This is a genomic window from Nitrosomonas sp. Nm84, from assembly GCF_003201565.1.
Lineage (GTDB): Bacteria > Pseudomonadota > Gammaproteobacteria > Burkholderiales > Nitrosomonadaceae > Nitrosomonas.
In genome coordinates, this window is the sequence record NZ_QJJP01000016.1 from 1 (window position 1) to 57671 (window position 57671).

46 protein-coding genes, 1 pseudogene and 1 riboswitch (1 of these 48 running past the window's edge) are annotated in these 57671 nt (G+C 48.2%); of the genes and pseudogenes, 15 read left to right on the forward strand and 32 right to left on the reverse strand.

Going from position 1 to position 57671, the window contains the following annotated elements:
* Positions 1-397: pseudogene (locus tag C8R34_RS16475) on the reverse strand (hypothetical protein); the annotation flags it as partial.
* A gap of 202 nt (positions 398-599) precedes the next feature.
* Here C8R34_RS16475 and C8R34_RS09320 point away from each other — a divergent pair.
* Positions 600-2435, forward strand: a complete 1836-nt coding sequence (locus tag C8R34_RS09320) for a sigma 54-interacting transcriptional regulator (protein WP_110340109.1) — start codon at positions 600-602, stop codon at positions 2433-2435.
* 36 nt (positions 2436-2471) lie between these two features.
* Here C8R34_RS09320 and C8R34_RS09325 read toward each other — a convergent pair whose 3' ends face one another.
* The gene (locus tag C8R34_RS09325) at positions 2472-4034 is read right to left on the reverse strand and encodes an adenylyltransferase/cytidyltransferase family protein (RefSeq protein WP_110340111.1); all 1563 of its coding nucleotides are present in this window, start codon (positions 4032-4034) and stop codon (positions 2472-2474) included.
* A gap of 313 nt (positions 4035-4347) precedes the next feature.
* Between C8R34_RS09325 and C8R34_RS09330 the strand changes: the two genes are divergently transcribed.
* Positions 4348-4998, forward strand: coding sequence for a hemolysin expression modulating protein (locus tag C8R34_RS09330; protein ID WP_110340220.1), 651 nt, complete (start codon positions 4348-4350; stop codon positions 4996-4998).
* A gap of 94 nt (positions 4999-5092) precedes the next feature.
* On the opposite strand, the gene C8R34_RS09335 is transcribed toward C8R34_RS09330, so the two are convergent.
* The 9 genes from C8R34_RS09335 to C8R34_RS09370 form a co-directional block, all read right to left on the reverse strand.
* Positions 5093-6124 (reverse strand): hypothetical protein, encoded by a 1032-nt coding sequence (locus tag C8R34_RS09335; protein WP_110340113.1) that lies wholly within the window; start codon positions 6122-6124, stop codon positions 5093-5095.
* 227 nt (positions 6125-6351) lie between these two features.
* Positions 6352-6903, reverse strand: a complete 552-nt coding sequence (gene greB / locus C8R34_RS09340) for a transcription elongation factor GreB (protein ID WP_110340115.1) — start codon at positions 6901-6903, stop codon at positions 6352-6354.
* A 12-nt stretch (positions 6904-6915) separates the two neighbouring features.
* Complete coding sequence (locus tag C8R34_RS09345) at positions 6916-7248, reverse strand: SMR family transporter (RefSeq protein WP_110340117.1); 333 nt, start codon at positions 7246-7248, stop codon at positions 6916-6918.
* Positions 7249-7280: 32 nt separating this feature from the next.
* A complete protein-coding gene (locus C8R34_RS09350) occupies positions 7281-8246 on the reverse strand; it encodes a 2-hydroxyacid dehydrogenase (protein WP_110340119.1) in 966 nt (321 codons plus the stop codon).
* 195 nt (positions 8247-8441) lie between these two features.
* Entirely contained in the window at positions 8442-8729 is a 288-nt protein-coding gene (locus C8R34_RS09355) for a hypothetical protein (protein ID WP_110340121.1), read from the reverse strand.
* A 151-nt stretch (positions 8730-8880) separates the two neighbouring features.
* Complete coding sequence (locus tag C8R34_RS09360; protein ID WP_132467082.1) at positions 8881-11220, reverse strand: fatty acid cis/trans isomerase; 2340 nt, start codon at positions 11218-11220, stop codon at positions 8881-8883.
* A gap of 158 nt (positions 11221-11378) precedes the next feature.
* Positions 11379-12500 (reverse strand): hypothetical protein, encoded by a 1122-nt coding sequence (locus C8R34_RS09365; RefSeq protein WP_258364442.1) that lies wholly within the window; start codon positions 12498-12500, stop codon positions 11379-11381.
* The gene (locus C8R34_RS17015) at positions 12469-12636 is read right to left on the reverse strand and encodes a hypothetical protein (protein WP_258364443.1); all 168 of its coding nucleotides are present in this window, start codon (positions 12634-12636) and stop codon (positions 12469-12471) included. The genes C8R34_RS09365 and C8R34_RS17015 overlap by 32 nt, the downstream gene beginning before the upstream one ends.
* Before the next feature lie 12 nt (positions 12637-12648).
* Positions 12649-15456, reverse strand: a complete 2808-nt coding sequence (locus tag C8R34_RS09370; RefSeq protein ID WP_165872554.1) for an EAL domain-containing protein — start codon at positions 15454-15456, stop codon at positions 12649-12651.
* A gap of 271 nt (positions 15457-15727) precedes the next feature.
* Between C8R34_RS09370 and C8R34_RS09375 the strand changes: the two genes are divergently transcribed.
* Positions 15728-16414: a thiopurine S-methyltransferase gene (locus tag C8R34_RS09375; RefSeq protein WP_110340129.1), complete on the forward strand. Its 687-nt coding sequence runs from the start codon at positions 15728-15730 to the stop codon at positions 16412-16414.
* A 17-nt stretch (positions 16415-16431) separates the two neighbouring features.
* On the opposite strand, the gene C8R34_RS09380 is transcribed toward C8R34_RS09375, so the two are convergent.
* Positions 16432-19758 (reverse strand): EAL domain-containing protein, encoded by a 3327-nt coding sequence (locus C8R34_RS09380; protein ID WP_110340131.1) that lies wholly within the window; start codon positions 19756-19758, stop codon positions 16432-16434.
* Positions 19759-20172: 414 nt separating this feature from the next.
* Here C8R34_RS09380 and C8R34_RS09385 point away from each other — a divergent pair, with 414 nt between their 5' ends.
* Positions 20173-21552, forward strand: a complete 1380-nt coding sequence (locus tag C8R34_RS09385) for an L-serine ammonia-lyase (protein WP_110340134.1) — start codon at positions 20173-20175, stop codon at positions 21550-21552.
* A 130-nt stretch (positions 21553-21682) separates the two neighbouring features.
* On the opposite strand, the gene C8R34_RS09390 is transcribed toward C8R34_RS09385, so the two are convergent.
* Complete coding sequence (locus C8R34_RS09390) at positions 21683-23035, reverse strand: DUF3422 family protein (protein ID WP_258364444.1); 1353 nt, start codon at positions 23033-23035, stop codon at positions 21683-21685.
* A gap of 253 nt (positions 23036-23288) precedes the next feature.
* Here C8R34_RS09390 and C8R34_RS09395 point away from each other — a divergent pair, with 253 nt between their 5' ends.
* Complete coding sequence (locus tag C8R34_RS09395; RefSeq protein WP_110340138.1) at positions 23289-23750, forward strand: hypothetical protein; 462 nt, start codon at positions 23289-23291, stop codon at positions 23748-23750.
* 98 nt (positions 23751-23848) lie between these two features.
* Here C8R34_RS09395 and C8R34_RS09400 read toward each other — a convergent pair whose 3' ends face one another.
* The 5 genes from C8R34_RS09400 to C8R34_RS09420 form a co-directional block, all read right to left on the reverse strand.
* On the reverse strand, positions 23849-24325 hold the full coding sequence (locus C8R34_RS09400) for a hotdog fold thioesterase (RefSeq protein WP_110340140.1): 477 nt from the start codon (positions 24323-24325) through the stop codon (positions 23849-23851).
* 177 nt (positions 24326-24502) lie between these two features.
* Positions 24503-25702: an acetyl-CoA C-acyltransferase gene (locus tag C8R34_RS09405; RefSeq protein WP_110340142.1), complete on the reverse strand. Its 1200-nt coding sequence runs from the start codon at positions 25700-25702 to the stop codon at positions 24503-24505.
* Between the two features lie 52 nt (positions 25703-25754).
* The gene (locus C8R34_RS09410; RefSeq protein WP_110340144.1) at positions 25755-28283 is read right to left on the reverse strand and encodes a 3-hydroxyacyl-CoA dehydrogenase/enoyl-CoA hydratase family protein; all 2529 of its coding nucleotides are present in this window, start codon (positions 28281-28283) and stop codon (positions 25755-25757) included.
* Positions 28284-28454: 171 nt separating this feature from the next.
* The gene (locus C8R34_RS09415; RefSeq protein ID WP_110340146.1) at positions 28455-28808 is read right to left on the reverse strand and encodes an arsenate reductase family protein; all 354 of its coding nucleotides are present in this window, start codon (positions 28806-28808) and stop codon (positions 28455-28457) included.
* Between the two features lie 3 nt (positions 28809-28811).
* Positions 28812-29150 carry a cupin domain-containing protein gene (locus C8R34_RS09420; RefSeq protein WP_110340148.1) on the reverse strand — a complete coding sequence of 113 codons (339 nt, stop codon included), beginning with the start codon at positions 29148-29150 and terminating at the stop codon, positions 28812-28814.
* 249 nt (positions 29151-29399) lie between these two features.
* Here C8R34_RS09420 and C8R34_RS17020 point away from each other — a divergent pair, with 249 nt between their 5' ends.
* A complete protein-coding gene (locus C8R34_RS17020; RefSeq protein WP_258364445.1) occupies positions 29400-29546 on the forward strand; it encodes a hypothetical protein in 147 nt (48 codons plus the stop codon).
* Between the two features lie 21 nt (positions 29547-29567).
* Entirely contained in the window at positions 29568-30566 is a 999-nt protein-coding gene (locus tag C8R34_RS09425; RefSeq protein WP_309146183.1) for an ATP-binding protein, read from the forward strand.
* An 83-nt stretch (positions 30567-30649) separates the two neighbouring features.
* On the opposite strand, the gene C8R34_RS09430 is transcribed toward C8R34_RS09425, so the two are convergent.
* The 9 genes from C8R34_RS09430 to fabF all read right to left on the reverse strand — a co-directional run bounded on the left by C8R34_RS09430 (position 30650) and on the right by fabF (position 38486).
* Positions 30650-30931, reverse strand: coding sequence for a hypothetical protein (locus tag C8R34_RS09430; protein ID WP_110340150.1), 282 nt, complete (start codon positions 30929-30931; stop codon positions 30650-30652).
* A gap of 35 nt (positions 30932-30966) precedes the next feature.
* Complete coding sequence (locus tag C8R34_RS09435; protein WP_110340152.1) at positions 30967-31926, reverse strand: hypothetical protein; 960 nt, start codon at positions 31924-31926, stop codon at positions 30967-30969.
* Positions 31927-32499: 573 nt separating this feature from the next.
* Entirely contained in the window at positions 32500-33591 is a 1092-nt protein-coding gene (locus tag C8R34_RS17270; protein ID WP_110340154.1) for a response regulator transcription factor, read from the reverse strand.
* Between the two features lie 176 nt (positions 33592-33767).
* Positions 33768-34112, reverse strand: a complete 345-nt coding sequence (locus C8R34_RS09445) for a hypothetical protein (protein ID WP_110340156.1) — start codon at positions 34110-34112, stop codon at positions 33768-33770.
* Between the two features lie 10 nt (positions 34113-34122).
* Positions 34123-34683: a hypothetical protein gene (locus C8R34_RS09450; protein WP_132467083.1), complete on the reverse strand. Its 561-nt coding sequence runs from the start codon at positions 34681-34683 to the stop codon at positions 34123-34125.
* A 230-nt stretch (positions 34684-34913) separates the two neighbouring features.
* Positions 34914-36125, reverse strand: coding sequence for an alpha/beta fold hydrolase (locus tag C8R34_RS09455; RefSeq protein ID WP_110340160.1), 1212 nt, complete (start codon positions 36123-36125; stop codon positions 34914-34916).
* A gap of 140 nt (positions 36126-36265) precedes the next feature.
* Positions 36266-36898, reverse strand: coding sequence for a hypothetical protein (locus tag C8R34_RS09460; protein WP_110340162.1), 633 nt, complete (start codon positions 36896-36898; stop codon positions 36266-36268).
* 97 nt (positions 36899-36995) lie between these two features.
* Positions 36996-37250: an acyl carrier protein gene (locus C8R34_RS09465; protein WP_110340164.1), complete on the reverse strand. Its 255-nt coding sequence runs from the start codon at positions 37248-37250 to the stop codon at positions 36996-36998.
* An 18-nt stretch (positions 37251-37268) separates the two neighbouring features.
* The gene (gene fabF, locus C8R34_RS09470; RefSeq protein WP_110340166.1) at positions 37269-38486 is read right to left on the reverse strand and encodes a beta-ketoacyl-ACP synthase II; all 1218 of its coding nucleotides are present in this window, start codon (positions 38484-38486) and stop codon (positions 37269-37271) included.
* A gap of 301 nt (positions 38487-38787) precedes the next feature.
* A riboswitch (cyclic di-GMP riboswitch) is annotated at positions 38788-38867 on the forward strand.
* A 142-nt stretch (positions 38868-39009) separates the two neighbouring features.
* Here fabF and C8R34_RS09475 point away from each other — a divergent pair.
* The 4 genes from C8R34_RS09475 (at position 39010) to C8R34_RS09490 (ending at position 44667) form a co-directional block, all read left to right on the forward strand.
* Entirely contained in the window at positions 39010-39834 is an 825-nt protein-coding gene (locus C8R34_RS09475) for an FxDxF family PEP-CTERM protein (protein WP_110340168.1), read from the forward strand.
* Between the two features lie 139 nt (positions 39835-39973).
* Positions 39974-42175, forward strand: a complete 2202-nt coding sequence (locus tag C8R34_RS09480; RefSeq protein WP_110340170.1) for a cytochrome-c peroxidase — start codon at positions 39974-39976, stop codon at positions 42173-42175.
* Positions 42176-42581: 406 nt separating this feature from the next.
* Positions 42582-43319, forward strand: a complete 738-nt coding sequence (locus C8R34_RS09485) for a hypothetical protein (protein WP_132467085.1) — start codon at positions 42582-42584, stop codon at positions 43317-43319.
* 157 nt (positions 43320-43476) lie between these two features.
* On the forward strand, positions 43477-44667 hold the full coding sequence (locus C8R34_RS09490) for a DUF2252 family protein (RefSeq protein WP_110340174.1): 1191 nt from the start codon (positions 43477-43479) through the stop codon (positions 44665-44667).
* A gap of 190 nt (positions 44668-44857) precedes the next feature.
* On the opposite strand, the gene C8R34_RS09495 is transcribed toward C8R34_RS09490, so the two are convergent.
* Both C8R34_RS09495 and C8R34_RS09500 read right to left on the reverse strand, forming a co-directional pair.
* Positions 44858-45652: a hypothetical protein gene (locus tag C8R34_RS09495; RefSeq protein ID WP_110340176.1), complete on the reverse strand. Its 795-nt coding sequence runs from the start codon at positions 45650-45652 to the stop codon at positions 44858-44860.
* A gap of 122 nt (positions 45653-45774) precedes the next feature.
* Positions 45775-47451, reverse strand: coding sequence for a bifunctional diguanylate cyclase/phosphodiesterase (locus tag C8R34_RS09500; RefSeq protein ID WP_110340178.1), 1677 nt, complete (start codon positions 47449-47451; stop codon positions 45775-45777).
* Positions 47452-47934: 483 nt separating this feature from the next.
* Here C8R34_RS09500 and C8R34_RS09505 point away from each other — a divergent pair, with 483 nt between their 5' ends.
* The 4 genes from C8R34_RS09505 to ppk1 all read left to right on the forward strand — a co-directional run bounded on the left by C8R34_RS09505 (position 47935) and on the right by ppk1 (position 55026).
* On the forward strand, positions 47935-50082 hold the full coding sequence (locus C8R34_RS09505; protein WP_110340180.1) for a TonB-dependent receptor: 2148 nt from the start codon (positions 47935-47937) through the stop codon (positions 50080-50082).
* Positions 50083-50173: 91 nt separating this feature from the next.
* A complete protein-coding gene (locus tag C8R34_RS09510) occupies positions 50174-51172 on the forward strand; it encodes a 2-hydroxyacid dehydrogenase (protein WP_110340182.1) in 999 nt (332 codons plus the stop codon).
* Positions 51173-51432: 260 nt separating this feature from the next.
* Positions 51433-52560, forward strand: a complete 1128-nt coding sequence (locus C8R34_RS09515; RefSeq protein ID WP_110340184.1) for a PQQ-dependent sugar dehydrogenase — start codon at positions 51433-51435, stop codon at positions 52558-52560.
* 390 nt (positions 52561-52950) lie between these two features.
* A complete protein-coding gene (gene ppk1, locus C8R34_RS09525; protein WP_110340188.1) occupies positions 52951-55026 on the forward strand; it encodes a polyphosphate kinase 1 in 2076 nt (691 codons plus the stop codon).
* A 164-nt stretch (positions 55027-55190) separates the two neighbouring features.
* Here ppk1 and alkB read toward each other — a convergent pair whose 3' ends face one another.
* The 3 genes in view from alkB to ada are tightly spaced (at most 16 nt apart) and all read right to left on the reverse strand, a layout consistent with a single transcriptional unit that may run on beyond the window.
* Positions 55191-55838 carry a DNA oxidative demethylase AlkB gene (alkB, locus tag C8R34_RS09530; protein ID WP_375342119.1) on the reverse strand — a complete coding sequence of 216 codons (648 nt, stop codon included), beginning with the start codon at positions 55836-55838 and terminating at the stop codon, positions 55191-55193.
* Positions 55839-55854: 16 nt separating this feature from the next.
* Positions 55855-56613 carry a 2OG-Fe(II) oxygenase gene (locus C8R34_RS09535; protein ID WP_110340190.1) on the reverse strand — a complete coding sequence of 253 codons (759 nt, stop codon included), beginning with the start codon at positions 56611-56613 and terminating at the stop codon, positions 55855-55857.
* Positions 56610-57671 carry the 3' portion of a bifunctional DNA-binding transcriptional regulator/O6-methylguanine-DNA methyltransferase Ada gene (ada, locus tag C8R34_RS09540; protein WP_110340192.1) on the reverse strand. 39 nt of this gene lie beyond the right edge of the window, so 1062 of the gene's 1101 nt are visible here — the last part of the coding sequence; its start codon lies off the right edge, out of view; it ends in the stop codon at positions 56610-56612. The genes C8R34_RS09535 and ada overlap by 4 nt, the downstream gene beginning before the upstream one ends.

Sequence of the window (57671 nt, forward strand, 5' to 3'; positions counted from 1 at the left end):
AGCCCGGTGTGGTCGGTGGCAGCATAAATAAACCGGGGCGCGATGCTGCGGTGACAAAGGGCACTTTGGACATATCAAAAGTGCCGCTGCCGGGGCTGGCTGCTGCAGCCGCAGGAGCTGCCGGTGCTGTAGCAGCGGGTGCGTTCGTGTCGGCTGGTTTTGCCGGGGCCGGATTGGTTGCATGTGCTTGGAAAATCAGGCACATCATTCCTACAAGGCTGATTTTAAGTAACGATCCGCGAATACTGATTAGCAGAATCCTTTTTGTTCGCACAGTAGTCCTCGATGTAGGCGTGAATAAGTTATCTTTTTCATCCATTAAATTTCTTTTGATTTTGTAAGGCTGTTGATACCAATGATAAGGCCAAGCTTCAATAAAGCGATTACAGCGTCTCATCCACAAAGAAATCATTTTACCCCTCTCCTATTTTAAAATATCTGAATTCACAAATTTTCATTCCTAAAATATATTTAGCATTAACCATGCCAAAAAATAACATTATGATTAATATTAATTTATTATAAATTTATACAAACAGGAATTTGTGATTATCAATATTTTGAGATAAAATTCACAAAAATCTGTGAATCACTTTGTAATGATCAATACTTTTAAAATACTATTTCAAGATTCCCCTTTGTTTCTTGCGATGATGGATGACGCGCTGATTTGTCGCGAGATCAACCAAACCTGGCGCAACTATTTGAATTTGAGCAAAACAGACATAGTCACCATGTCTGCCGAAGAATTATTCGATGACTTGCATAATGAATCCGCACTTCTGAGTCAGATCAAACAAGTGGCGCATGAAGGCCATGTGATAAAAGGAATTCCGGTTACTTTATTAACCAGGCATCATGCTACCGAACTATCACACCGGGGATTATTATCGGCATGGCGCACACAACCGGCGCATGATAAGCAAGTTTGGGTGTTATTGGCATTCAGTGACGCCACCGGATACAGTCAAGCATCCAATGAATTTCGACGCTTACAAACCATTCACGAATTGATTCTGAATGCAGCCGGAGAAGGGGTTTATGGGGTGGATTGCCAGGGCAATACCATCTTCGTTAACGAAGCTGCAACGCAAATACTGGGCTGGCGTGGCGCAGATGTCATTGGAAAGCCATTACATGCCATCCACCACCATTCCTATCCCGATGGCTCCCCTTACCCTAGTAGCGCATGTCCAATTTATGCTGCCTTTAAAGATGGCAAGGTGCATCATGGCGATGACGAGGTTTTTTGGCACACCGACGGTACTGCAGTTCCCGTTGAGTATACCAGCACACCGATTTGGGAAGACAACATACTCAAAGGAGCGGTAGTCATCTTTCGGGACATTACTGAACGTAAAAAAAACGAACAGCAGCGTGAAGCGGCTTATGAGCAGATCAGAATACTGAATGATTTACTTGAGCATGAACGTGATTATCTGCGTGATGAAATCAATATCACCATCAACTTCGGCGAGATTATTGGCGAAAGCCAAGCTTTAAAACGCACGCTTGCCCAAATTGAAGCCGTTGCCAAAATGCCGACCAGCGTTCTGATTCTGGGCGAGTCAGGTGTTGGAAAAGAAATGGTTGCACGTGCAATTCATGCCAATAGCACCAGAGCTGGCAAGCAACTGGTAAAGGTGAATTGCGCTTCCATCCCCAAGAATCTTTTTGAGAGCGAGTTCTTTGGGCATGTACGCGGGTCATTTACCGGCGCTCATCGCGATCGAGTCGGACGTTTTCACCTGGCTGCAGGCGGCACCCTGTTTCTGGATGAAATCGGTGAGATTCCTTTGGATTCACAAGGAAAATTATTACGCGTATTACAAGAGCATGAATTTGAACGCGTGGGAGATGATAAAACGATCAAAATTGATGTACGCATTATTGCGGCAACCAACCGTGATTTGAAGGCTGAAGTCGATGCCGGGCGGTTTCGCGAGGATTTGTATTATCGCCTGAGTGTTTTTCCTATCGAAGTACCGCCATTGCGGGAGCGCGTCAGAGATATCGGTCCGCTAGCTACCCATTTCCTGAATAGCATCTGTACCGAACTGGGACATGACGCTTTATCATTGACCCAGCAACAGCTGGATAGCCTGAGTAAATATCATTGGCCGGGCAATATCAGGGAGCTCAAGAATGTCATTGAGCGAGCTGTCATTCTCACCAAAGGCAAGCGACTCCGGCTCGATCTTGCGATGCCCGGCAATCATGAAACCAAGCAAACCCCGGTATATATCCCATCCGAAGAAACAGCGTTCGTAACAGATGCCGTTTTTCGTGAGAAAGAAAAAATAAACATGTACGCAGCCTTACAACACGCAGACTGGCGCATTTCCGGCACAGACGGTGCCGCGGAATTACTAGGCATTAAACCGTCTACCTTTGCTTACCGGATGAAATTATATGGGATTCAGAAGCCGGATTGATTCAGCTTATCCAACGCATAAAATCCTTACAGATCCCTATTGCTTTTTTGTGCCCACGTCCTTACTTCCCGCACCCTCCAGAATACGCGTGACCAGATCGGACGTCGAGATACCGGGAGTATATTCAAGCTCTTGAATCGTTTGTGCCGGCAGTGTTTCACATAGCTTGTATTTATCAATACGCTCCTGCTCGGATGCGCATGCAAAAGTATAAATGTCGAAACCATGCTGTTGCATAAATTCTGCAGAAACATTCGCCGGGGTTTCCGTCATGACGGCATCCACATATTTGCAGGCAGAAACAGCAGCAGCACGCTCCGCTTGTTTCATGACAGGTAGCTTGCCTTTGTTTTCCACCACACGTTCATCGGAAACCACGCACACCGTCAAATGCGTGCCCAATGCGCGGGCTGCTCGTAAAAAATTGACATGACCTTCGTGAAACAGATCAGCCACCATGCGGGTATACACACGCCGTTGCTGCTGATTTCTCGGCCAAACGGGAATTTCCTGGTTTAAGCGCGCCATGGCCCACTCCAACCACTGACGACTGCGCAGCGCCCATGCATCGTCGGGATCCTTCAAAGCGACCTGATGCGCATAACACCAGGCTTTCGCTAAATCGCCGACTAACCAGTGTTGCACTAGTCTGTGATACGCGTAACAGCGCACCAGCAAAGTGAAGCTTTCCAGATTGCGCGCAGATATCACCGTATCCCAATGCGGATTCGGTGTGCGCCAGTCTCCATAAAACGCCGTCAGGATTGTCTCCGGCTGCTGCGGAAACCAAGCCGGACCATAGTCAGTGCTGCGCTGCACCAGATCAAATCGAGGAAAAACCGACACGCGCTGATAGTCAGGGGGATAATCAGGCAAAGAAAAACCGCCTACTAGCTGCTGTCCTCTAGCTTGTAAACCGCAAACATCCAGTGTCACGCCCAATTCCGGGTGCACATAATCACGATAGTTCGCATAATCAATCCGCATCGTCGACGGTCTGACCCACCCGGCTTGTTCCAGTGCAGCACAACACGCATCCCAGGATTCCATCCATACCGCAATGTCCAGATCTTTGTCAAAATCCAACAGACGTCCGTTACGCACCAAACCCAGTAAAGTCCCCGCATAAGGAAATGCCGGGATTCCCAATTTGGCCAATTGCGCACAAGTCGTCCACAACAACTGCTCCGCTTCCCCGGAAACAAATATATTTTCACCGGATCGCCGGGTTTTCTTTTTTTCCCGATGGGGCGGAATTTTTCCTGCTTTCGCCAATACCAACAAATGATCTAAAGCACGGACAAAATGATCGTGTGCAGCAGATAAATCCAACAAAATGAAATACGCTGTTCCCAGAACATGCGCCCAATGCGCTTTATGAAAATCACTCTGTACATGCGCATAAATCTTTGCTGCATAAGCCGGCACATCGACGGCACGATCCGTGCGCATTGCCAGCGAACACCATAATCGCGCAACATCCTGCGATAACGGATAGTCATTTTTTAATGGCTCCAGAATCCTGTCTGCGTCATTTAGCTTACCTGCGGAGATTAAATCCCTCGCCTGCAACAACAATTCATCCAGCTTCTTGGTCATAGTTTATCGCCGATCATTTTGTTTTTATTCATAAATTATGCGCTTCATACACGCATGATGCATGCCCGATATTAAGCATTGCATTTTAACGATTATTGAATATAATAGGAATAATTCTCATTACATTACTATTTTTTAATGAGATGACAAACAAAATGATGGTATAAATCAGTGAGCATCTTTGAAAATTCAGAATTTCAAACTACCAATGTTTTTGTAAAAAATGCAATACATGATGAAGTTTGGATTTTTAGAAATACTTTCTCAATCCATCAATTGCTTTAATGCAGCAATACAATTAGGAGATAATATTATGGCAGTACAACCACCAGTAACTCGCCCGAATCTGGGATCAGGAAGTATTAAGTTTATCGATGGCTTTCCTTTCGACGGACTTGGATCCGCCGGATTCGATGACAATGATTTACTTTTTGTCGGTGACGATTTAGACAATGAGATCACTGGCGGAGACGGCAATGATGAATTAGAGGGCGAAGGCGGAAACGATATCCTGAGAGAAGGCCTAGGCAATGGCATATTAGAGGGCGGAGACGGCAATGATGATCTGGATGGGCAGGAAGGCACTGAGAAGCTGTTTGGCGGTGCAGGAGACGACATTCTGCGCGCAGGCGGTACCATACCGGCTAACACACCCGTCCCACTTGGCCAACCGGCTGGAGACTACGACAGACTCACGGGTGGCGACGGCAGTGACACATTTGGATTCTATGGCGTAGGCACCTTTGAAGTTACCGACTTTACATTGGGTGAAGACCACTTGTTCTTTGATTCAGAAGCCCTCGGAATCCACGATGTTTCAGAATTGACTTCGTATATCACCAATATTGATGACCGCGGCGACAGCGGCTTTACCGTTGAATTCATTGGCGGCGCTGCAAGCATTCAGCTTACTAACGTGAATATAAACGCGATCACAGCAGATATGGTCATTTTTGATCTTTAAGCAACTCAAAGCAAAGTCGACCTTCACTCCTCTCAGTTACTTCCAGTCTCCGGCTGGAAGTAATGATATTGCCAAACTCATGCAGATCATGCCTTCATTTTATGAAGCTTTGGGCTCCATAACTTTGGACGACTCCATTAAAATCAACACATACCTCACACTGTTCAGTTCTATCTCCCACTCCAAAGTACTGAGCAATAAGAAATATAAAATCAACAATAGCGGGAATACCCCTCGCTCCAGTGAAAAGCTTGCCATTCTCGACCAGGTCACTCCATAAGAAAATTCCCAACCCACCAAGCTTATCATGTTGACTCAATATGTAAGCATATGTGTACATTTGTTCCTGTATTGCTTCAGCACTGTCAAAGCTCTGATCTGCCAGAAATGCCCCGGTCACCAAAAACATCTTGCGCCCTATCGAATGAGTTGCTTCCAGTGCATGCATAGCGTCCCACACCCACTCTCCATAAGTGAGTTGCGAGTTATAGCCAAGTTCCGATGACCCACAGTAATCAAAATTACCATAACAATCAAACCCCAAGTACTCCGCATCATCAAGCATGATCACATTCTCATTGGGATATTGTTTCTTTTGCTGTACCAATTCAATCCAAGCCTCGATATGTATTACACCTGACCCTGGGAATTGCTTCCTTAATAGTTGACCTACCAATCGCAACGTCGACAAGGTTTCTACATAACGATCATCAACATCGCGACAAGCTTTGGATTTGCCTTTTTCACATGCCCCCCTAACTGCCGCCAGAGGTTCATCCATTAAAAACAACATTTCATCGGGATGTATTTTGGATTTTTCTATCGCATTGATGATCGCATCCGGATCATTGCGGTACATTCCGGTTTCTTTATCAAACAATAGACTGCTGATAGTGATCACAGGCAGCATCTTGTATGTGTTGGCATCGAGATATTGCGTAATATCACTGGCAGTTTTCGGCGCCACTCCAAACGCATTGCTAAACGCTTTGACTTCCTCAATATGCCCCACTTCCGTCAGAAACGGTCCGACTATTTTCTGGAGTCGATTCGTATTAAAGTAGGCTCCATAGGTATTCATCGAAACCAACAATGTCACTACGATAAAAGCAATACGTTTACTCATCACACCCTCCATCTTCTAGCAGATGGCTCAGTATGAAGTGGCGGTGAATATTGTTCTGTGAGAAAACCCACCAGCATTTATACAATGTGGCGCTACTTTCTTTTAATTGCATAAAATTTTAATGAGACGTAGTAAAAAGCTATCACGACAGCAACATCACTATTGTCAATTTAATGTAACAACCGGGTGCAAATTGCTATCTTACCGTGGGCGACGGCAATCCAATGTCATAACGCTTCGTAGCGAATTTCCACCACCTCCAGCTCTTCCAAGCCAACCGGCGTATGCAGCGACACCATATCGCCTTCACGCGCCTTGAGCAGCGCCTTGGCCAGCGGGGAAATCCAACTGATGCGACCACTACTGGGGTCTACCTCGTCCATACCGACGATACTGTAGGTATGCTCCTCACCTTTGGCATTGCAGATAGTCACGGTGGCACCGAAGAACACCTGGTCACATTCACCACGCCGGGCGGGATCTACCACTTCAGCGCTATCCAGCCGTTTGGACAAGAAACGCAAGCGGCGGTCAATTTCGCGCAGACGTCTTTTGCCATAAATGTAATCGCCATTTTCCGAACGATCGCCATTGGAAGCTGCCCAAGTAATGGTTTTAACCAATTCCGGGCGCTCCACTTTCCACAATTGATCGAACTCTTCCTTCAATCGCTGATGTCCGTTCGGGGTGATATAGTTCTTCACGCCCTGAGGTAATTTCGGCGTGCCATCGAGATCATCATCGTTGTCTTCGCTCTCCTTGGTAAATGCTTTACTCATGCTGATCACTCGTTAATGTGCAGCGCTTTTGGAAAAAATGTTGATAACCATAACCCCGGCAATGATCAGAGTCAGACCGATCACGGCGGGAATATCCAGCGATTGTCCGAGAAAAAGCCAACCACTCAGCGCGATCAATACGATCCCTACACCAGACCAAATCGCATAGGCTATCCCAACCGGGATGGTTTTGAGCGTTAGAGAAAGCAGGTAAAAAGCCAGTAGATAACCAACTACAACCACCAGCGACGGCCACAAACGGGTAAACCCTTCAGCCGATTTGAGGTATGACGTTGCGATCACTTCGCTGACAATCGCGATGGCAAGAAGAATCCAATGTTGCATTTTGATCACTCCAATGGTTTGCGCCAGCCGATTTAGCCCAGCACGTCAGTAATCTGGTTAAACGATTTGTGCTGAAAAAAGTTACTGATATTGTCGGCCAATTGATCCAGCAGACGTTGCCTGGATTCCCTGCTGGCCCAGGCGACATGCGGTGTGACAATCAGGTTCGCCGACTGCTGCCGCAATATCAGATTATCTGCACCCGGCGGTTCGCCTTGTATCACATCGATGGCGGCGCCGGCAATGCGGCCGCTGGATAAGCACTGCAACAAATCCGCCTCGTTCACCAACCCGCCGCGCGCAGTATTGATCAGATACGCGGAAGGTTTCATCAATTCAAGCTCGCGACGGCTGATCAGATGTTGGGTTTCCTGCGACAACGGACAATGCAGCGTCATAAAATCCGCCTGCCGCAATACGTCATCGAACGCTGTTCGACCAGAACGCGGCGGTTTACCCTTATGTTCCGCAATCAGCACCTGCATGCCGAAGGCTTGCGCAATGTTCGCAACCGCATACCCCAGTTCGCCATAGCCGATGATGCCAAGCGCTTTTCCCGACAATTCCTGAATGCCGAAATCCAGTGGACAAAAAAAAGTACTGGTCTGCCAACCGCCCCGTTTCACCAATTCCTGATAGTCGACAAAACGGCGCGCCAGATTCAACATCAGCATAAACACATGTTGCACCACCGAAGGCGTAGCGTAACCGCGCACATTGCAGACTGGAACATTACGTTCAGCCGCAGCTTGCAGATCGATATTGTTGTACCCGGTAGCGGCCACGCAGATCAGCTTCAGGCGTTCCGCCGCCTCAATTGCCGCACGACCGATAAACACTTTGTTACTGGCCACCACCTCGGCTGCACGGATGCGCGTCAACACCTCCTGTTCGGAAGAATCGTAATGAAACTGCCATGGCGATATCGCTCGCTCCAGCGCCGTGCAATCCATATCGCCACGGGTCACAGAACCAAAATCCAAAAATACAGCGCGCATCTAATGGCCTCCGTTGTGCTCCACACCGAGAGAATGTTGTTGAAACATTATGTGAGCAATACGCCGGAAACCATGCACTTGAAAAACCTCAGTATGTTTCTCATACATTCACAGAAAAACTATGCGAAGAACACTTGTCGTTTGCCAATTGCGGCAGCAACACTCAGTGCATGCCATACTGTTGCACAGAACAAGTTACTTGAATCGGCTCGCTGCATCTTTAATCGATGCTGTCACCCGATTCCAGGCTGATTCCATGCCATCGCGAATATCTTCCCATGCTTCCTCACTGGCACGTTCAAGTTCCACGAGCTTCTTCTTTACTTCATCACGTTGCGTTTCAAGCTCATGAATGCTTTCATTTAATTTGATTCTGGCATCTGCATCAGCCGCCGATAATTTAGCTTTCATTTTATCGAGGTCGGCATTCCATTCATCCAGCTTTGCATGGGCTTTTTTTAAGTAGGCATCTTTATTAGTCATTTTTTCACCTCATCATTAGTCATTGAAAGAATATCATTCTGGAAACACGTTAGAGCCATCGAAAAGAATAATCCGATCACGGCTCTCTCGCAGTATAAAACTCACAATCTGTTCCTTGCCGTCCCCAGTGTTTTTTACTTTACAACACGAATTAGCGATTCTCAAGCCGATTATAATCCAGCATCCCATATCCAATGGGCGTAGATTGCTGGAAAATCTCATGCAAGCGATCGCTGTGCTGCCAGAATCCGCTATGTGAGCGCCGTATACCGTAACGATGCATCAACTCACGATAATCGTACTCGCTATTCAGTTTACCAAGTCTCGAGACAAAATCGCCCAACGAAGCCGCTTCAACTTGCCACAATGCAGTAGGATAAGCGCCGACAAAACCCGGCATCACCGTGATGTAATCTTCCTCAGGCATGCGGTTCGACTGTTCCTGCAATAAGCTGGCGATATGACTGTGCGCACTGTTACGCACGACCGTATAAACCCGATCACCATGATTTTTATCCAGCACCATCAGCAACCCCATTTCAGGCAATACACTGGCGGTCTCCCCTTGAATATCATGTAGCGATCTTAATAATTGCCGGTGTTGTTCTGGCACGGCAGGCTGCTCTAAACGATAACGTTTGGACAAAACCTTGGACAGTTTCTGTTGCAACTGCTGGAATAAAAACTCCTTGGCCGGTTGTCCTTTTGGATACGTAATTTCCGGTTCAACATCCAAATACGCATGTCCATATACATAGTTCTTGACCGAATCACTCGCACCTCGATACCAATGTTCACGCAGAGCAGTACGTGTTTCTCCGGGTAGTAAAGCAAGAAAATTAAACTCGCTTTCCATACGCAGAAAATCCATATAGAGACGCGTCGACAGCTGATGACCAACATTGCCGTAGACGTCAAACCCTGCGACCAGCAGGTAATGAATGCGTTCCAGAATCGGATAATCAATTAGCCACGCTGTTTTTGGCGGCTGGCCCACCAAACCTTCCACCACTGTAGCACTGTCGAAATGCCTGAAAACTGTTAAAGCTGCATTCTGATTATGTCCATCGCCTTGCCAGACCCAATCCAGATCCAAGTTAGCATCGCCTTTAAATAACTTATTCAGCGCCTCGCCCTTTTCTTTCAAATAAGCAGCCTGCAATGTGGAATATTCGGTCCAATAGTTTAAAACACCGGCATTACTTTCCCGTTCGGGCGGTATATTCAACTGGTCACTTTGAGCACTTAGGAAATCATCCATTTCCGCCAACGCTTCCTGATCTGGATTAACAAAAAATACCCAGAAATGATCATTGATAACATTCAGTGCCACCTGCCCACGGCAAACCGCACCTTTGATAAACCCGTCTATCGTGAATTGCGAGTGCTCCAGCATAAAGCGATAGCGCGCATGCGCCGGTATCGCCGCAAAAGTTTTGAACGGATTGGACGCCAGCTCAGGGGTGTATTCAGGAAGCTCCTCTACTTCATAGGGCGTTGCAAAAAACAACGCTTCGAAACGCTGCAAGCGTTTATTATTCAACACATAAGGTAAATGACTCTTAGCGGCGATACTATACTGCACGCGCTGCAATCGATAATACACCCTGTCAACTTGCGGGTCATCATAAGGCCGGCGGGTGCTGATAATGTTAATAGGTTGTCCGGGTTCGGTGCTTGAACGCACGATTTTGAAATAGGTTTTTGCAGCATTGCTGCCTTCCAATTCTCCGAAATACACATGCCCCTGAAACAAATGTTCATAAATATAGCGGGAAACCAAGCGCTGCTTTATAGAATCACCATTCAGAAAATTTTCCCAAATACGGATTTGATCTCGATACCCAGCATCCAGTACGGGTAATTCCGCGAGGGGTGCGCCAGCCTCCAGCCAGCGCTGCAGCAGCTCGAAATCAGCCGACGCGATACCAGGCAAACCATAAGGCATTCCCCAATACGGTTTTGACCCCGCATACTTTTGAAATTGCCCAACATCCGGACAGCTGTCCGTGGCATTCAAAGCAAATTCAAATAACCCATCAGGAATGATCTCATTGTGTTTTACTGCATTCTCGAGCGGATTGCGCTGTTTGAGCTCGAGCATCTTAAACATCAGGCTGTCCTGTAATAGTTGTGCATCGTGTTTCTCTGTCAATATGGGGAAAAATCCTTTTGTTCTCCATTCGTTAACCGTATGCGCATCTTCAAACAACCGTGTCAATGGATCGGCAGTCAAACGTTTGCCATTATAAATAGCCTGTGGATTGGCGCCTCGATCAATGCCCTGCGCGGAAGCCAGATTCAGTTGACAGGGTGCATCATAGCAGCCGTGGCAAACGACGCATCGTTTATCCAACAATGGCTGGATCTGCTGCCGATATAGCTGACCACTATCCGATTCAACAGCGACATATCGACTCGGGACGGATTGCTGCTCTGCGCCACATGCGGTTAATAAACAAGCGATAAAAGCCATTACATATTTGTTCAAAATTGCCTCATACGAATTCTTAACAGTCAATTTTCCAGCGTATTATTGCAGCAGATCTCCAAAAGCTCACCGCCGTAGCGCAGCCCGACTTCCGAAAGTATAGTCGTTTTATGGAAAAAACGACCACCCGCTCATGCTATCGGTGATTTCAGCAAAGACTACTTGGCGATCGTAATGCTCGGCACGCCGACACGTGGAATGTCAGTAACAGTCATCTGAAACAACAGGAACAATAACTGGAAAGCATCGCGATTCCAGCGCGCATGCGGGCCTGTGGTATTGACGGCATAAAAGCGGTTATTCCAGCGGATGGAGAAATCGACATCAGCAGGCGGCGTACCGGCAACCACGAATCCCATGGTCAGATCAGGGTTCTCATTGCCCAGAATGGGCGGCGTTCTTGGGTCTTTTTCCACATGATAGCCCCGTTCTTCACCGAGCGCTTTGCCGAGAAAACCGAGAATCGAATGAAAGCTCCTCAGCCGGAAAACCCCACTAATCGGCCATTCTCCACCATAGTGGCCGGCGCGGATATCGAAAGCAATATCACTGACATCCCATTCCCGCGCGCGCTCGTTCAGTTTTTCGCGGTCATCTTCGGGAAGCGTATCGGGATCGTAGTTGGTGATCAGAATCGGCCCGGGGATTTGTTTGCGCAACGTAAAGGTGTCGTCTCCGGTATTGTAGTGCACAACGAATTCCTTTTGCAGCGACTGAAAGCTGTCGGGCGCAATCGAACTGGCGGGCATCGTCCACGTATTAATCAGCGGCAAGGGCTCGGCATGTAATTGATTGTGATCCTGAATCGCCGAAAGATGTAATACTACCCGGCGAAACATCTCATAACCGCCTGGGTCTGCCGGGCTATTGTGATAGACATTGCGCTGTTTATCCTGCAACAAGCGCACTTCCTGTGCCATCATGCGCAATAACAGATCAACATCAAAACGCTGGCGCAACAGCAGCGTTAATTTGTTCTGTGGAAAGGGTGTGAGCAAACGCCTGGTGAAATCTTCCCCTTCGATTGGAACGATGCTGATGGTGGGACTTTCCGCAACACTACCGCCAAAAACCGGCAGTATCGATGTGCCCGCAAGTCCTCCCAGTGCGGGCATGGCGCCTGCATTGGCTTGAAAATTGAAAGTTGCCGCGATATTTGACACCGCGGTGAAATGAATCGGCTGACGGTGATGGGCACGTACGATATTGATGAGTAGCTGCTGAGACACGGCGTCGGTAACCGCATCGTCATACGCCAACACGGCGCGATTCAGTGCCATCGGTGACATGCAGCCGGTAAGCATACTCAGGATCAGCACGATCTGCATGAATCTCAGCAAGCACAGATGACATGTGGATTTCATGAGTCTTCTTTTCAGTCTGGATATTATTGAGACCGGCGCTATCAAACAGCATTCTCTCATTCTGTTACCGCGTGATCAATTTTTCGAATTCCTCGATAGGAATGGGCGGCGAATAAAGAAAACCTTGCACATAATCGCAACCGAATTCGATCAGCAGATTTTGTTGTTCCTGTGTCTCCACCCCTTCTGCAATAGTCTTGATATCCAGTTTATGCGCCATCATGATAATCGCCTCGACCAGTGCCCGATCAATTGGGTTGTTATTCAGGTTACTGATGAATGAGCGATCTATCTTGATGTAGTCGATATCGAATTCCTTGAGATAGGAAAGTGATGAGAACCCGGTACCAAAATCATCAATCGATACTTGGATGCCGTTATTGCGAAATTCCAGCAAGAAATTTTGCACAGTCAGCGTGCTTCTTAATAACAAACCTTCAGTAATTTCTACATTAATGCAGCCGCCTGGCAAACCACAATGAACGAGCTTGTCATACCAGCCTAGTCGATCCGACGTTTGGAACTGAATCGGTGATTTATTAATACTCACCTGAATAATATAACCAAATCGATCAAGCCATTGCTGAATGTGCGCAATCGACTGATCAAATACCCATTCACCTATTTTCACGATGAGTCCGCTTTCTTCCGCCAGCGGAATAAACGTATGTGGATTAATCATGCCACGATAGGGGTGTTTCCAACGTAACAAGGCTTCCGCCTTAATAATGCGCCGCCGAGACAAATCCAGGATGGGTTGATAATAAATATGCAGTTCATTACGTTCCAATGCTTTTCTAAGATCATTGGTAAGCATCATTTTTTCATTAGCCTTATGCTGCAGCGACGGCGTGAAATAACAATAACGATCGCGCCCTCCTTGTTTTGCCGCATACATCGCTTGATCCGCATGCTTCATCAAGCTCTCAATATCCATGCCGTCTTCCGGATAAAAAACGATGCCGATGCTGGTAGAAATATGATAGTCATCCTGGTTCGGTAGGAAATTGAACGGCTTATTCAGTTCACGAATAATGTGCCGCGCAATCTTCTCTACATGCTGCCTTAAATCGATACTGGGTAGAATAATGGCAAATTCGTCTCCGCCAAGACGAGCGACGGTATCGGTATCGCGCACGCATGATTTAATACGCTGCCCGACTTCCTTGAGCAGTTGATCTCCCGCAGCATGACCCAGTGTGTCATTGATATCTTTGAAGTGATCCAAGTCGAGATATATCACTGCCAGTAGTTGTTCACTACGATGCGCTTTTCTGGTTTCCTGGCTTAATCGATCTTTAAACAAGAAACGATTGGGCAACATCGTCAATTGGTCGAAATTGGCTTGAAATAAGATGAGTTCCTCTTTCTGCTTTTTCTCAGTGATATCGGAGAATTGCGCCACATAACCATACACTTGGCCATCCGGGCGATGAATAGCACTAATGTTCAGCCAGCGAGTACGAGTCGTGCCATCCCTGTGACATCCCCAAACCTCACCTTGCCAATGATTCTTCTTCTGAATATCCTGCCATATACTCCGGTAAAGAATTTTATCGTGGCATCCGGAGCAGAAAACTCGAGGATTCTTGCCGACGACTTCCGACAATTCATACCCCGTCAAGCGTGTAAAAGCCGGGTTCACTTGTTTTATCAGATTATTTTCGTCGGTAATCACGATCGCTTCACCGCTGGTCTGATAAATTGCATCTGCCAGCAACATGGAATCAAACGTTTGCCTGAGGCTGGTAATATCCCGACTGGTACCGATCATGCGTATAGGCTGCCCGGAAGCATCGTACAATACGGTAGCAATGGCATGAATATAGCAAATCGCGCCATCCGGTCTGCAAATGCGGAATTCCGTATTGAAATCCCTTTTTTCGCGTAACGCTATTTGAATTTCTTTCTCTGTTTGTTGTAAATCTTCCGGATGAATACACATACACCAATGCTCATATTCTCCGCGAAAATTATTTTGCGAGATGCCATACAGCACAAACATTTGATGATCCCAAATCAGTTTGTTCTGAACAATATCCCATTCCCAGATACCGATGCCGGTCGTGCGCGTTGCCAGCAATAGGCGTTGCGAGGTCAGACGCAGCATGTCTTCAGCGTGCTTATGCGCGGTAATATTGATGAGCGCCAAAACCCAGGTTTTACCAAATAATGGATGATCAAAAGTGGAAATCGTCGCATAACACCGGAAAGTCGCGCCATCCTTCTTGAAACTATAGACTTCTCCATTCCATATACCGGAGCGCTCAATCTCAGCCGCGATTGAATCTGCAATGACCAAAGGGCCTTCCAAAGTGGCAATATTGACACTGTTGAGGTGTTGACCGAGCAGTTCATCAACGCCATAACCGAACCTGGTTTCAAATTGCGGATTAGCGTACACGATCTGTTCATCGTGAACGCGAATCAGGCATACCCCGATGGGCAGGCTTTGTAATATATTGCTGTGAAAATGCAATATTTCCTCAGCCAGCTTACGCTCGGTGATATCCGTGGAAATTCCAAATTCGCCAATGATCTGGTCTTGATCATTCATCATGGGGCTTTTGACGGTCCAGAAGAACCGTGTTTGTCCTGATGACTTGATGACCATTCTTTCTTCGCGCTTAATCGTCTGCCCAAACTCAATTACGCGACTGTCATCGAATATCAGGTCATCTGATAACGCCAAATCAAAGAATTCCTTATCTTCATGACCGATAATTCCCTCAGCCGACATATCAAAAAGATCGATAACATTTTGATTCACATACGTGTAGCGCCCCGCTCTATCCTTCGTGTAAATGCAAGCATCCACTTGATTTAGAATGCCTTCTAGCTGACCAACTCTGCTTTCCAATGAATTTATCATGGAACTTGCTGCCGAATTGAATGACTGTTCCGCTGAAGACGGAATAAATACTCTTTTGCGATTTGCTCTGGTTTTATCTTTCGACGGCATGATTTGTATTCACTTCTTCCAACTAATACTTTTAAACACAAACGCTTATAATAGCAATACACTATACATGACTATTTGCAACTTTCGGTAATGTGCTACAAAAAAGCAACATTTTCAATTACTATGTTGAATCAGCAGAAAAGTTTATTGACACATCTCTGAATAAACAAATGATACCTGGATGAAAAAAGAATATTGGTTCGATCGATGGCAACACGAAGAGATCGGCTTCCATCAAAGCACGATTAATCCCTATTTACGTGAATACTGGCACAAACTAGCGCTGGCTCGAAACAGCACGGTATTTGTACCCTTATGCGGCAAAAGCCGCGATATGCTTTGGCTGCGCGAACAGGGATATGATTTGCTGGGTGTTGAATTGAGCAGCCTTGCAGCGCAAGCATTTTTTATAGAAAATGGTTATATACCGCAATGCACTGTCGGCCATACATTCACGCACTTGGAGGCAGATAACATCCATATTTTATGCGGTGATTTCTTCGATCTGTGTAGCGATGACCTGGCAAAAATCACAGCGGTGTACGATCGTGCAGCACTCATCGCTTTGCCGCCGGAGATGCGCAAACAGTATGTGCATCACCTGTTGAATATCCTGCCACCGGCGGTGCAAATCTTGCTCATCACACTGGATTACCCTGATTCTGAAATGTCAGGACCACCCTTTGCAGTTACTATCGATGAAGTCATGGCATACTATCAGTCACACTTCGAAATAAAACTGCTGACAAGTCAGGATGTGCTGACACAGAATCTGCGCTTTCAGGAGCGCGGTTTGAGCCGATTGCAGGAAAACGTCTTGTTACTGAAACCGCATCACGCTACGGAAGAAACGAGTACGGACACATAATGGATAACTCTAGCGGATTATATGGTTAATATGCGACCCGGTTTCCCGGTAAGCAGTTTCTCAAACGCTTTCCCTTTGATCGGTTTTGAATACAGAAAACCTTGCACGTAATCACAACCGAAATGACTGAGCAGATCTTGTTGCTCTTTCGTTTCCACGCCTTCGGCAATGGTCTTGATATCCAACTTATGCGCCATGACGATGATCGCTTCCACCAATGCACGGTCGGTTTCACTGTCGATCAAGTGATTAATAAAAGAATGATCGATCTTGAGATAATCAATATCAAATTTCTTGAGATAGGACAGCGAGGAAAAGCCAGTGCCAAAATCATCAATTGATACCTCGATGCCGTTATTGCGAAATTCCAGCAAGTATTCCTGAACAACAGCAGAATCCTTTAACAACAAACCTTCAGTAATCTCCACATTGATACAATTTCCAGGCAGTCCAAGTTGGGTCAAGTTGTCCAGCCAACTGAATTTATTCATAAATTTAAACTGAATCGGCGACATATTGACGCTGATTTGGATGACGTAACCCTTGCGCTTTTGCCATTGGTCGATTAGAGCAATCGATTGTTTAAATACCATCTCACCAATCTCCAGGATCAAGCCACTTTCTTCCGCCAATGGAATAAAAATAGTCGGGCTAATCATACCCCGTCGCGGGTGCTTCCAGCGCACCAGCGCTTCGGCTTTAATCAGACGTCCGCTGGACAACTCCAGGATCGGTTGATAATGAACTTGTAACTCATTCTTTGCGATTGCCTGTCTTAGATCATGAATCAGTACCATTTTTTCATGCGCTTCGCGCTGCATGGAAGGTGTAAAGTGGCAGAAACGGTTACGCCCTTCCAATTTCGCAGCATACATCGCCTGATCGGCATGCTTCATCAAGCTTTTCATGTCGGTCCCATCTTGTGGATAGAACACAATGCCGATGCTTGTGGAAATATAATAATTCGTTCGATTCTGATTAAAATTAAACGGCTTATTCAAACTTTGAATAATACGCAATGCAACGGCTTCAATCTGTTGATTGTCAACGAAGTCCGATAGAATGATCGCAAACTCATCTCCACCCAGGCGCGCTACGGTGTCGGTCTCGCTGATGCAGGATCCGAGGCGCGTGGCGACTTCTCTCAACAGATCATCACCTTTGTCATGTCCCAATGTATCATTGATGTCTTTGAAATGATCCAGATCCAAAAACAGCACGGATAGCGGGAATTTGGTGCGACGCGATTTCTTGATTTTCATTTCCAATCGATCTTTGAATAAATTACGATTGGGTAAGCCCGTTAGCTGATCATAATTCGCCTGGGACAAAATAAGTTCGTCTTTCTTCTTTTTCTCGGTAATGTCCGTAAACTGCGAGACATGGTAATGAATACGGCCATCCGGGTGTCGAATAACGCTGACACTGAGCCATTTGGCGTGAATTGTGCCATCCTTACGCAAATCCCAAATTTCACCTTGCCAGTGATCTTCATTGGATAGCCGTCGCCGTATATCCTGATAAAAACTCGGATCATGCCTTCCTGAGCGAAATATTTCCGGACTCTTGCCCATGACATCCACCATGTCATACCCGGTCATATGAGTAAACGCCGGATTAATTTGTATAATCAAATCATCCTCATCCGTCACCATGATGGCCTCATTACTCGACTGATAAATAGTTGCAGCCAAGCGCATCGACTCATAAACCCGCTTTTGTTTGGTAATATTCTGATAAGTTCCGAGTACACCGATGATTTCATTATGGCTATCACGCAAGGGTACTTTGGATGTTCGCAACCAGCTAATCTTTCCATCCGGGGTGATTTGCGGTTCTTCATAGCCAAGCTTGGGAATGCCTGAATCGATCACCAGATGATCATCATTACGATAGCGCTCCGCTTGCGCCGCCCAACTCCATTGAAAATCATCCGTGCCAATTATATCCTGTACGGATTGCGCCCCGGCATCCTTGGCAAAAGCGGAATTACAACCCAAATAACGTAATTGTTTGTCTTTCCAGAAAATACGTACCGGTGCTGTATCGATAATCATCTCGAGTAAATTGCGCGATTCAGCCAATGCGGCTTCCTTCATTTTTCGATCGGTAATATCAGTGATGGTACCCACATAACCCAATACATCGTCCTGCTGATCGCGCTCCGCCTGTGCATGACCCAGAATCCAGGTGGTGACTTGCTCTTTGGTTTGAAAACGATACTCGGACATGAATTGCCGCTGGTACTGCACTGCCCTGTTCCACTCGTTCATTACCCGCTCACGATCACCCGGATGAATCGCAGTAATCCATCCATAGCCTGAGGCTGTTTCCATATCCATACCGGTAATACTGCACCAGCGTTCATTGACATACAGGCATTTACCCGTGGCATCGGTACGGAATATGCCGACCGGTGCTACTTCAGTCAGGCTGCGGAAAAGTTGTTCATTATTGCGCAGCGCCATTTCCATCTGTTTTTGCAGGGTAATATCAACCAATACGCCCTGCCAGTGCGTACTGCCATCTTCTTCCCGATGCGGTATGGAATATCCGCGCAGCCACTTTTCACCGATTGGCGATTGCACAGGATATTCATGCAGCCAAGGCAACAGCTTTTCCTCTGAATCAAGAATGGATATTTCCAATTCGGGTAATGCATCCGGTCGAATCTGTTGAAATACGATTTCGACATTGGCCATACATTCGGCGGGAGAGCGTCCAATTAAATCAGTAATCCCCTCACTCATGAAGGGAAGCGAGCGACGACCATGCGCATCGATACAAAACTCAAACACCGCGCCCGGTATGCTGGCGATAAGATTACGAAAACGCTTCTCACCCGCTTGCAGTTCTATGGTGCGCTGAATCACAGCATGCTCAAGATTTTCCTTGAGCGCCAGAATTTCTGCTTCTACCGCTTTACGCTCGGTAATATTGCGAAATATGCCGCGTGTCGCAACCGGCACATCGTCTACGGAATAAAGACTCACGTTGCCTTCCACCACGATAACCTGACCAGCTTTTGTCAGAAATGGCACTTCAATGAGCCCAACATCTTCACCCGCTATGATACGCTGCATGAACTGCTGGCAATGCGCATGATGATCGGGATGGATGATGCTAAAAACATTCAACGTCGCCACTTCCTCCGCTGTATACCCCAGTGCTTCACGCCAAGCACGATTGACAAAAAGAAAGTGTCCATCCGGCGCAACGCTTTGAATCAAATCTCTTATACCGTCGAACAACTGACTCAGTTGTTCCTCGCTGAGGACGGTGGCAATTGGAATCGCTACATTCATTTGGAAAGATTTTTCCAGCGCTATATCATCGTTATTCATGACATGGATTTACATAGGGAATACGGAAATGTGAATCGGAATAAACGCATGCTTTAATCCTGACAATGCACCACAAGCGACAAAATTTTAATCTAGAAATATACTCACAAAGACATATTTAAACAAAAAAATAACTATGCGCCACAACTATCTGACACTTATTATCTTGATGAGCCAATAACAATACTGCTGATTTGCACATTACTGCATATATCCATGTATTTGTATTCATGCGTTCGCATCCATGCCACAACAATTAAAATAACTTGCGTCGATCTATGTCGCCACTCACAAAAAATTGTTGAGTCAGTGCAAGACATATAGCATACTAGTTGCGCGTTAATTTTAAGCACATATATTCCACAGACTATCATTCCGAGTTTCCATAAATCTCGAATTTTCACAGGCAATCTAATGTTCATCAGCGTTCTTGATCTCTTCAAAATAGGCATTGGCCCATCCAGCTCGCATACCATGGGACCCATGGTTGCCGCCAAGGATTTTCGCGACCGCATTCAGGCTTTTGTTGTTAGTCATCCCATGCCATCGTTCCTGCAGGTTCGATGCACCTTGCGTGGATCGCTGGCATTCACCGGCAAAGGTCACGCTACCGACCGTGCAGTAACCTTAGGCATGCATCAGCATACACCGCAAGGATTGGCCAAATTGAACGTCAATGAATTGTTCCAAAAGCTCTGGCAGCAAAATACCATTCAGATCAGCGAATCGACATTGATTCATTTCAATCCGCCTGAGGATATCATCTTCGATCGCGGAGAACCGCTACCGGAGCATCCGAATGGTATGATTTTTCAATTGCTGGATGAAACGGGCAAGACTTTGCTAACGGAAACTTATTTCTCGATTGGCGGTGGCTTTATCACCACCTTGCCTGAAATCGGCCAAATTGTTGCGCCGATCAAAATGGAAGCAATCAGTTCTTGCGACTTTCCTTTTGATTCCGCCAACCAGATGATGAAAATGTCCGCCGACAGCGGTTTATCGGTTGCCGCCATGAAGCGCAGCAATGAACTGGGACGCATCAACGAAACGCAATTGAATGCCGGGTTGGATGCCGTCTGGAATGCGATGCGCACCTGCCTTGAAAATGGTCTGATCGCTGAAGGCAGGTTACCTGGTGGGCTTAACATTAAACGGCGCGCCCATTCTCTGTATCAACAACTACAGGATAATCCGCACAAAGCCAACCTGAATGATTGGCTATGCGCATATGCCATGGCGGTGAATGAAGAAAATGCCGCCGGACACATGGTAGTCACCGCGCCGACCAACGGTGCAGCCGGTGTCATACCGGCAGTGATCTATTACGCAGTAAAACATGAAAACGCAACATTGGAGCAAGTCCGCGATTTCCTGCTGGTGGCCGGTGCGATCGGCGGATTGATCAAACATAACAGTTCAATTTCCGGCGCTGAAGTGGGCTGTCAGGGTGAAGTCGGTTCTGCGTCTGCGATGGCAGCGGCGGGCTTATGTGCGATTAAAGGTGGCAGCAGCGAGCAAATTGAAAATGCTGCAGAAATCGCGCTGGAACATCATCTGGGCATGACTTGCGATCCGGTTGGCAGTCTGGTACAGGTACCGTGTATCGAACGCAATGGTTTTGGCGCCATCAAGGCTTATACCGCTGCATCACTGGCCATTCGCGGCGACGGCCAGCATTTTATGTCTTTGGATAATTGCATCGCTGCGATGAAGCAGACGGGACTGGAAATGTCGGTGAAGTACAAGGAAACATCTTTGGGCGGATTGGCAGTCAGTATCACTGAATGTTAAGGAACTTCTGAAAACAATCATTTCGAGCACAGCGAGAAATCTATGTTGATGGCTCCCAAAGATTTCTCACGACGTTCGAAATGACAAATGGTGTTTCTAAATAAGAGATTCGTTAGATAACCAAGGCCGATCACTTATCCGGGTGCAGCTTACTGATCACATGACGCACACCTCTGACGACAAAGAAAACGCTGAGCACCACAACCGGTATCGCAATACCGGTCAGCAATTCAACATTGATGTCCTGCCCCGCTGCCTTCAGCGCTTTTAATCCATATCCCAGAATTCCCAGCAAATAGTAGCTCAGTACAACCACCGACAAGCCTTCCACCGTTTCCTGCATGCGCAATTGCACATGTGCGCGATGATCCATGGATTTTAGCAAATCACGAATCTGCGCTTCCATGGAAAGATCAACGCGAGTTCGTAGCAAAGCCGTTGCACGCTCCAGACGCATCGACAATGTTTCCAGTTTGGCATATACCAGTTCGCAAGTTCCCATAGCCGATGACAACCGTTGAATCATGAATTCCTGCAGCATCTGCAGCCCCTCAATGCGCTCTTCACGCAGCTCGGTAATCCGTAATTTCACGATATTGTAATACGCTCTGGAGGCATTGAATCGATGGCCGGTCTGCGCCGACAAACGCTCAATTTCTGCGGACAAGCGAGTCAGTTCCTCCAGCAAGCGCTGTTCGTCCTCGATACTGGTCAGCTCCACGTTGTTGGCAATCAGCGCTGCCAAGCGCTGATCCGCTCGCGCCAATTGCGGAATCATCTCACGTGTTATGGGCAATGGCAGCATCGCCAGCATGCGATAAGTCTCGATTTCAAGCAGGCGTTGCACCAATCGTCCAACTTGGCGGCTGCGCAAGTTTTCATCATGAATCAATATGCGGCCAAAATTATCACGATGAATCTGATTATCACTCCATACACTGGCTGCCCCTCCCGCCACCTTGGAACCAATCACCGTTCCAGAAGTAAATAAAGTAGCCAGCTCATTCAAGCTGCGCTTAGGCCGCGACCGATCCTCCAGGGCGATATGTGTCGCCACCAGCAATTCTCCCGGTAAACGCGCCAACCACTCCTGTGGCACATACCCAATCGCAGGCTGCTCAAACGGCACTTCAAAAGACTTGGCACGATAAACGGTATACGTCGAATATTCAGTATGGCGCTCCCAGCGGAGACGAAACTCTCCAAAATCAGCGCTAAAATCATTTTCGTGCCTATTGGGTGGGTTAATACCATAGCGTGCACATAACTCACCGATTAGCTCGCGCTCCTGATTCACCCAGTGACGCTCGGATATCAATACCAGATGAGAAAGCTGCACAGGCGGCGCCAAAAGCTCATACGCCACTGCGTTGAGCTCGGTATACAATTCCAGCCTTTTTGAATATTCCGGAATATTCAAAATATTCAATGAATTCTCCTTAGAGGTATCTTTGGATTCATGAGTCAGTGAAGATGATGGCATAATGGATTCCATAGCAGTAGTCCGACCAGAATAAATCAGTTTGTAGCATACCTAATTTTTATTACCAAAAAATGAATTTTTCTGGACATCAGCATATTTCCTGTAGCATAAAATGCTCGCGCACCTTGTCACTCAGGATCATCTGTAGTACATTTTTATGGTGATCTGTGTATCATAAACCCGAAGATTCTCAGTCTTTTTTGCGAAATCTAATTTTTTATCACCGATAAGCCAGATCAATACAAGGAAACCCATGGGTGCCATTTTCTTTTATATTGTTATTTACTTCATTGGATACTACGCTTCCAATATTCTGAATATGTTAACGGTACGCCCGTTTATCACCAACCGCTACATGGCTGCTTTACTGCCTGTTTACGGCGTTGCTTTGACGCATGCCTATGTCATTGTGAGCAGTCCGCCCCCTCAGGGAACGGAGGTTACGATTGAATATGCGCTGTTAGTGTTTATTACTTTGCCGGTGGTGGTAGTTACCCTAGGCGCGGCTTATTTCATGTGGAACAGTAAAAATAAACCCGAGGACACTACCGCGAGCAATTCATTCGATCGCGACACAGATCCGGTCGAAGCTACCGCCACTGAAACAGTCGGTCTCAAAGCAGTACCATCATCCGAGAGCACCGAATCAGCGGATGAGAAATCAGTGAATAAAGAAATTGATACCAGCAAGAGTAAAGACAGCAAGGAAACTTAACAGGCTGCTAAAGCTCAATATATAGAGCGTTATCAAAGTTTTCATCCAACAAAAAACCCTCACACACAAAGTATGAGGGTTTTTTGTTGGACAGTGCCTTATGACGCTCTATCGACGATCACATGTTCCTTTTGTGCGCTCAATGTGCCTTGTTCAATGATCGCTAACGTCAAGCGCGAAATCGCCACGCGCTTACCGGTAGCCTCTTCAACAATATCGGTCTGCCAGACTTGTGTGCGACGACCGGTATGCAGCGGCGTACAGACACCAATGACATGGCCTTTGGTAACTGCACGGATGTGATTAATATTCAACTCCAATCCAACCGCACGATATTTTTCCGGATCAATCGTCATCCATCCCGCCACACTGCCTAGCGTTTCCGATAACACACAACTCGCACCGCCATGCAGGATACCGAATGGCTGCGTTGTGCGCTTGTCGACAGGCATACGTCCTTTCAGATAGTCCGGACCCAGTTCAGTGAATTGAATGCCGATATGCTCTCCCATGTTGGAGTTACGCAAACCTTCCAGATAATCAATGGCATATTCCTTAAACCAAATAGCACTCATGTATCATTTCCTTTTTATTATTGCAACCCTTGCTTAGCAGACCGTTGAAAAACGTTTTCGAGGCAGCCGATACAAGGCAAAAACAGGCGAGAAAGCGCAGTTTATGCGTAATAAATGAGCATTTTGAGCTTGTTTTTAACACCGTAGCGGCAACGCAGATAGTTTTTCAACGGCCTGTTAGAGCGACTCAAACACTCCCGCTGCACCCATGCCGCTGCCAATGCACATGGTCACCATGCCGTATTTCTGTTTATGGCGGCGTAATCCGTGCAACAAAGTCGCCACACGAATGGAGCCAGTCGCACCCAACGGATGACCCAGTGCAATCGCACCACCCAGCGGATTCACTTTATCGCGATCCAATCCCAAGTCACGAATCACGGCAAGACTCTGCGCAGCAAACGCTTCGTTCAGTTCAATCCATGCCAGATCGTCCAGCTTGATACCGGTTTGCTTCAGCACTTTGGGAATGGCCCGAATAGGACCAATGCCCATGATCTCAGGCGGTACGCCCGCGACGGCAAATCCGATAAAACGCCCAAGCGGAGAAAGGTTAAAGCGCTTCATTGCGGCCTCGCTCATCAATACCACCGCACCCGCGCCATCGGATGTTTGCGAGCTGTTGCCGGCAGTTACCGAGCCTTTGGCGGCAAAAACCGGCCTCAATTTAGCCAGTGCTTCGAGACTGGTATCGGCACGCGGCCCCTCGTCGGTGTCTTTGATGGTAATTTCTTCGTGTACGGTATCCGTGATCAGATCAGGGCGTTTCTCATCCACGGGATAAGGTGCGATTTCCTGCGTGAACTCACCGGACTCGATCGCTTTTAAGGCGCGCTTATGGCTGATCAAGGCGAATTCATCCTGATCTTCACGCGATACTTTCCATTGTTCTGCTACTTTCTCGGCGGTCATGCCCATGCCATAAGCAATCCCCACATCTTCCTGATGTTCAAATATGGCTGGATTCATCGCAATTTTATTACCCATCATCGGTATCATGCTCATGCTCTCAGTGCCCCCGGCAATCATCACATCCGCTTCCCCGAGGCGAATTCGATCTGCTGCCAATGCGACGGATTGTAGGCCGGACGCACAAAAGCGATTGACTGTCATGCCGGCCACGCTGTTGGGCAAACCCGCCAATAGTAGCGCCACTCGCGCGACGTTGATACCCTGCTCGGCTTCCGGCATGGCACACCCCACGATGACATCATCAATCGCTGCCGGATCCAATCCTTCACACTGCTTCAACACGGCGCGCAATACATGCACCAACATGTCATCGGGACGCACATCCTTAAACATGCCGCGCGGGGCTTTGCCAACTGGTGTGCGTGCAGCAGCTACGATATAAGCTTCTTGGGTTTGCTTGGTCATGAGTTTCTCCGTAGAACGTCGATCTTGGAATACTTGCTATTTTGTCTGCAAATCAGTTTCTCAGCGGCTTGCCGGTTCTCAGCGTATATTCGATGCGCGCCTGGGTCTTCTCAGTTGCTAGTAATGACATAAAGGCTGTTCGCTCCAGTTCCAAAAACCAGTCTTCATCGACCAAGCTGCCCGGTGTCAGATCGCCGCCGCACATCACATGCGCCACCTTATTCGCAATCAGGTAGTCATGCTCGGAAATAAAACCGCCGGCGCGCATGTTAACCAGCTGACTCTGAATTGTAGCAATGCCGGTATTACCAGCTACTGGAATTTCCCGTACACGCAATGGCGGACGATAACCAGCTTCGGCCAACGCCAACGCCTGCGCCTTGGCGACATACAGCAACTCAAAACGATTCATCACCACCGTGTCAGCAAAACGCAAATAGCCGAGTTCTTTCGCCTGCTCAGCGCTTTTCGCCAGCTCCGCCATCGCTACCGTCTGATAATAGTGTTTCAACTGCGGAAATGGATCGCCATCTTTGGCACTTTTCGCGGCCCTCATCGCGAACTCCTTACATCCGCCGCCTGCTGGTAGCAATCCAACCCCGACTTCCACCAATCCGATATAACTCTCCAGTGTCGCCACTGCACGATCACAGTGCATGACAAACTCACAGCCGCCACCCAACGCCAGTCCATCCACGGCGGCGATGGTCGGAATCATCGAATAACGCAACGCTTGCGATGTTTGCTGAAACAATCGGATCATGCCTTCGACTTCCGCCAGCTTCTTAGCCATCAGTACATCTGCAAGATCCAGCTCATGCGCCACGTGCAGCACTGTGTCTTGCGCCGTTTTTTTGAATTGTTTCAGGAGTGATTGAAATGCCGATGGCGGTGCAGGCGGAGCGGGTGGTTTGCCTGCATGTTGAGCATCCGGCTTGGGCCGCTCGGTAGCTTTCTGTAAATTGGCGCCCGCCGAAAATGGCGGCTCAGTTTGCCAGATCACCAACGCGCGCCAGTTCTGCTCCGCTTCCTTGATCGCGTGCTGGATACCTTGCAACACATCGATGCCGACTGTGTGCATTTTGCTCTTGAAACTCAGAATGGCAATTTGATCTCCGATATGCCATAACCTGACCGCGTCTGTCTCAAATATGGTTTCCCCATAAACCGCGTCCTCGCCGATCAATCGGTCGGGAAAAAGCTGGCGCTGATAAACCGGCAACCTTGAACGCAGTTGCAGCTTTCCGGATGACGGGGAGAAAGCGCCCTGCGCGCTATGCACGCGCTGCGTTTCGCTTGCAGCAATTGTCATCACCCACTGTGGCAAAGGTGCCTGACTCATGCTTTTACCTGCGGCAATATCTTCTTGAACCCATTCGGTAATCTGTTTCCAGCCGGCTGCCTGCCAGCTTTCAAACGGCCCCTGACTCCAGCCAAATCCCCAGCGCACCGCCAGATCCAGGTCGCGCACATTATCGGCAATGGCTTCCAGTTGCACCGCGCTATAATGAAACAAATCGCGAAAAATCGACCACAAGAACTGTGCCTGCGGCTCGTTGCTATTGCGTAAAGCAACAAACTTCTCAGCCGGACTGCTGTATTTCAGCAACCGCTTCAAATCCTCGTTCACTTCGCCAGCGGATAATCGGTACGCCTGTGACGGCAGATCAAGCACTTGAATTTCATTTCTTACTTTCTGATACACCCCGCGCTTGACCTTCTCTCCCAGCGCGCCTGCCTGAATCAAACCCTGCAGCCAATCCGGCACGGCAAAATAGCGGTGCCAAGCGTCATCCGGCAAGGTATCGCGCATGGTATTAATCACATGCGCCAAGGTATCCAACCCCACCACATCGGCGGTGCGGAATGTCGCGCTCTTAGGACGCCCAATCAGGGAACCCGTTAGTGCATCGACCAAGTCAAATCCAAAATTAAATTCACGGCCATGATGCATAGTCGCTAACAACGAAAATACACCGATGCGATTGGCGATGAAATTGGGCGTATCTTTGGCGCGTATCACGCCTTTGCCCAGATAAGTCACCAGAAATCCTTCCAGGTGATCAAGCATAGCCGCATCGCTGGATTGACACGGGATCAATTCCACCAAATGCATGTAGCGTGGCGGATTGAAAAAATGGATGCCACAAAAGCGATGGCGCAATGCTTCCGGAAAAGCTTCAGCCAATTGATTGATCGATAATCCAGAAGTATTGCTGGCGAAAATCGTGTGCTCTCCCAGATATGGCGCAACCTTTGTATACAAATCGCGCTTCCAGTCCATACGTTCGGCAATCGCCTCAATCACCAGATCGCAGTCTTTGAGCAGCTCAAGATTCTGCTCATAATTCGCCGGTTGAATATAGGTTGCTTTGGCTTTGACCGACAGCGGTGCGGGTTCTTGTTTCTTGAGTTTCTCCACGGCTTTGATGACGTTAGCGTTGGGATTATCCGCAGCGCCAGGCAATTCAAACAGCAGTGTTTCAATATTGGCATTCACCAGATGCGCAGCAATCTGCGCTCCCATCACACCAGCTCCCAGTACTGCCGCCTTGCGTATAAAAAAACGTTGATCACCCAATTTCGCCTCCTGCTAGATTCGGTTATTGATAAACCCTATTCATGCCGACTATAAGCGAAAGAGTACAAGCATAAGCGCCTCCGCGCAAGCTTGTTTATTTACGGGATTATGGAGGAGCTTAAAACTCCTCGCTGTCGGCGACCTGAAAGCAAAAGGTGCGATGAACAGACATTAACGCCAAACAGCGGCAAACTGCTCTGCATTAAAACCTACTGTTGCATGCTTCCCGTTGGTAATCAACGGTCTTTTAATCAGACGACCGCTGCTCGCCAGCAGAGCCAGGATCTCCCGCTGAGATAACGCAGGCAACCGTACTTTGATCTTTAATTCGCGGTATTGCACACCGCTGGTATTGAAGAGTTTGTGCAGTGGAATATTGGCCCGTTCGGCAATGGCAGCAAGCTCTTCCGCGGTTGGCGGATTCTCGGTGATATCGATGAATTCATAACCAATCCCTGCTTGCTGCAGGAATTTCTCCGCCTTGCGGCAGGTGTCGCATTTTTTATAACCGTAAAATTTGAGCATTATCTATTCACCGCCTTTTGGTCCCCAAAACACCACCCAGGTGGAAAAATCCGGCGAAAAATTCTCAAAACGATGCTCGACGTGAGCCGCTACAAAAAATACCATACCCGGCGCAAATTTGTGGCGTTCCCCGGCAATGACAATCTCACCATGACCGGAATGGATGAAATACAACTCATCCTGATCGTGCGGCGTCTGAATATCGGTGTCTTTGGGCGCATAAACTTCCACCGACATGGAGCCATGCGCAAATGCCAGTGCGAAAGGTTCACCCATCGGCCATTCCGCACTCGCCTTGCCGGGTATGCGTTGCATCAGATCAGATATTGTTGCTTTCAGCATTCGTATCACCTTTCATCTTGTTAAAACTGTATTTGTTGATTACGAGGCAAGTATAAGTGAACTCGATAGCCGACACCACAACGATCTCGGCACAGCTGCAGCACACTATGTTAGTCACGCAACAGCACAAAAAACAAAATCAGAATCAATATGCTGATAAAAAATAAGAAATTTACGAGTATGAAATCTTTATATGATTACCGCCGCACGAACCTTGCATTTTAGGAATTACACTCCCAATATACAAACATGATAAGACGTAAAAAATACACCGAACTGAAAAACTCGCTGGATACTTTTCCAGTAGCTGCGCTACTGGGGCCACGGCAAATAGGCAAGACTACGCTAGCACTGGAAATCGCCAAAGATTTTGCTTCTGTTTATCTTGATTTGTAATCAGAAGAAGATCGCGCCAAGTTGGCCAGTCCGGCTTATTATTTGGAGAATCACAAAGACAAGCTCATTATTCTGGATGAAGTGCAGCGAATCCCAGGGATTTTCCAGGAATTACGCGGCATTATCGACAAAAATAGAAGAGCGGGACACACGACAGGGCAATTTCTATTTCTTGGTTCCACCTCGATTGATTTACTGAAGCAATCCGGCGAAACACTGGCTGGCCGTATTGCCTATTGCGAACTATCACCCATCACAGTTACAGAATATCCGGAGGATATGGACCGACTATGGCTAAGGGGCGGCTTTCCCGACAGCCTTCTCGCAAGCAATGACAAAAAAAGCCTTTTATGGCGCAATAACTTCATCCGCACCTATCTGGAACGCGACATTCCGCAACTAGGACCACGCATACCCGCCAAAACCCTACGGCGCTTCTGGATAATGCTGGCGCACCTGCAAGGCTCGCTATTAAACGCATCCCATATTGCAGCTTCATTAGGTGTCGACGGCAAAACAGTCATAAGTTACCTTGATCTGATGGTCGACCTGCTGCTTGTCAGAAGATTAACACCACTGCACAAAAACCTGGAAAAACGGTTGATCAAATCACCAAAAGTTTATATTCGGGACAGCGGACTTCTGCACGCGTTACTGGGAATAGACAACCAAGAAGTTCTGCTCGGACACCCTATCATTGGCATGAGCTGGGAAGGATTTGTGATTGAAAATATCCTGAACACCATAGACCGGAATCAGATCAAATCCTATTTTTACAGAACTTCGTCCAGCAATGAAATCGATCTGGTGCTGGAAAAATCAGGAAACGAAACATGGACCATCGAAATTAAAAGAACGTTTGCGCCTCAATTCACCAAAGGACAACGCCTCGCCAGCCAGGATATTGCGGCATCAAGAAATTTCATTATTTATCCTGGCATCGAGCGTTTTTCTTTGACGGAAAATACTGAAGCGGTGGGTCTAGCAGATTTTCTGAATACGCTCATGATGAGCAAGTAAGAGGCATCCATCTGAACAAGTATGGATAGCATAGTCAGGAATTGAGCTATTGTTAGAGATTTATAAAAAATCGAGATGAAACATTAGCGATAAAAATCTATTGTTGTAAACTGACCATTAATCACAAGAACATCTGTTAATACTTTTCCACTTGTCCCAGCGGGCTGCGGGTCATTTGCTTTTACTAAGACAATATCGTTGGGTATTTCTATAACTCCTTCGAATTTTAGAATGTTGATTGGCTGATTATCTTTGTCGGTGGCTACTACGCAATCAAAGAGTTTTAAAGCTCCAGCCTCTTGAAAACGTATTTGTGTTTGGATTTCATTTAAGCTTAAGTTGCCTTGATAACCGAATATTTTCATACTAGTTTCTCCTTGTTGTTTTTGGGAATTGAAACTCATTGATTGGATATTAAACCGGCACTACTAAGAATTGATTGAAATTCTTTAAGATCATTAGCAGCCGTTTTGGATCCACTACCAGTTGCTCTAATGCAATCTAGTAATGCAATTTTTTCATCTTCCGCACTAACTGTTGATGCGATAGAGTTAAGTTTCTTACAATCTGATAAATGGGAAAGTTGTTGAGATAAGGACGAAAACATTCCCCTTGCTTTTTCACGATTTTGATTAGATAAGATAGCTTGCGTTAGTTTCCTCTTGAGTAATACATCGTCGTTCGTGGCTATATTTTTTATTTGTACAATGTTTTCTTCCATTTGTTTTTCAATAGCACCAGCATTCTTCTTGATCGAACTAATAGCATTCTGCAATGTTCCAGCATTATAGTATTCGATCAAGTCATTAACAGCTGCCTCCCACGTATAATCAGCTACACCCTGTTGCATTCTATTGAGAATTTGGTTTCTTATTACTGCTCGGTCGGCATTCATCTGCATAATAAGAGCGGGTACTGTCGACTCATAAATGAAAGTTTTCTCAAATGCTAAGTTGGTGCCCGAAATGCCAGCGGATAGTGCAGCCAATAGCGTTTTTAAGCCCGCACCACCTACTGCAGTTCCTGCAAGATTTAACGATAACTGCGTAAATTCTGATGCCATTGTTTTGGCACGATGCTGGAGACCAGAATTATTAACAAATTTCTGATAACGCAGATTAATTAATATAAATGCCGAATTTATTCGACCATCTCTTGTTTCTTTCGTGATTTGTATTTTATTCTCAGTCTTTGTTGATGGATCAAGCTGCACATCATTGATATTAGCAAGGTTTTTCTCGATTCTTTCTGCAACTCGATCTACATCAATAGGCGCATCAGGCGTTCCCTTTAAAAGAGCACATCCAGTTAAGATAACCGTAATGAATGTAATTAAAAGGAATTTTGATATTAAACGCATAACAATCTCCATTATTATCAAATAAATGCTTATTCTTTCAAAAATTATGTTAGACGAGATGAATTTGTTCTATTCCAAGAAAGCCATGAAAATGTGTAAAGTGAGGCGTCAATTTGAAATTCATTTTTGACAATAGCGATCAACACGTAAATAGCGACTGCGCGCCAGATTTGTGTTTTTACGGCTCGCTGTTGCAAAAAGAATGCTCGATATACAAATCATAGTGCATCCCCAGAAGATTTTACTTCTGAAGGTTACTGGAATCTTAGTTCTCAAAATGCAATTTCAAATCGGCACCAAAACATTTTCCCTCTAACTCTCATCAACACTGGTTGACTAGGTCAGGTTTCTATCGTCTTAATAGCTGGTTTTACGTACACTACTGATTTCAGATGATCTATAAATCTTACTTCATTGATTATAAGAGTTATTTTTTGTCACATGTAACTCTATCAGCATTTATGCACTTATAACTAAAAATACAAGTAACAGCCAACTTCTGCATGATTTAGCTTAATAATGTTATACAACGATATGAATCAAACATAAATAACCCAATTGAGTCATTTTGAATTAATAGCCCATCCGCACCAGCATTTCACTGCGCGTCGAAACACCCAGTTTGTCGTAGATATTCTTGATGTGGTTACGCACTGTGTGATAGCTGAGACTGATCTCCTGCGCGATTTCCCGGGTTGAGTTGCCCTGGCAAATCAGCAGGGTAATTTCCAGTTCACGGCTTGTCAGGCCGGTTCTATCCAATTGATTGAAGATTTTCCCGATCCGGTATGTGATGCGTGACAGGTGCAGCAAATAGACGCAATGATGAACATTGGCATCCGCTTTGATCAAGGTCAGTTTGACCTCATACAGGCGCTTACCCAATTTCGACAAAAAACTGTACCACCCGACCTGATTGCTTTGGATGGTTTTGACGAGAACCGATGTCGTCGACAGAAATGTGTGTTTTCCGTGATCAATAATTCGCTCAAAAGCCTGGCTTTGAAAAATTACTGCGCCATCACCACGAATGACAACGATCGGATCTGTATGATCCGACCAGAAGTTCCGCATCTGCCGGAGATTCAGCGTTTCTTCGCAAAACAGTATGAATCGCAACGTTTGCAACAAAGTGGGTCTGAGTATTCTCAACAACTCGATATCACGCCGGCTGAATATCTGCTGATGAGCGGTGAGACGGCAAAAATAAAACCGGAATGCGGGTTGATGCCCTTCATCAAAAACTGTAACGATCGTGCAGTTGTGATGTGATTGCTGCCAGGACTGATCAAAAGAATGCTGACAGCTGTTCAGACTGTCAATACAATGCACCATGTTGGAAGAATGGATGGGGCGCGACATATGCGCGCTATCGGTGATGGAATTTTCTGCTGCCGATTTCTGTAAAACAGCATCCAAGAATCGTTTCCAGCCATCCGGGCAGCATGTCGATTGGTTGATGCTGCCGAGTAATTGCAGCGTATTCTGTTCCCTTATCAACCGCCCGTAAAACACACCATTGCATGCTAACAAAGGCAGTAATGCCGCTTTCAATACCTGGTTGAATTCATCCTTGCTTTGGCAATTATTCAACCAGTTGATGGTTGCGGATGCGACCTGGTGATCCCTGTTCGCCAGCACATCCAAAGCGATTTCTTTATCCATCTCCCTATCTCCATTTTCTTTTTAGTATTTATGAAGAATTTTTAATATAGAAAAACAGTATGTCTGACTAGAAATCAACGGGCTGTGAATATTCTCACAAAGAATGCAGCGATATTACAAAACTAAACAAATAAAGCACCTCGCCGCAAGCGGCGAGGAATTAAACCCGGTAGAGATTAAACAATCGTTGCAATCACTCCGCCAAAAGCTTCCTTCAGCGCTTGCAGAATTGCATTGATCGCATTCTGTACGGCAATGACCGTAAGATGCGTCACTGCGACCAATACACTTTCACAAGCTGTTCTTTGCATTTTGAAAAGGATTTTTCCGGTTTCAGGCGAATATCCTTGCGTGTTGTCCATTTCATATAATGCAATATTGTGGGCTATCTCAGCCAGCTGTACCGACATCTTCTTGAACTCCGCCGGGGCATATGTCTTAACCGCGCTCCAGCCGTCCTTGAATGAATCTTCAGCGGCATTCATCATCTTGTTGTAAATTTCATCTGCATTGATGTTCATGAATATCTCCTTACTGTTTCTTCGCGGTTTCGACAATCGATACCGCATTGATGGACTGGTTGGCGATACTTAAAGCGGTTTTCGCTGTGGCAGGCCTCAGGCAGGAAAGTTTGTTTTCCCCGCATGTGTCTGTCTCTTTATGAATCTGTTTCACGAAGTTGAATTGATCTTTTACCAGCATCAGCAGTCTTTCGTTACACCCATGCGAATTGCCGGTCTGGGCGCTGTCACTGGATTGCATTTCGGCCGGCATACCGCCTTTCAACGCAGATTGCACGCGATCAAATACTTTCCTTTCCAACTTGCAGCCTTTGCTTTCGGACACTGCCGATGCTCTTGCAATCATCACGTCGAGTTTTGATTCGAGCGCGTTGTAAGTTCTCAGATTGACTTCATAGGTGCCGTCCTGGGTTCCGGCAAGGTCGCCCATATTTTTGACATGCGTGTTGAATTGCTCGGCAAATTCGGTAACCCCTTTATCGATCACTTCGTCGTAATCACTGACAAGCCGAATTCCTGCGCAGCCACCCAGTAAAATTACAACCATAAGCACTAAAGATAGTTTCTTCATAGCTTCCTCACTTAAGTTAAAGATTGATATGCCAGGCTCAGCCGGCTTCTGATTAAATCGCTCAATGATATAACCTGCTGTGCCAAAAACCACACCTACCCACTGCTCGCAATATTCCCCTGCTTTTATAACACCGTATTGATTGTTTCATCATAGCCGCATAGCGTTAAATCCATGCCTATCATGAAAAATAGGCGACTTTTGCAGTCTACTCCCGCTACCAGCACATGTCACTCCAATGCATGCAGCCGACGACCGATCCATTGTTCAATGTTTCTCAGAAGTTCAGTTCGTGCAGGTTCTTTTAAAAACAGATGCTGGTGATAACGCAGATTTGGCAGCGCCAGCACTTCGTTATCCGCATGATGTGTCAAAGTGTCATGGGCAAAATCCTTACCACCCCAGGATGCCGTGATCGGATCCTGTTCCGAGTAAATCAGATAATAGGGCAGCGTGAATTCACCCATTTGACGGCGAAAGTGCACAATCTCCGCTTCGATACCCTTCACAAAACGCAAAAGAGCACGGCGGATAAGCCAATCATCGGCACGCAAACGTGCTTTTTCTTCTTCACTATCGGTGAGATAATCCACCACCCAAGCTTGCGCGCCAGGCGTCAGAAAATTGCGCAAACCCGGCCAGGAAAATACTTCGAATAGTCCGTCCAACACGGGCACGGTTACCAGCGACAACAACTGATTGAATATTAACAAAGGCAAGGGTTCATTCTGAGGATGCAAAAAATGCGTTTCGGCGTGAAAAGACAGTTTGATCAATGGATTTGCCAACCAACCGCGCCAACCGGGCGGCTCGCTGACAGCAAAAGCCGGGGCCAAAAAAATAACACCTTGCACGCGCCTGACTGCATCGCCCTCATTCCGGATCGACATCAAGTAAGAAGCGGTAACCAGCGCACCCAGGCTGTGCGCAACGATAAACACCGGCCGCTTTGAATCACCCTGTTCGTCACACAATGCAGCCGTCTTCCTGAGTGCCTGATCAAGAGTCCGGCGCATCGGTTCCAAATCGCGCAGCGGTGACTGCGCCAAATAAGCATCGCCGACATCCTGTCTGTCCGCACCGCCAGTCAATGCCAAATCCGCCCGTTGCAGCAGCGGATTGGAAAGACCGTGCGCATAAAAATCGAAACCCGCAACGATAAATTGCCGGGAAAAATAGCGCGCCACCTCGCCATAGCGCCCGATATGCTCATTCATGCCATGAACCAGGAGCACACAAGCGCGCGCTTTGGCGGGCTCTGGCGGAAAAAGCGTCCGCACAATCAACGGCCCATTGTCGCCGGATTGATCGACACGGCTTTCTTCTCCCCAGCGCGGATAAGGCTCACTCACGAATTTCTGATGCACACAACCGAATAGCATCGTCAACAGCAGGAGCACGCTTAACAAAACTATTGCATGATGTTTGCGATGCGTTGCCATTTACGTTATTGACTTAAAAAGTCTATTTGTTGCAACCAATCAGGTATCAATCTGCAAATGATTCGAACAAATTAAAACAATAATTAAAGTGCGCATCCTTTTTCTTTCAGCGCGATATGGATTGCAGCCTGCTATGGTGATCAGGAACCAAGGTGTCCGTAGCTCCTCATATTATCAATTTCCCACTCAAAGAATTCAGTAAAATCAGAGTCATCATGATGGGAATAACATTCATTGTTTATTGCAGCATCTATTTTTGTCAGTTCCACGAACAACCACTCTGCATCTTTCGCATAGATTGGTGCCTTGTTTTGATAATATTTTATGTAATCACTACAGGCAGGGTAGTAGAAACTAAACCAATAGTAGTAGTTCTTGTAAACTAATTCTGTGGATAGCGACTCCATCTTCGTAAATGTCGCGAGGCCTTGAAAAAAATCCAAGAGATCGCTGACAGTATCCCATTGCGTGATAGTCGAGCTCTCGACAACAAGTTTTCTATTCTCAAGCAAAAACTGAGATACGTTAATTCTACATTCCCTCATTCTCTTACCATAGAATTGCTCGTCAAAATTTATGATGATTCCAACTTGTAAAGCAGCAGCAGTAATGGTATTTGATTCACCTGCCTTAAGAATCTGTTCCCCTAACAAATTAACCTGCTTCCTTAACAAAATAATCTGCACACATAAAAAAAACCCAGTCATTACAATACCAACAAGAGTAATTAAAGCAGCAATCACATCAATTTTATCGGATTCTGTAAGGCCCATCTCTTCTCCCTGAACTAGATTCTGATGTATCAAAAAGGGTGGTTAGCATTCGGCCTTAACAACAATCAACCTTCCGAAACAACGTAATTTACAAGTTTCACACCGCGTCCGTCGGCGGATGCTTACCAATATAGTCGATAATATCCCCCACGCTGCGCAGGCCTTTGACTTCTTCGCCATCAAAACTGACGCCGAAGGTATCTTCCGCATCAAACAGTAATTGGACGGTATCAAGCGAATCAAATCCGAGTTCTTCGAATTTTGACGCGGTAGTAATCGCGGAAATATCTATGTTTTCAACTTTTGAAGCGATAAATGCGATGACTTTCGCCTCGAGATCTGCTGTATCCATGTCTGATTGGCACCTGTATTAAAGAGTTGTAAAGACGACGCTGGCATTGTTGCCGCCGAATCCGAATGCGTTACATACGCCGGTCTGTATTTTTTTCTGAATGGCGTGATTGGGTGTGTAATTGAGATCGCACTCCGGATCAGCTTCATCCAGATTGATAGTAGGATGAATCGTACCGGTATGCAGCGACATAATCGTGGCAATGCTGCCGATTGCTGCCGATGCGCCGATGCTATGTCCGATCATCGATTTGGTAGCACTGATGGCAATCTCGGGCGCACGCTCACCGAAAAGCTGCTTGATGGCTTTGGTTTCGACAACATCCCCCAGCGGCGTTGACGTGGCATGCGCATTGATGTAATCCACTTGATCCGGCGTCATACCGGCATCATCAAGTGCGGCCTGCATCGCCGCTACCTGTCCATCCCTATCCGGTGCCACGATATGCGTCGCGTCGCAGGCACAGCCATAACCAGCAAGCCGGGCATAGATTTTGGCGCCGCGCCGCTGTGCTTCTTCCTCTTTTTCCAGGATCAGGATGCCCGCCCCCTCACCCATGACGAAACCGTCCCGGCCTTTGGCAAAGGGCCGCGAGGCGCGTGCCGGATCGTCATTAAAACCGGAGGATAACGCATATAACGCTTCAAAACCCGCCATGGTCAACGGCAATACACACGCCTCCGCACCGCCGGCAACGACAGCGTCCGCTTTTCCTGTCCGCAACAGATCCAGCGCCATGCCGATCGCATTCGCACCCGAAGAACACGCCGTGCTGCAGGTCAAATTGGCGCCTTTCAAGCCGTGCTTGGTAGCTATCCAGGCAGCGGCGGAATTCGCCATGATGCGGGGCACAGAGAAAGGTGGTATGGATTTATTTTGAAGCTTGCGCACAGCCGAGGATTCAAAGGTTGCAAATCCACCCATACCGGATCCCAGGCTAACTGCCAAGCGCCGCGGATCATAGCCATCAAGGCCGCCAGCATCTTCCACCGCCTGATTAGCAGCATACAACGCCAATTGCGTGAATCGATCGGTCTGATCCAGCTGTTTGGCCGATAGAAAAGCGCTCGGAGTAAATCCGCTAATTTCGCCTGCGATGCGGGAATGCAAATTAGATGCATCGAAACATTGAATGCTGACTATTCCACTTACACCATTAATGGCCGCGTTCCAGAACTGATCAGTACTGGTACCGATTGGCGAAATGATCCCCATTCCAGTAACAACTACGCGCATATCAAATCAAACAGAAAGCTTAACAGCCTGTTTAAGGCAGGATTCAGGAAAATAAGTGTACTTTTAATCAGCGATGAATATACTGAAAGCCAGATTGGCTGTCAAACACATCACGAAACGGTTAAAAGCACATCGCACAGGCCTTTGTCGATAAATCACCGCCGCTTGCAACAATAAATCATGCTGTTTCGCGCATAACCACACCCCTGGTAATACCGCATCAATCCAGGATGCGGCAATTTGCCACATTGCATTATCATAATTTCCAAATAGAATATATAAAAAAGTAATTTGATAGAAAAGCAAACAATGCCACCCTTGCCGCAAGGCAAGTTCGGAAAGCCTACAGATCTCCACACATGAGACGGCTGGGTTGCCTCCCATGAATGATGGGGAGTCACTGAGTCAGAAAGTAACGAATCGGCTTCAGATCATCATTCTGCAATCAAATGCCGGAAGCCGTCATTCGCTAATGGAACCAGCGGTCAACGGCGCAATGTAATTTATTATTGGAGATTCCCAAATGCAAAAAAAACATGTCAAAAAAACCAGTATGCTTGTTTCAGCAGCTATCATTGCTATTGCCGCACTGACGAGCGCACAGTCACACGCTGCAGGTGCCATAGGATTTAAAGCTTGGAACGGTGATATTAATGAACTTAACCTGGGTGGCAGCATCTCTGCCGCGGAGACCGGCCTGCAAAGCGCCTATTCAGATAATCCTCTCTTAAACAATTCTGCCTGGGCGCATACAGGCGATTGGTATACCTTTAAGAACAACAACCTGGGAGATGTTAACGTAACAGTTTCCGGGGATGCCGGTTTTGCTCCGGGTCTTACGGTTTGGGCAACCGGAGTCACGGAATTCGATGGTGGAACCACCGGTTTTGGCAGCGAACTTAGTTCAGCAGGATTTGAAACCCCTCATACATTTAACGCAACCGGCGCAATGGGTGATGCGGGTACGCTATGGATGGCTAGCGGCAATGGCGGCAATGTGCTCGAAACGCTGGGCTATGCAGTTTCCGGCCCTTCGCACACGACTGCCGGATGGGGTGAAAGTATTCTCACCGGCGCAAATGACGTGAGTCTGACCAGCACTTTCGAGAACGGCATCAGTGGCAGCGCGGGGGCAAATTCCGTATCGCTGACATTCGATGACCTGGCACCAGGTTGGTATGCTCTGTACATTGGGGGCACCGAGAATGCTACTGCCGGCGGGGCATTTGATTTGACTGTGAGCGCAGTACCCGAACCAGAAACATACGCCATGTTGCTGACAGGCCTGGGGTTCATTGGCTATCGCCTGAGAAGCCGGAGAAAAGCGCCGAATAAGTTCGCAGCGTAAATAGTCATCATCGTTGTGAAGCAACAGTAGAGAACGGGGCGTTTTACAGCATCGCCCCGCCTCTTGCCTGAAACAAATGAAGTTATCTAGCCGTAACTAAATTCCCTGACGTACACGCCCAGTAGTAAGGAATATCATCATGCTGAACAATATCAAAAAAACCATCGGCACACTAATCACGCTGTGCTGTCTTACTTTTTTTACCGGTACGCTCTCACAGGCTGACGGTTTCGGACCGATCCCCATGTCGCTGAAAGGTGCACCGGTTCCCGGCGTGCCGGGTTTGCTCGGTGGCCCTGACCCGATCGTCATGAATAAAAAGAAAGCGATAGCACTTGGCAAGGCCTTATTTTGGGATACCAATGTCGGCAGTGACGGCATCGCGTGTGCCAGCTGTCATTTTCATGCAGGCGCGGATCGGCGCACCAAAAATCAAATTGCGCCGATAGGCAAAAATAGTCATTTGCCGAAGGATTTTGAGCTTGCAAGCGATGGAACCCCGCGCGGACCCAACAGCACTCTGAAAAGGAGCGATTTTCCTTTTTATCAAACCGATAATCCGCTGAGTCCCATCGGTGTCGCTATTTATAACAGCGACGATGTGGTTTCTTCCTCGGGCAGCTTTGGCGGTGACTATCGCGATGTTAAATCCATCGAAGCCAAGAATGACCAATGCAGCCGCAGCGCCGATCCGGTTTTTCACGTCGGCGCAAAAGGTACGCGCAAAGTTGAGCCACGCAATACACCGACCGTCATCAATGCCGTTTTCAATTTTCGCAATTTCTGGGACGGCCGCGCCAACAATATTTTTAACGGCAGTAGTCCTTGGGGGGATCGCGATCCCGATGCGGGCGTCTGGGTTAGAAATAGCGACGGCACCGTTGCCAAAGAGCGCTTGAGACTCATCAATTCCGCGTTGGCCTCCCTGGCCGTCTCTCCACCCCTGGATGACTTCGAAATGAGCTGCCATGGGCGTACCTTTGCTGATCTGGGTCGTAAGCTATTGGATCGTAAGCCGCTCGAACATCAGCGCGTGCACTGGGATGATAGTGTACTGGGCGGATTGGCACACAGTACACCTAATAATTTGCAGAAAGGATTAAATACCCATTACCATCAATTGATCATGGAGGCATTCAATCCCAAATACTGGGATTATAATCAGACCGGCTTATTCGGCGCGCCGCCGCGTAGCTCCGCAACGCACAACCTGCCGTATCGGCAGGTAGAAGCTAACTTTGCCATGTTCTTTGCGCTCGCAATTCAAATGTATCAATCGACCCTGATTTCCGATGATTCCCCGTTTGATCGAAGTGCTGTGGATGCACACGGCACCCCCATCGACTTAAGCGCATCGGCCCAGCGTGGTATGGATATTTTCCGTGACTCACACTGTGCACTTTGTCATATTGGCCCTAATTTCACATCGTCGGCCGTGGTAACCAATGGTATTTTGCAAAAATCAAACCCACATGCTTTCGGCAATTCCACATTCCGCGTCAGCACCACCAATGTCGTGACCAGTTTATCCTTAACCGGCGGCATGATGTTTCAGGATACCGGTTTTTCCGGTACCGGCGTCACCCCGGTGGAAAATGATATCGGTTTGGGTGGCACCGATCCCTTCGGCAATCCATTTTCGTTCTCTGATCAATATTTACAGTTGCTTGCAGGGAATGCATCCGGGGTGGTAGATCCTTATGTTGCAAACGTAAGACCTTGCGATCTGGATACGTCGATTGCAATTGATAGCGACAGTCCACACGCGCTGCTTTTCACCCGCGTGGACGGGATACAGACCCAAAAACAAAATACTTTGAATTGTTTCAATCCGGCAGGTATCTTTATTCCAACAACCGCAACCGCATCGGCAGAGCTGACCAAACCCAATCGCAAAAGATTTTTAAGCGCAGCCAATGGCTCATTCAAAATCCCTACTCTAAGAAATATAGAATTAACAGGACCTTACATGCATAATGGCGGCATGGCAACGCTGGATGAGGTGCTGGCGTTTTATATTCGAGGCGGTAATTTTGCAACACCACCCAAAGAATTCGCCAAGATCTTCGCGCAAGTTGACTTGCGACTCTCACCGCAAAAACGCATAGACCTGCTCAATTTTCTAAAAAGCTTAACCGATGATCGCGTACGCTTTGAAAAAGCACCGTTTGATCATCCTGAACTGCTAGTTCCACACGGTCATACAGGCGATAACACAACCATTACTAAAACTCACTCCATCAGTAGCGCTCTCGCAGCAGATGAATTCCTGTTGATTCCCTCTGTCGGAGCCGCAGGAAGGACAAAAGCATTGCCAGCGTTTGAGCGCTACTTGCAGTAATGCAGCACCCCTCGCCAAAACCTGTTGCTACCTTACGCCCCCCCAGATTGTTTTCCCAACGGCTCATCTAACGCTTGGTATGGATACGGTTCGGTGAAAAAAACGTCTGGTATTGCATGGCTGACGATATCAATTGATCAGCGGGGTATCAAGGTAACTATCAGATTCTACATATTATAAAAAGACAAATAGCATCAAGTTTGACTGATACAATTCATTTTTAATTGATCGGATAATCACCATGTATCACACATCGCAAATAACTGACACAAAATGGCTTGTTGCTGTTTTAACCGGGATTATGGCGCTTGGATGCACTACAGAAATCAATCTGAACACAGACCCTACCGGCACAATAAAAAACAGCCCGACAACCCAAGTAGAATCTTCAAGGAAGGAGGAATTCATGAAATTTTCGAGCAAACCACCTGAAAGTTGGTTCTGGTCGCACGATATCGATCCGAATCATATCGACGACGTATTATTGCCCGGTATGCATCTGACGCGCTTATCCATTTATGGCAGTGGCAAAAGTCGACGTTTTGCGGCGACCTCTTTTCGAGAATCAGGGATCGAGGGTACGTATTTGCAGGATATTGCAGCAGCCGATTTGGATAGCAAAATAGCAGAAACCGGCGCACGCCCGGTGTCCATTACCGCTGCTGACGTAGACGGTCAATTACGTTTCTCACTGGCTTTGCAAAAAGGATCTGAACCCAAAACAAGTGTGCATATCAACCTTGATGAAATCGGACTGGGCCAGCTGGTTAACGATCAACGCCGCATCGCTGACTTTACAATCTACTCTACAGGCGGAGTCCGCAAATATGCGGCTATTGTGGAGGAGCGCCCCAGGCCTTCATGGGTCTTTACTCGTGTAACCGCCAAAGAACTTGATGCCAATTTACGCAAACATGACGCTACACCGGTGCGCGTGCGTGGCTTTTCTGAAAACGGCGCGCGGTATTTTACTGCGGTAGCAGAACAACTTGATGTCGGAAATTGGGCTTGGTACGATGATATTGACAGCGATACCGTGGCTGGCAAGCTCGACTCGAACAACGCCTATCCTTCCGATCTGGATGCTTATCGTGATGAGCGTGGCGTGCACTTTACGGTGGTCATGTATCGAGATCATAACTGACACTCAGATGCAACAATTTGGATTTAATTTGACGTATGCGCAATAGAATCGAATAAGCATTGACAATCGACATCATCTTACGATAGTTATTTCAATCAATTGGTTACTCGTTTTATTTAGGCAACTTGGCTTTATTTTTCGACAGGACCTCTAATTAATGAAAATTCCTTCCCCTGACGAACGCCGCAAATTACTAATCGCTCGCCGCAACAAGAAAATGGCCCTGTCGCCTCATGCTTATATGCGTGGCAACACCATCCGCTATTATGAATGGTTGCACAGTCAGCGCGGCCACTCCCTTCCACATGGACCTGCCATTTGGATTTGTGGCGACTGTCATCTTGGCAATCTTGGGCCGCTAGCTGACATTGATGGCAAGGTCGACGTGCAAATACGTGATTTTGATCAGACGGTTATTGGCAATCCCGCACATGATCTCTTACGGCTCGCCCTGTCACTAGCCACCGCAGCACGGGACTCAAACCTGCCAGGCATAGTTACCGCACATATGCTTGAGCACTTGATAGAGGGTTATGAGCAAGCCCTCGACACAGACGAAGAGCGAATCTCCTCCATAAAAAAGCCTGATTTGGTCAAGGTAGTGATCCGTAGCGCACTTAAACGCACATGGAAAGAGCTGGCCAAGGAACGTATTGTAAATACCCAACCGATAATTTCATACGGCAGAAACTTCTGGCCCCTGTCAAAATCCGAGAAAAATGCCATCATGCAATTATTTGAAAAACGGGAAATATTAGAGCTGGTCACCACACTGAAGTCCCGCGATAACGATACTAAGGTTGAAGTATTAAATGCTGCTTATTGGGTAAAAGGTTGTAGTTCATTGGGCTTGTTACGCTATGCAGTATTGTTAAGCGTCGGTGAGGACGACTATTGTATTTTTGATATAAAAGAGGCGGTACGTGCTATCGCCCCTCGTTATCAGCACGCCAGCATGCCTCGCGATAATGCAAACCGTGTGGTTGAAGGTGCACGCCAAATGACGCCGGCCTTGGGCAAGCGCATGATTGCGACACGTTTTCTAGAGCATGGCGTGTTTATCCGAGAATTATTGCCGCAGGATCTTAAGCTGGAGCTCGATCAAATGAGCATAGAAGAGGCAATTCATATGTCGAGTTATCTGGCGTACGTTGTTGGCTGCGCACACGCTAGGCAAATGGATGATGAAACCCGTAAAAGCTGGCGCAACGAACTAAAGCTCAATCGCAGCAAGTCACTCGACACGCCTGCTTGGTTATGGAAAAGTGTGGTATGGCTATTGGCCAGTCACGAGGCTGGTTACTTGGAGCATTGCCGTAAATACGCATTACGATTGGATGGCTACTGATAAATTCAGCTAGGCAATACGGACTAATCTCTAACGGACCGTTGAAAAACGTTTTCGAGGCAGCCGATACAAGGCAAAAACAGGCGAGAAAGCGCAGTTTATGCGTAATAAATGAGCATTTTTCGCCTGTTTTTAACACCGTAGCGGCAACGCAGATAGTTTTTCAACGGCCTAAAGTTACCCAATCAAATCAGCATTTGCAGACACTCGAGCCGTCCGCAAGCTGACCACTGGGTTGCTGGCAGTAGACTTCGCGCCCCAAAACCGTCTTGTATGCGAATTCCGGCCGCCGCTGCCAAGTCAACAAAAATTCCTGCTCGGCTTCAATCGATACCGGTTTACCGATAGGAAGAGGAAATTGTTGCAGCACATCCCGGTAAAACGCTTTGCGCTGCCAGTAATTCACATGGATACCATCCATACCAAACCAATGCGGTTCCGGCTCATACAACGTGAAATGCAACCGCGATGCCATCTCCAGCAACCCCGCATGCACCGCCCGGGCACAGTGCATCGTTTCATCTCTGGACATTCGACTGGACGGATAAAAGACCGCGCGAAAGAACGTATAACGCCACTCGGATAAACGCTCAATCGACGTCATCGGCAGATTGGTCACGACAATCTGTGCAGACTGCTGCTGCAATCGCGTGATACACCACTCCACCGCCCGTAAAATCCGTTCCGGCACCACGCCGAACAAAATATCGTTGCCAATATCCGTCAACAATGCAAACGTCGGGCGTGGCTCAGCCGCAGTCAACTGCGCCCACAATCCGCAATCCGCGATCCCCGGCAGTCCACGCCCCAGCGCCTGACTGAACACCCCATACGCCCGCCCATGCCCGACAGCCGTCAGAATCTCGCTCGGCCCGCCAAACCGTTGCTGCATCAGGTGGATGACGAGACGTAACGATAATGTCAGATTACTGGCGCCGAGCAGGATGATGCGATTAGCGCATTTTGTAGGTGATTGTAAAACCATTAGCAATATTGAATTTTCAGAAGTAAAAATACGGTGTACTGTTCGAGTGAATAACTTAATTCGCTAAAGATACGCTGTCCGGTACACCAAAGCGGCGGCGCGGTTCCGACCAAGCGATCAAATCACCGAAGAGCACTCTCTTCTAGGTGCACCGCGACGTCTCCAGCGAGCATTGGTTTCGCGAACAAGTATCCTTGGAAAAAATCAACACCTTCTGAGCACAAGAAGTTCACTTGCGCTTCAGTCTCCACACCTTCGGCCACAACTTGTAGCTTCAAATTCTTGGCCAACATGATGATCGTGCGAACGAGAGTCGCATCGTCAGGATTCTCTACGCAGTCCTTGACGAACGACCGGTCGATTTTCAGAATCGAAAGCGGTAGCCTTCGCAGATAGCTCAAGCTTGAATATCCTACACCGAAGTCATCCACTGAGACTGTTACGCCGCTGTCAGAAAGAGAAGACAACACGCCGCATGCCGCTTCAACATCGCCCAACAAAACACCTTCAGTAATCTCCAAACCAATTTTTTCTAATGGTACGCCCGCCGCGCTGCAAGTTTCTCGAAAGTAGTGCTCAAAACCAGGCTCAAGCAATTGCTGCGCAGAAAGATTGACACTGAGGTGAAAGTCGATACCTCGGTCGAGCCAAGCCCGCTGCATCCGGCACGCTTCTTCAATCACCCAATTGCCAATGACGCGAATGAGGCCGGATTCTTCCGCCAATGGGATGAACTCGTCCGGAGAAATGAGCCCACGCTCGCGGGAGTGCCATCGAAGCAGCGCCTCGGCAGAGCCGTAAACGCCCGATTGTGCATCAACAATGGGCTGTACGAGTAGTTCTAGCTCGCCATTGCGCACTGCAGCCTGAAGTTCGTTATAGACAAACAAGCGTCGATCCGCCGCATGTTGCAGTTCCTCCGTGTACCACTGGAACGCGTTCCGACCGAGCTTTTTTGCCTTGTAGAGCGCCGCGTCGGCATGCTTCATGAGCACGTCCTCCGCCGTCCCGTGCTCTGGCGACTGTGCAACGCCGATACTGCACGTGATCATCAACGTCATTCCATTAATTGCGACCGGCTCTGCTACGATGCGCAGAAGCTCGGACGAAAACGCGCTGACCGCATCGGTACTTGTGTTACGAAGCACAAAGATGAACTCGTCTCCACCGAGCCGACACACGAAGTCTTTCGGATCGCGCGCCTGCTCGAACCGGGCCGAGATCAGCTGGAGAAAGACATCTCCCACGCAGTGCCCGAGAGAGTCGTTGATTTGCTTGAACTGATCGAGATCAACGAAGAGTAGTGCGCAGGACTCGCCATTTTGAATGGGTTCCTCGAGAAACACTGAAAGCTGAGAGCGGTTTGGAAGTCCCGTCAGGTGGCAATGCTCCGCTAAATAAGCGATCTTTCGGAGTGCAGCGTTGCGCTCGGTGACGTCGATGCAAATGCCGAGCACGCCCGGACCCGTCTCAGGACTATCGAACGGAACCTTCGTGGTCATCAAATCGCGAACATTGCCATCACAATCTGTAATCACTTCATTGATGTACTTGATCTTCCCTGACCGAAGCACTTCTAGATCGTCTCGGCGAAAGCCTGCAGCTTCTTCGGCGTTGGGTGCGAAGTCTGCGTCGCAGAGCTGGCAGATTCGCTCAGCCGAAATTCCGTATGCCTTGGCCACCGCCTCATTGGCCAAGATGTAACGCCCCTCGGCATCCTTCGCGAAGATGAAATGAGGCACCAAATCTATCATTTGTCGAAAAAACGACGACGCGGCGGGAATCGATTTCTTTCTCATAGCGTAAGCCCTCAATCAAGTATCAAGTAGATTGAAGTAGCCATCTGTTTGTACAACCCGAGAGTAAAATTAAGCTCTGCTATCATTAGTTAATCAACCGCAGGCGACTGATGAGTTGCTTGAAATTAATATAAATCTCATTGAGTGCTTGGTTATCAAGACCTCGCTAGAAACGCTTCGAACTGTGCACCAACTAAACCACTGAACCAAGCGTTTCCTTGCCTCCACTTAAGTCACTGAATGTTCTGGTATACAAGCATTCATACTTTACTGTACACCATAGCTGTTTAACAAAAATATTATCATGATATTTAGAAAATATCATGGTTATTTGCAGGGAGATTAACCAAAATAAGCTCCAATAAGCCGTTTATGTAACTGCAAAATGTTCTCGGGAACCTTGGTAAATTCTTCATCAGAGAAAAAGCTCCCCCATAAAAACATCATCAGTGATTTGATTTCTTTAAGTTGCTTTCTTGAATAATGATAAATATCCTTGCGGGTATGCTTTCCGTCAAGACGCCATATCACAAGACTATTTGTTTTCACCGAACAATTTTAACCCATTGGCTTACAAGCGTTTTCTTTATTCTGTTAGCCGCCATCCCAGTCCCTGCTTTCGCCCAGGCCCAACAACTCCAGACAACCCAACCAGCCATCCTGGACGCCATCAACATCAACGCCACCCGCAGCGAGCGGTCACCGGCGCAGATTCCGAACAGTATCACGCAGATCACGCATACTCCGCAGCATCATTATCAGCCCGGCGCCACGCTGGATGAGTTTGCGCGCGGCACGCCGGGGGTTTTCTTTCAGAATCAGTTTAACTTTACGCAGGATTTGCGCATTGCGATTCGCGGTTTTGGCGCACGCTCGCCGTTTGGCGTGCGCGGCATTCAATTGCGTGTGGATGGCATTCCGGCAACGCTGCCGGACGGGCAAACGCAACTGGATTCAATCGATCCTGCATTGATTGAGCGCATGGACATTGTACGCGGGCCTTCGGCGGCGCTGTACGGCAATGCATCCGGCGGACTGATTGACATCACCACGCGCGAGGCACCGCCGGAAAAGCTTGTCATCATGCCGCGCCAGGTGTTTGGTCAGTATGGTTACTTGAAATCTGAACTGTTTATGGGCGGCCGCAACGGCAATCTCGGCTACAGCCTGTTTGGCTCGCACTTGCAGCAAGACGGTTGGCGCGATCACAGCGCGATGCAGAACACATTTGCGCAAGCCAAGCTGAATCTTCAGACGAGCGTTGATTCCGACCTGATGTTGGTGTTTCGGGAATTCTATTCGCCGCTGTCCAAAGACCCGGGCGCCTTGACCAGCGCCGAAGTGCACGCCAATCCCCGGCAAGCCTCCGCACGCAACGTGCAGTACAACGCCGGCGAGGAGATCCGGCAGGAAGAAATGGGCGTGCGTTTTCGCAACAAACTGTCCGCAGGCAAGGAACTCACTGTCACCGCACACGTATTGCACCGCGATTTCAATAGCCGTCAGCCATTTTTTGACGGCGGGCAGGTGCAGTTTGATCGCTGGGTAGGCGGACTGATGGTGCAGTTTGTCAATGATCATATATTGTTCAATCGCCCCAATCGCTTTCTGGTCGGTGTCGATTACGGCGTGCAAAATGACAATCGGCAGCGCTTCAATAACAATTTCGGCGTAAGAGATTCGTTGAATCTCAGTCAAATCGAACGCGTGCAAAGCGTCGGACCGTTTTTCCGCAATGAGTGGAATATGGCGGACAAACTGGACTTGGTCATCGGCGGGCGCTGGGATTGGCTGAATTACCAGGTGAAAGACGCCTATAAAATTGACGGCAATCAATCCGGCGGCAGAACGGTATCGCAAGCCAGCGGCTCAGCCGGGCTGGTGTATCACGTCACCGAACGGCAGCAGATTTACACCCATATCGCTTCAGTGTTTGAGGCGCCGACCACCACCGAATTGCTCAACAACCCGACGGGAAGAGGCGGATTCAATCCTAATCTGAACGCGCAAACGTCGCTCAGCAATGAACTTGGCTTTCGCGGCAACTCAGCCGGATTTCAATACGATACCGCGGTGTTTTTCATCCGCACCTGGGATGAAATTACGCCGTTCGAGTTGCCGTCATCGCCGGGCCGGGCATTTTTCCGCAACACCGGGCAATCACGCCGCATAGGTGTGGAAACACGTCTGGCCACGCCGGAATGGAAAGGTCTGCGTGGCGAAGTCAGTTACACGTACTCCAATTTTGAATTTGAAAAGTATGTGGTGAACGACGCGAATCTGAAAGGCAACGTATTCCCCGGCATCCCCACGCACCGTTGGGAAGGGTTGGTGCGTTACGCGCATCCCCTTGGTTTTTTCGGGCAAGTTCACGCGCAGCGTGTGGGTGAATTTTTTGTCAATGACACCAATACCGCCACCAATCACGCCTATAATCTGGGACAATTGTTGCTGGGCTGGGAAGCAAAGCGCAACGGCATCGAAGGTTCCGTGTTTGTCGGCATCAATAATCTGTTCGATGCCCAGTATAACGCCAACACCCGCATCAATGCCGCGCTGGGGCGCTATTTTGAACCGGGGCCGCCGCTGAATGTGTTTGGCGGCGTGCGCGTTCGTATCGTGGCATTCTGAACGCCACATGTATTAAGACCTCCCAGCAGAAATGCCACATTGATACCCGTTATTGGTTACTCGTAGCACGCTTTCCACAAAGGAATTTGACATGATCACCGCCGCACTTTACGACGCGAAACCGTATGACCGCGAATACTTCGACCGTGCCTTGGGCAGCGAGCGCATCGCTTGGCAATTTCATGAATTCCGCCTTGGCGCGCAAACCGCTGCCACCGCCGCCGGGATGCACGTGGTGTGCGTCTTTGTCAACGACCATGTGGACCGCACCTGTATCGCCGGACTTGCCAAAGGTGGCGTGAAGCTCATTGCGCTACGCTGCGCCGGGTTCAACAATGTTGATCTTAAGGCTGCTCAGGAATTCGGTATCGCCGTCGTGCGCGTGCCCGCCTACTCACCCCACGCCGTCGCGGAACACGCCATCGGCCTGCTGCTCACGCTCAACCGCCACATCCACCGCGCCTACAACCGCGTCCGTGAACACAACTTCTCACTCAATGGACTGGTCGGCTTCGATCTCGTCGGCAAAACCGTGGGTATTATCGGTACAGGCAAGATCGGGCGCATCGCTGCCCAAATCTTTCGCGGCTTCGGCTGCCGCGTCATTGCCCACGACCTCATACCGAACACAGATTGGGCCGCTCAACAAGGCGTTGAATACACTTCCCTGCCCGCGTTACTGCAAAACAGCGACATCATTTCCCTGCATCTGCCGCTCACCCCGGAGACTTTTCACTGCTTCCGCCGCGACACCCTACAACAGATGAAGCACGGTGCCTACCTGATCAACACCAGCCGCGGCAAACTCATTGACACGACCGCGCTGCTCGATGCGCTCAAAACAGGCCACCTCGGCGGTGTCGCGCTGGATGTCTACGAGGAGGAAGAAGGCGTGTTCTTTGAAGACCATTCCGAGCATCTGTTGCAAGACGACGAGCTCAATCTCCTGCTCACCTTTCCCAACGTGCTCATCACCTCGCACCAGGCGTTTCTGACGCGTGAAGCCCTCGGTGAAATCGCGCGTGTTACCACCGAAAACATTCTCCGGCTGGATGCCGGTCATTCACCGCTGGACGGGACAGCGCTTTAACAGGTTGTTGAAAAACTATCTGCGTTGCCGCTGCGGTGTTAAAGACAGGCTCAAAATGCTCATTTATTAAGCATAAGCTGCGCTTTTTCGCCCGCTTTTGCCTTGCATCGGCTGCCTCGAATACGTTTTTCAACGACCTGTTAATACCTGGGAAACCCTGATCGTTTTGCAACCACCCGCTAACACGTATTGAGACCAACCAGCAGTGATGATACATTGGCAGCAACTATTCTAAGATCTATTGGAAGGAGAAAAAGAAAATGATCCGCGAACGCTCAATCTTGATATTTCTAATGCTGATTTCATTCAGCATCAGTTGTTTCTTCGCATCCGGCACGCAAGCACAACGCATCCAAACAGAATTTGATGTTCAGCTAGTCGCCGATAAATTACAATTCCCCTGGGGAATGGCTTTCATGCCTGATGGCAATGTGCTGGTGACAGAACGTATCGGTCAGTTGCGTATGATCACGCCCGATGGTCGCGTATCTGCGCCGATCAAAGGCGTTCCTGCCGTGTTCGCACAACAGCAAGGCGGCTTATTGGATGTGGCGTTGGATCCGGAGTTTTCCAAGAATCGTTTGATCTATCTGTCCTATGCCGAACCCGAGGGCGCCAAAGCCAGTACTGCCATAGCCAGAGCCGAGCTGATTGACGGTCGTCTGGAGAAATTGCAAGTCATCTTCCGCCAGCTGCCAAAAACTGTGGGCGCAGTACATTTTGGCTCACGCTTGGTATTTGCACCGGACGGCAACCTTTTTATCACCTTAGGCGACCGTGGTGATTACATGGATGAAGCGCAGCGACTGAACAACCACTTCGGCAAAATCATCCGCATTCGCCCTGACGGTTCGGTGCCCGCCGACAATCCCTTTGTCAATGATTCCCAAGCCAAACCGGAAATCTGGTCGTATGGTCACCGCAGCGTTCAAGGCGCCGTTATTCACCCAAAAACTGGCGAGCTATGGATTCATGAGCATGGCCCCAAAGGCGGCGATGAAATCAATATTCCCAAACCCGGAAAAAACTACGGCTGGCCCAAAGCCAATTACGGCAGCCATTACTCGGGTGCTCCGATCAAAGACGAACATACTGAGCAAGGCTTTGAAGAGCCAATTTATTATTGGACGCCTTCGATTGCACCTTCCGGCATGGCGTTCTATACCGGCAATCAGTTTCCAGGATGGCGTGACAATCTGTTTGTCGGTGCACTCGCGGGAAGGCACCTATCCCGACTATCGACGGACGGCAAGCGCATTCTCGGCGAAGAACAACTATTAACGCAAACAGTCCGCTTCCGCGATGTTGAACAAGGCCCGGATGGCGCATTGTATGTATTGACGGATGAAGAAAACGGTAAATTGTTAAAGCTGGTACCGAAGCAATAAAAAACCTTACATAGGCATTGTTTGTTTTGCAAACGCTGATAATTAAGAAAACAAAATTCGAACGCACGCTTACATTTTGGATAGCTGTTATTTCGAGCGTTCTACATTGTTAATTGATGAAGATTCCTCACTACGCTCGGAATAAGTGAGCAAACTCTATTTAGTATGCTTGTACAATCTAACAGGCCAATGGAAAAACGTTTTCGAGGCAGCCGATACAAGGCAAAAACAGGCGATAAAGCGCAGTTTATGCGTAATAAATGAGCATTTTGAGCTTGTTTTTAACAACGTAGCGGCAACGCAGATAGTTTTTCAACGGCCTGTTAAAAAGTACGCTAGAATGCCTCGCAGCATGTTTCTTCCACTTATCTTTCCTAACAGCCACTATTGATGGATATCGTCGATCTCAAGAACCCCACGTTATATATCAATCGCGAATTGAGTTTGCTTGAATTCAACCGGCGCGTCATCGAACAGGCAAAAGATGAAAGCCTGCCGCTGCTGGAGAGGTTGCGGTTTTTATGTATTGCCAGTACCAATCTGGATGAATTCTTTGAAATACGCGTCGCCGGTTTGAAGCAGCAAGTCAAGTACGGTTCGACACAGACGGGCGCGGATAACCTGTCTCCGGCCGAGGTGCTGGCGCGCGTCAGCGAAACAGCCCATCAGTTTGTCGAAGAGCAATACAATGTCTGGAATGACATGATCATTCCTGCATTGACCAAGGATAAAATCCGGCTATTGCGCCGCGCCCACTGGAAACCTCAACTCATTCGTTGGATACACCGCTACTTCAAGGATGAAGTATTGCCGGTGCTGAGTCCGCTTGGCCTGGACCCGTCACATCCATTCCCGAGAGTATTGAACAAGAACCTGTACTTCATCATATCGCTGGAAGGAAAGGACGCCTTCGGCAGAGATTCGGGATTAGCCATCGTACAGGCACCACGTTCGTTGCCGAGGGTAATTCATATTCCGGCAAAATATAGTGGCGGGAATCACGATTTTGTCATGCTTTCATCGATTATCCATGCGCATGTCAGCGATCTGTTTCCCGGCATGAGCGCGACCGGTTGTTATCAGTTCAAAGTCACGCGTGATAGCGACTTGCTGATCGACGACGAAGAAATTGACGACCTGTTGCGTGCGCTTGAAGGCGAATTGCCGTCACGGCGATTCAGCGATGCAGTACGTCTGGAAGTTGCCGACAATTGCCCGGACAACCTGAGTCATTTTCTGTTACAAAAATTTGAATTGCAACCAAGCGATCTGTATCAGGTCAACGGCCCCGTCAATCTGGGACGTTTACTCGCCATCTGCGATCTGGTTGACCGTCCGGAACTGAAATTTGCCGGATTTACACCGGATGTGCCGAAGCGTTTGTTGAAGAATTCCAATATTTTTGATGCGCTGCACAATGGCGACATCCTGCTACACCATCCCTTTCAGTCGTTTGCACCGGTCATTGATTTTTTGCGCCAGGCTGCCGCCGATCCCAACGTGTTATCCATCAAGCAGACGCTTTATCGCACTGGTGTCGATTCCGCAGTCGTCGAAATATTGAAGATTGCAGCGCGCGCCGGCAAGGAAGTCACCGTGGTGATCGAATTGCGAGCACGCTTCGATGAAGAAGCCAATATCGAGTTGGCCAGTGAATTACAACAAGCCGGCGCACATGTGGTTTATGGCGTGGTTAATTATAAAACTCATGCCAAGATGATCCTGGTCGTGAGAAGAGAAGGCCGCACTTTGCGCCGCTACGTTCATTTGGGAACCGGCAATTATCATGCTCGGACTGCACGCGTGTATACCGACTACGGCCTGCTGAGCTGCGACAAGGCGATTGGCGAAGATGTCAACAAACTGTTCCATCAGCTGACCGGCTTGGGTCGTGCGGGTAAATTGAAAAAGCTGTTACAGTCCCCGTTCACTCTGCATAAGGGAATACTGAGCTATATCGAAAAAGAAATCAGCGCTGCCAACGAAGGAAAAAAAGCCTGGATTATTGCCAAAATGAATGCACTGGTCGATCCGGAAATCATCGCTGCTTTGTATAAGGCTTCGCAAGCAGGCGTTAAAATTGATCTGATCATTCGCGGCATATGCTGCCTGCGGCCGGGGATCAAAGGCGTCTCGGAGACTATTAATGTACGTTCCATCGTAGGTCGTTTTCTGGAGCACACCCGTGTTTATTATTTTCATAATAGCGGCGAAGAACTGGTGTTTTGCTCCAGCGCTGACTGGATGACACGGAATTTACATCACCGCGTCGAAGTGTGTTTTCCGATCGAGGAAAAACGCACCAGCGATACCGTGATCGAATACGGATTATTAAGCTATTTGTCAGACAACATGCAGGCCTGGCAATTACAAAGCGACGGTTCGTATAAGCGCTTAAAACCCGGCACTTCCAAACCACGTTCGGCACAGCAACTATTATTGGAACATTATTGCGATTTGTCTTAACAAACCTGCTAAGGATCGCTACGTACAAACATCAGTCGCGGAATTTGTGCTGCATGAGTTCAAGAAACGCTTCATAAGAAATGGGGCTACTGAAATAGTAACTCTGATGAAAATAATATTCATACTGTGGATCGCTTCATCCACGCAGAATCGATTGATTCAGGCTAAGTCGCTTTTCTGAAGGTCAGGTTGATTCGATATGTGCCTGTTAAGGGATGGTAGGCTTCCTTGATTGGCAGCACACCGTGGTAGTGCAGCCTCGCCGGCCCTCCCCATACCATGATGTCACCATGTGTCAGTTGCACTCGCACTGGCTTGTCCTCCCGACGTAAGCCACCCCACAGAAAAATGGCCGGAATTCCCAGCGAAACCGAGACGATAGGAGCGTCAAAGTCGCGCTCATTCTTATCTTGATGCAAGGAGAGCCTTGCCCCAGGATTGTAACGATTGACGAGGCAGGCATTCGGCTTGAAGTCGTTGAAACCGGCGCTTGCCGCTGCGTCTTGCGCCAATTTCACGAAAACAGCCGGCATGTGAGGCCAAGGTTTGCCGCTTTCCGGGTCTATCATAGTATAACGATAGCCTGTGCGATCCGTGATCCAGCCATAAGAACCGCAATTCGTCAGCGCCACGGACATCCGGAAGCCGCCGGGAGTGACCATATGACGAAATGGAGCGTTGGTTGTAATATCGTGCAACGCTTCCAAAATAGCTACTTCATGCAGAGCCGCAAAGCCACGCAACACGATTGCGCCGGGACACAGCTCTTCCCGCTCTGACTGGCATGGTTCCATATCCTGAAACAGACTCAATGTCATTTTTTCGCTCTCAGGTTGCATCGTGAAATATGATTCCGACGGTATAGCGATGGCCAGAGTGCAGGCGGCTGACGCCGTGTCGCATATTAACTCGATATATTCCACGCGTGCCTTGCACCGGCCGATAATGCACGGCAAACACCACCGCATCTCCCTGTCTGAAAGGAACAATCTCGGGGCGCGACTGCATGCGCGGCCGCTGCTCGGTCAATAGAAATTCGCCACCCCGGAAATCTCGCTCTGGCTCCGATAGCAGTATAGTGAGCTGAATCGGAAACACATGCTCCCCGTACAAATCCTGATGCAGGCAGTTGTAGTCACCGGGCTCATATTGCAATAGCAATGGAGTTGGACGACGCTGGCCCGCCTCATGACACTGTTTAATGAATTCCGCATGCTCGACTGGATACTGAACATTGACGCGCATCATTTCATTCCAGCGATTTGCGATGGGTGCCAGCCACGGATATATAGACGTTCGCAGTTCCGAAATGATACCGGGAAGCGGATAGCTGAAATACTTGTATTCTCCCCGGCCGAAGCCATGACGCTCCATCACGACGCGGCTGCGAAAAATCTCATTGCGCGGATAAAGGCCGGCCAATGCTTCGCATTCCTCAGGAGCAACGAGATTTTCGATGACCGCGAAACCCTGTGCATCCAAATTATCCGATATCCGTTTCCAATCGATGGCCTTTACAAGGTCAGCAATATCCCTAGCCGGTGTAATTTTTTGTACTTGCCTGCTCAGCTCGTTCATCGTATTCATGCCTGTAACTCCCTAGCCGACATCACCGCCTCTTTCTCGAGCAGCGTGCGCTTGCGCTCCACACCCCAGCGATAGCCAGCCAGGGTACCATCGTTGCGCACCACTCTATGACAGGGAATGGCGACTGCCAGCTTGTTCGTGGCGCAGGCCTGCGCCACGGCTCGCACCGCGGCTGGCGAACCGATACGTCTGGCAATTTCTGTATAACTAGCGGTCTGGCCTACGGGGATCTCGCGCAACGCCTGCCACACGCGCTGTTGAAATGCGGTACCGCGGACATCCAGCGGCAACTCAAGGCCAATACCGGGCGCCTCGATAAAACCGACTACCCTGGCGACGAGCTGCTCGAAATTAGCATCTCCTCCGATCAGGTTGGCGCGAGGGAAGCTATCCTGCAGGTCGCGTACCAGCTTGTCGGGATCGTCACCAAGAAGAATGGCACAAATACCGCGGTCGCTTTGTGCCACCAGGATCGATCCCAACGAACATTCACCGATGGCAAAACGTATTTCCGCTTTGATACCACCAGCACGGTAACTGCTCGGCGTCATGCCCAGAATCTTGTTTGACTTCTCATAGAAGCGGCTGTTGGAATTATAGCCCGCATCGAAAATGGCGTCCGTCACGGCACTGCCACGGCCAAGTTCATCGCGTATTCTTTTTTCACGCAGCGCCGCTGCATACTGCCGGGGCGTCAATCCAGTAATTTGCTTGAATATGCGGTGGAAGTGATAGGCGCTCATGCCCACCTGCTTTGCTAGTGCATCCAGACTTGTAGCGCTTTCCAATTCTTCAATCATGCGGCAAGCTTGGGTAACCCTCGCCGCATATTGCTCAACAAGTGATGGTCGATCAGGGTGGCAGCGTTTGCACGGCCTGAAACCCGCCTTCTCAGCTTCTTCGCGCGTGGTGTAAAAACCGATATTCTCCGGCCGAGCCAGACGGGCCGCGCAGGAGGGACGGCAGTACACGCCCGTGGTCTTGACCGTGTAATAAAACTTGCCGTCCGCCTCAGGATCACGCGCGACAATGGTGGCCCAGCGCGGGTCGCTAACTGT

Coding starts and splice junctions, on each gene's coding strand:
- C8R34_RS09320 (WP_110340109.1), top strand. CDS start 600: ATGATCAATACTTTTAAAATACTATTTCAAGATTCCCCTTTGTTTCTT.
- C8R34_RS09325 (WP_110340111.1), bottom strand. CDS start 4,034: ATGACCAAGAAGCTGGATGAATTGTTGTTGCAGGCGAGGGATTTAATC.
- C8R34_RS09330 (WP_110340220.1), top strand. CDS start 4,348: ATGGCAGTACAACCACCAGTAACTCGCCCGAATCTGGGATCAGGAAGT.
- C8R34_RS09335 (WP_110340113.1), bottom strand. CDS start 6,124: ATGAGTAAACGTATTGCTTTTATCGTAGTGACATTGTTGGTTTCGATG.
- greB (WP_110340115.1), bottom strand. CDS start 6,903: ATGAGTAAAGCATTTACCAAGGAGAGCGAAGACAACGATGATGATCTC.
- C8R34_RS09345 (WP_110340117.1), bottom strand. CDS start 7,248: ATGCAACATTGGATTCTTCTTGCCATCGCGATTGTCAGCGAAGTGATC.
- C8R34_RS09350 (WP_110340119.1), bottom strand. CDS start 8,246: ATGCGCGCTGTATTTTTGGATTTTGGTTCTGTGACCCGTGGCGATATG.
- C8R34_RS09355 (WP_110340121.1), bottom strand. CDS start 8,729: ATGACTAATAAAGATGCCTACTTAAAAAAAGCCCATGCAAAGCTGGAT.
- C8R34_RS09365 (WP_258364442.1), bottom strand. CDS start 12,500: ATGGCACTGAATCGCGCCGTGTTGGCGTATGACGATGCGGTTACCGAC.
- C8R34_RS17015 (WP_258364443.1), bottom strand. CDS start 12,636: ATGCTGTTTGATAGCGCCGGTCTCAATAATATCCAGACTGAAAAGAAG.
- C8R34_RS09370 (WP_165872554.1), bottom strand. CDS start 15,456: ATGATAAATTCATTGGAAAGCAGAGTTGGTCAGCTAGAAGGCATTCTA.
- C8R34_RS09375 (WP_110340129.1), top strand. CDS start 15,728: ATGAAAAAAGAATATTGGTTCGATCGATGGCAACACGAAGAGATCGGC.
- C8R34_RS09380 (WP_110340131.1), bottom strand. CDS start 19,758: ATGAATAACGATGATATAGCGCTGGAAAAATCTTTCCAAATGAATGTA.
- C8R34_RS09385 (WP_110340134.1), top strand. CDS start 20,173: ATGTTCATCAGCGTTCTTGATCTCTTCAAAATAGGCATTGGCCCATCC.
- C8R34_RS09390 (WP_258364444.1), bottom strand. CDS start 23,035: ATGCCATCATCTTCACTGACTCATGAATCCAAAGATACCTCTAAGGAG.
- C8R34_RS09395 (WP_110340138.1), top strand. CDS start 23,289: ATGGGTGCCATTTTCTTTTATATTGTTATTTACTTCATTGGATACTAC.
- C8R34_RS09400 (WP_110340140.1), bottom strand. CDS start 24,325: ATGAGTGCTATTTGGTTTAAGGAATATGCCATTGATTATCTGGAAGGT.
- C8R34_RS09405 (WP_110340142.1), bottom strand. CDS start 25,702: ATGACCAAGCAAACCCAAGAAGCTTATATCGTAGCTGCTGCACGCACA.
- C8R34_RS09415 (WP_110340146.1), bottom strand. CDS start 28,808: ATGCTCAAATTTTACGGTTATAAAAAATGCGACACCTGCCGCAAGGCG.
- C8R34_RS09420 (WP_110340148.1), bottom strand. CDS start 29,150: ATGCTGAAAGCAACAATATCTGATCTGATGCAACGCATACCCGGCAAG.
- C8R34_RS17020 (WP_258364445.1), top strand. CDS start 29,400: ATGATAAGACGTAAAAAATACACCGAACTGAAAAACTCGCTGGATACT.
- C8R34_RS09430 (WP_110340150.1), bottom strand. CDS start 30,931: ATGAAAATATTCGGTTATCAAGGCAACTTAAGCTTAAATGAAATCCAA.
- C8R34_RS09435 (WP_110340152.1), bottom strand. CDS start 31,926: ATGCGTTTAATATCAAAATTCCTTTTAATTACATTCATTACGGTTATC.
- C8R34_RS17270 (WP_110340154.1), bottom strand. CDS start 33,591: ATGGATAAAGAAATCGCTTTGGATGTGCTGGCGAACAGGGATCACCAG.
- C8R34_RS09445 (WP_110340156.1), bottom strand. CDS start 34,112: ATGAACATCAATGCAGATGAAATTTACAACAAGATGATGAATGCCGCT.
- C8R34_RS09450 (WP_132467083.1), bottom strand. CDS start 34,683: ATGAAGAAACTATCTTTAGTGCTTATGGTTGTAATTTTACTGGGTGGC.
- C8R34_RS09455 (WP_110340160.1), bottom strand. CDS start 36,125: ATGGCAACGCATCGCAAACATCATGCAATAGTTTTGTTAAGCGTGCTC.
- C8R34_RS09460 (WP_110340162.1), bottom strand. CDS start 36,898: ATGGGCCTTACAGAATCCGATAAAATTGATGTGATTGCTGCTTTAATT.
- C8R34_RS09465 (WP_110340164.1), bottom strand. CDS start 37,250: ATGGATACAGCAGATCTCGAGGCGAAAGTCATCGCATTTATCGCTTCA.
- fabF (WP_110340166.1), bottom strand. CDS start 38,486: ATGCGCGTAGTTGTTACTGGAATGGGGATCATTTCGCCAATCGGTACC.
- C8R34_RS09475 (WP_110340168.1), top strand. CDS start 39,010: ATGCAAAAAAAACATGTCAAAAAAACCAGTATGCTTGTTTCAGCAGCT.
- C8R34_RS09480 (WP_110340170.1), top strand. CDS start 39,974: ATGCTGAACAATATCAAAAAAACCATCGGCACACTAATCACGCTGTGC.
- C8R34_RS09485 (WP_132467085.1), top strand. CDS start 42,582: ATGAAATTTTCGAGCAAACCACCTGAAAGTTGGTTCTGGTCGCACGAT.
- C8R34_RS09490 (WP_110340174.1), top strand. CDS start 43,477: ATGAAAATTCCTTCCCCTGACGAACGCCGCAAATTACTAATCGCTCGC.
- C8R34_RS09495 (WP_110340176.1), bottom strand. CDS start 45,652: ATGGTTTTACAATCACCTACAAAATGCGCTAATCGCATCATCCTGCTC.
- C8R34_RS09500 (WP_110340178.1), bottom strand. CDS start 47,451: ATGAGAAAGAAATCGATTCCCGCCGCGTCGTCGTTTTTTCGACAAATG.
- C8R34_RS09505 (WP_110340180.1), top strand. CDS start 47,935: ATGATAAATATCCTTGCGGGTATGCTTTCCGTCAAGACGCCATATCAC.
- C8R34_RS09510 (WP_110340182.1), top strand. CDS start 50,174: ATGATCACCGCCGCACTTTACGACGCGAAACCGTATGACCGCGAATAC.
- C8R34_RS09515 (WP_110340184.1), top strand. CDS start 51,433: ATGATCCGCGAACGCTCAATCTTGATATTTCTAATGCTGATTTCATTC.
- ppk1 (WP_110340188.1), top strand. CDS start 52,951: ATGGATATCGTCGATCTCAAGAACCCCACGTTATATATCAATCGCGAA.
- C8R34_RS09535 (WP_110340190.1), bottom strand. CDS start 56,613: ATGAATACGATGAACGAGCTGAGCAGGCAAGTACAAAAAATTACACCG.